We start from the raw sequence: 56,605 nt of genomic DNA, 5'->3' as shown, positions 1-56,605 counted from the left end.
CTCGAAGGTGCTTACGCCGACGACGAGTGAGGCAGCGCCCAAGGAGCTCGACGCTCTCGACGTCCTCGACGGCCTCGACGGCGTACCGGCTCTCGACGCCGCGCCGGCCCCGGCCGTTCCCTCCGCCGCTCCCGAGGAGACCGTCCCGGTCCTGTCGGCCTCGGCCGACATCGACACCCGCACCCTGTCCCGCTCCCTGTTCCTGCGGCTCGCCGCCCTGGACGAGGACAGCCCGGAACGGGCGTACGTCAGGGACACCCTGATCGAGCTGAACCTGCCGCTGGTCCGCTACGCGGCCGCGCGCTTCCGCTCCCGCAACGAACCGATGGAGGACATCGTCCAGGTCGGCACCATCGGCCTGATCAAGGCGATCGACCGCTTCGACTGCGAACGGGGCGTGGAGTTCCCGACGTTCGCGATGCCGACGGTGGTCGGCGAGATCAAGCGGTTCTTCCGCGACACCTCGTGGTCGGTGCGGGTCCCGCGCCGGCTCCAGGAGCTGCGCCTCGCCCTCACCAAGGCGAGCGACGAGCTGTCCCAGAAGCTGGACCGGTCCCCCACGGTGACCGAGCTGGCCGCGGTGCTCGGCGTCTCCGAGGAGGACGTGGTCGACGGCCTCGCGGTCGGCAACGCCTACACCGCCTCCTCCCTGGACTCACCGGCCCCCGAGGACGACGGCGGCGAGGGCTCCCTGGCCGACCGGCTCGGCTACGAGGACACCGCGCTGGAGGGTGTGGAGTACCGCGAGTCCCTCAAGCCGCTGCTGGCCAAGCTGCCGCCCCGGGAGCGCCGGATCATCATGCTGCGCTTCTTCGCCAACATGACCCAGTCGCAGATCGGCGAGGAGGTCGGCATCTCCCAGATGCACGTCTCCCGGCTGCTCACCCGGACCCTGTCCCAGCTGCGTGAGGGACTGATCTCCGACTGAGGGTTCTGTTCTGACGGTCCGTCAGTCACACTGGCCCGATGCTGCGAGCGACAGGGTCGGGCGGGGCCGCGGACAGGGCGCGTTCGAGAGGGACTCGTGGCCGCCGGGGCGCCGTTACGGCAGCTTCGGCGGCCGCCCTCTGTCTGGGCGGGGTCCTGGCCTCGTGCTCGGGCGGCGGTCCGGGCGGCGGCTATGCCGCGGTCGGCGCGGGCAACGGCATCGGGCCGGCCGGTCCGGGCGCCGGCACCCCGACCGGGTCGGTGACGCTGGTCCCCCTCGACGGGGACAACCGCGAGGGCACGGGCCGGCAGGGCGGCGGAAGGAACGAGGGCGGCGGGGACGGCAAGGTCCCGCGCACGGCCGGTTCGGATCCGGCCGACGACCGGGGCGCGGCGGATGGTCCCGGAGGGCCCGCCCGGGACGGCACACCGGAGCCGGGAGACGACGACGGCAGTTCACGCCCGGCCGACCACGAGGGCCCGACCGGTCACCCGGGCGACAAGACCGGCCCGGCGACACCGGCGCCCGGCCCGACCACTCCCGCCCCGGGCCCGGCCCCGAGCCGCACCTCCGCCCCGCGGCCGTCCCCGGCCGACCTCTCCTGGGGCGACCCCGCGACGGCGGACGCGGACAAGCGCTGGTGCCAGAAGGTGACCGTCGGCTTCCACAACTCGGGCGGCACGGCGGTGCGTTCCGGCTCGGTGACGTTCGGGACGCATATCATCGGCGGACTCGGCATCGACTGGGGGACGGTCGAGTCGACCGAGGACCTGCCGGTGCCGATCGGGCCGGGGGCGCGTACGGACCCCACCTGGACGGTGTGCGTCGACGCCTGGCGCGTGCCGCTCGGCATGCACATCGAGACGCGGGACGTCACCGTCCGGTGGCAGTAGGAACCGCGGGTCCTACTTGAACGCCAGCCAGGCGACGCCCGCCACCACGACGAGCGCCACCACGATGCCGATGATCAGGCCGACGCGGGGGCCCGAGGGGGCCGCCTGCTGCTGCCGGCCCTGGGGAGTCTCGTCGACGAACGCGCGGAACATCTGGGTGCTGCCGGCGGGGTCGTAATTGCCCTGGGGGCCCTGGGTGTTAGCCATGGCCCGAGACACTAGCGAATTCGGCTGACCGACCCAAGTGCGGGGCCACCGGGACAGAGGGGGGCACCCCACCCGCCATCACCTGCATATTTACACTCGCAATACGTGCCTTTGCCAAGTTTTTGCGCCGACCCACCCCTAGTTGTTTGCCTGCAGCAACCAAACACGTCTATGGTTGCCCCAAGCAACGAATACGGGAGGTGTGATGGCCGAGCCGGCGCAGTTCGAAGAGCTGGCGCGTCAGCTCAGCGCCGTCGGAGCCGTGAAAAGGGACATGGGGCGGATCCTGCCGCCCGACTGCCCGACCGGCTCGGCCGCCGTGCTGACCCTGCTCGGCCGCCACGGCGACATGCGCATGAGCAAGCTCGCGGAGCTGCTCGCGGTGGACATGTCGGTCACCAGCCGGCATGTGGCGCACGTCGCCGCACGCGGCTGGATCGAGCGGCACCCGGACCCCGCGGACAAGCGCTCGCGCATCCTGCACCTGACGCCCGAGGGCGTCGAGCAGCTGGACGAGCTGTCCCGGCGGACCACGCACCTGCTCGCCGAGCGGCTGGCGGACTGGACCGACGAGGAGGTCGGCCAGCTGATCCGGCTGATGACGCGCCTGCGCGCGTCCTTCGGCGACTGCCGGTCCGCCCCGCTGCGGCACACGTCCGCCACGGCCCCCGCATTCGAAGAGACCACCCGTACACCCGCAAGCACGTAAGAGAAGGAAGCCCATGGCAACGACCACACCAGCCGGTGTGCGGGCCCACGCCAAGCACGGGGGAGGCTCGGGTCACGCCCCGATGACCCACCGGCAGATCATGGAGGCACTGTCCGGGCTGCTGCTCGGCATGTTCGTGGCGATCCTGTCGTCCACGATCGTCTCCAACGCGCTGCCGCACATCATCGGAGACCTCGGCGGCGGCCAGTCCGCCTACACCTGGGTCGTCACCGCCGCCCTGCTGTCGATGACCGCGGCCACTCCCCTGTGGGGCAAGCTCGCCGACCTGTACAGCAAGAAGGCTCTCGTCCAGATAGCCCTCGTCATCTACGTGGTCGCCTCGATGGCGGCCGGCCTGTCCCAGAACCCCGGCATGCTGATCGCCTGCCGTGTGGTGCAGGGCATCGGCGTGGGCGGCCTGTCGGCCCTCGCCCAGATCGTCATGGCGGCGATGATCTCCCCGCGTGAGCGCGGCCGTTACTCCGGTTACCTGGGCGCCACGTTCGCCGTCGCCACCGTCGGCGGCCCGCTGCTCGGCGGTGTCATCACGGACACCTCCTGGCTGGGCTGGCGCTGGTGCTTCTACGTCGGCGTCCCCTTCGCGGTCATCGCGCTGATCGTCCTGCAGAAGACCCTGCACCTGCCCGTGGTCAAGCGCGAGGTCAAGGTCGACTGGGCCGGCGCGACCTTCATCTCCGCCGCCGTCTCCCTGCTCCTCGTCTGGGTCACCTTCGCCGGTGACAAGTACGACTGGGTGTCCTGGCAGACGTACGCGATGGTCGGCGGTTCGGTCGTGCTCGGCGCGATCTTCGTCCTCATCGAGGCGAAGGCCAGCGAGCCGATCATCCCGCTGCGCCTGTTCCGCAACCGCACCATCACGCTGGCCTCGCTGGCCTCGCTGTTCGTCGGTGTCGCGATGTTCACCGGCACGGTGTTCTTCAGCCAGTACTTCCAGCTGGCCCGCGACAAGTCCCCGACGATGTCCGGCGTCCTGACCATCCCGATGATCGGCGGTCTGTTCGTCTCCTCCACCGTCTCGGGTCAGTTCATCACCCGCACCGGCCGCTGGAAGGCGTGGCTGGTCAGCGGTGGCGTGCTGGTGACGGCCGGTCTGGCGCTGCTCGGCGGCATCCGGTACGACACCGACTACTGGAAGATGGCCATCTTCATGGCCCTGCTGGGTCTCGGCATCGGCATGATGATGCAGAACCTGGTCCTCGCCACGCAGAACCAGGTGGCGCCGTCCGACCTCGGCGCGGCCAGCTCCACGGTCACCTTCTTCCGCTCCCTCGGCGGTGCGGTCGGCGTCTCCGCCCTCGGCGCGGTGATGTCCCGCCGGATCACGCACTACGTCCAGGACGGCGTCTCCGCGCTGAGCCCCAAGTACCAGAAGGCCCTGGCCGGCGGTTCGGGCTCCACGGACAGCATCCCGGACATGGACGCGCTGCCCAAGCCCATCCGCACCCTGCTGGAGAGCGCCTACGGCCACGGCATCGCCGACGTCTTCCTGATCGCCGGCGCCCTCGCCGCCGTCGCCTTCCTGATCACGCTGTTCATCAAGGAGGTCCCGCTGCGGACCATGGGCGGGCTCGCGCAGGCCGCCGACGGCGAGGCCCCCGTGGTGGCCGACCCGGCCGCCGCCCCGGTCGTCGCCGAGGCCCAGGCCACCGAGCAGATCCCGGTCGCCGTGGCCGCCGCCCCGATGTCCGAGGACACCGACGGCACGGCCGTCGCCACGGCCACCCGGCAGCTGACGGCAGTCGCCACGGCCGCCGAGCCCGGCGGCGCCGGCGGCACCCCGGTGCACGGCTTCGTCCGCGGCGCCGAGAGCGCCCCGGTCCCGCAGGCCGCGGTCACGCTGATCTCGCTGTCCGGCCGGCAGCTGGGCCGCTCGGTCGCCCAGGCCGACGGTTCCTACGCGGTGCCCGCCCCGGGCACGGGCAGCTACGTCCTGATCGCCTCCGCCGACGGCTACCAGCCGCAGGCCTCCACCATCGTGGTGGGCGAGGAGCCGCTGGCGTACGACATCCTGCTCAGCGGCACCAGCGGGCTGACCGGTGTGGTCCGGGCCGCGGGCAGCGCGCTGCCGGTCAAGGACGCCATGGTGATCGTCACGGACGTGCGCGGTGACCTGCTGGCCACCGCCGCCACCGGGGAGCAGGGCGAGTTCGCCCTCACCGACCTGGTGCCCGGCACGATGACCGTCGCGGTCAACGCGGGCGGGTTCCGGCCGCGTGCGCTGCCGGTCGAGGTCGGCGCCACCGGCGTCACCCGGATCGAGGTGGACCTGGACGCCGGTGCCCGGCTGCAGGGTGTCGTGCGGGCCCCGCACGGTCCGCTGGCCGACGCCCGGGTGACCCTGGTCGACCAGGCGGGCAACGTGGTCGGCACGGCCACCACCGGTTCCGACGGTGCGTACGCCTTCACCGACCTCAACGGCGGCGAGTACACGGTCATCGCGACGGGCTACCCGCCGGTGGCCACGGCCCTGACCGTCGCCGGCCCCGGAGTCGACGGCCACGACATCGAACTCGCCCACCCCGGCGAGTAGTTCGGCCACGGCCCGTGGCACGCGCCGCTCCTGAAAGCTGCGGCGCGTGCCACGGGCCGGTTTCATACGACCATTTTGTAATGCTTTGCAGGGAGAAAACGGGATGGGACTGACCGCGAAGATCCGTACGCGGGACGGGTGGGCCGTGTCGCACGGGGTCGTCACGGTGACCGACATGACCGGCACGCAGGTGCTGCGCGCCGAGACGGACGCCGAGGGAGCCGTACGGGACACGACCGAGCTGGCGCCGGGGGCGTACACCGTGATCGTGACGGCCGTCGGCTACGCGCCCGCCGCGTCCAGCGCGATCGTCACCGCGAGCGGCCGGGCCGAGGTCGGCACGGTCACGCTGGCCCGGCAGGGCGGCACGGAGCTGCCGCCGCCCGGGCCGTGGACGATCGACCCGGTGCACTCCTCCGTCGCCGCGGTCGCCCAGCACCTGGGGATCTCCAGCGTGCACGGCCGGTTCACCGAGTTCGGTGGCACCATCGAGATCGACCCGGACGACGTCACCCGGTCCCGGGTCGCTGCGGTGATCCGCGCGGCCTCGGTCGACACCGGCAACGGCATGCGCGACACGCACCTGAAGTCCGCGGACTTCCTCGACGTGGAGCGGCACCCGGAGATCACCTACCGCTCGACCGGCGTGACCGCGGCCGGCTCGGACCGCTGGACCGTGCACGGCGAGCTGTCCATGCACGGCGTGGTCCGCCCGGTCGATCTGGACCTGGCCTACCTCGGCACCGGCGCCGACCCGTGGGGCGGCACCCGGGCCGCCTTCCGCGCCACGGCCGAACTGCACCGCGAGGACTTCGCGATGAACTACAACCAGGTGCTCCAGGCCGGCATCGCCGCCATCGGCACCACGCTGAAGATCGAGCTGGACATCCAGGCGGTCCAGGGCGCGTTCCTGCCCACCGCCTAGGGCCTGTCGTTCGGATCAGGCAGGCCTGGCCCACGGTGCCTTGTCGGCCGACCCGAGCGGGGATGATCCAAACGACAGGCCCTAGTTCTCGGTCGACCCCACGATGCGGCGGGCCAGGTCGCGCAGCTTGACGTTCTCCCGCTGGGAGGCACGGACCAGGCTCTCGAAGGCCGCCGCCGCGTCGATGTCGAGGCGCTCCATCAGGATGCCCGTGGCCTGCCCGATCAGGTCCCGGGTGTGCATGGCCTCCGTCAACTGCTCGCGTACCGTCGCCGAGTTCAGGGCGAGGCTCACATGGGTGGTGAACAGCCGGCCGAGGCGGGCGGTCCGCTCGTCGAAGGCGTGCGGCGCGCGGGCGTAGGCGCTCAGCACGGTCATCCGGCGCTTGTCGGCCCGCAGCCGCATGGAGAGCACCGAGCGCAGCCCCGGCCGGTCCCCGTCCGGGCCGCCGCTGTCGGCCATGCGCACCACCGGCGAGGTCCACAGCCGCTCCCAGTACGGCGGGTCCGGGTGACCCGCGTCCCGCACGATGTCGTCGGACCAGGCGACCGTACGCAGGGTGTCTCCGCGCTCGATCTCGAAGACCCCGGCGTGCTCGGCGCCGGGCAGCAGGTGCACCGCGAGCCGGACCGCGGTGGTCAGGGTGGCATCGGGAGTGGTCGTCTCGTGCAGCTCGTGGGCCGCCGCGGTGAGCGCTTCGGCCAACTCAAGGCCGACCGGAAAACCGGTCACATCGGAAAAGTCGGACGCAGCCACCACGAACCTCTCGGATGACACGGCCGTACGGCCGTGCGCAGGAGAGCTCCGCAGCACATTCCCGACTGCGAGCACAGGACATCAGCACTTTAGCTGCTCCATTGCGGTGAAGTGACCTTCGGCCGGCGCCGTGGTGCGCGAGATCCTCCGACGCGGTGAACCTGTGCCCAGCAGGGTCAGGCTGAACCCGCGGTGCTGCCCCTAGGCTGCGCGCATGGCACCGAACATCGCGACCAACACCCGTGTATCGCTGGACGAGCTGCTGGACTTCGTACGCCCCCGCCACCGCGCCCTCCTGATCACCCGTCGGGCCGAAGGCGGCCCGCAGGCCTCCCCGCTGACCTGTGGCGTCGACGACTCGGGCCGGATCGTGGTGTCGACCTATCCCGAGCGCGCCAAGACCCGTAACGCCAAACGGGATTCCCGCGTGACCCTGGTCGTGCTCAGCGACGAGTGGAACGGCCCCTGGGTGCAGGTCGACGGCACCGCCGAGGTCGTCGACGCCCCCGACTCGGTGGAGCCGCTGGTCGAGTACTACCGCAACATCGCCGGCGAGCACCCCGACTGGGACGAGTACCGCCGGGCGATGCTCAAGCAGGGCAAGTCGATCATCCGGGTGACCCCGGACCGCTGGGGCCCGATCGCCACGGGCGGCTTCCCGGCACGCCTGGCGTCCGACGACGCGTAGTCAGCCGCGTTCGCCTTTCCGGCGCGGGGTTGGGGGGGCGAGGGGCTGTGAGTGGCCGCACGGCCTCGGTCGGTGGAGGGCAGGTGGTCAGCCGCGGGTGACCATGGCCTCGATGCCGGCGATCAGGAGGTCCAGGGCGAAGGTGAAGTCGCGCTCCAGCATCTCCGCGACGGTGTCGCCGCCGCGGGCCGCCATGAGGTCCGCGGACTCCTTGACGACCGCGGCGGTCCCCGGGAACTCGGACACGGCGGTCATGGCCTGCCGGAAGTACTCGTCGGGGGTCAGCCCGGTGTCCGCGATCCGGGCGGAGAAGTGGCTCTCGATCGTGCCGTACCCGTAGACGAACTGGAAGACGGCCGAGATCGCCCCCGTCACGCCGTGCGCCGGCAGCCCGGTCCGGCGGACGACACGCTGGATCACGTGGGAGAAGGCGAGCGACCGCGGGCCGATGTTGAGGTAGCGCCCGGCCAGCGGGGACAGCCAGGGGTGGCGGACCAGCAGCCCCCGGTAGGCGGTGGCCAGCTCCCGCAGCTGCCGCCGCCAGTCCTGCTCCGTGTCCTCGGGGTCGGGCAGCCGCAGCTCGCCGTAGGTCGCGTCCAGGGCCAGTTCGAGCAGGTCGTCCTTGGTGTCGACGTACCAGTACAGGGACATCGCGGTGACGTTCAGCTCGGCGGCCAGGCGGCGCATGGAGAACTTGGCGAGCCCCTCGGCGTCGAGCAGCCGTACGGACGCCTCGGTGATCCGCTCCCGGTCCAGCCCCGAGGGCTGCCCGCTGCGCCCGCCCCGGCGGGTCCCGCCCTCCAGCCAGACACTGGCCCGCGCCGACCGACCTGCTGCTTTCGCCACCGGCGCACCTTCCTCGATTCCGACGACCGACCCCACCTTAGGCGCGTGGGGCCGCACCCCTACCTGTCCCCCGGAGTCGTCAGGCGGACACCCGCTCCGCCCGCCGCAACAGTCCCGCCGCCACGAAACCTCCGGCCAGTACGGCGACCGCGCCGACCAGCTGCCCGGACCCGAGACCGTCCGAGAGGGACTCCCCCGAGGCCACGGACGAACTGAGCACGGCACCGAGCACGGCCACACCGAGGCCGTTGCCGAACTCGGCCAGCGTTCCGTTGATGCCCGCCCCCACCCCGGCCCGCTCCGGAGGTATCGCGCTCATGATGGCGTGCGCCATGGCCGGGTTGGCGACCGCGCACCCCGCGCCGATCAGCAGCAGTCCGGTCAGCGTGCCGGCGTAGCCACCGGTGTCGACCTCGGCGATGGCCACCAGACCCGCCGACATCAGCACCATGCCGAGCGCGATCGACACCGGCGTGCCCAGCCGGGCCGACCACTTCGCGGCGATGCCGGTGAAGTTGAGCGCCACCACGGTCAGCGCCAGCGGAGCGGTCCGCAGACCGGCCTCCAACGGCCCGTATCCGAGCACCGACTGGAGGTGCTGGGTCAGCAGGAAGAGCGCGCCGCCCATGCCGAAGGTGATGAGCACGGCGCCGGCCACCGCGCCCGTGAACCGACGGTCGTGGAAGAAGCGCAGGTCGAGCATGGGCTCGTCGGCCCTGTTCTCCCACCAGGCGAAGGCACCCAGCACCAGCACCGCGACGGCCCCGGTGCCGAGCACGCGCGCGGAGGTCCAGCCGTGACCGGGCCCGGAGATGATCGCGTAGACGAGCGCGGCCATGCCGATGGTGGACAGCAGCGCGCCGAGCAGGTCCGGGCGGTCGCCGCGGGGTGACTTCGACTCGGGGACGAGAGCCACCACCGCGGCCAGGCCGAGCACCGCCACCGGGATGTTGATCAGGAAGATCGCGCCCCACCAGAAGTGGTTGAGCACGAAGCCGCCGATCAGCGGACCGCCCGCGAAGCCCAGGGCGTTGACGGCGCTCCAGATGCCGATCGCCTTCGGCTGCTCCTCGGGCGCGAAGATCTGCATGGCCACGGCCAGGGTGGTGGTCAGCAGCAGCGCGCCGCCGACGCCCATGCCGGCCCGGGCGGCGATCAGCTGGGGCGTGGAGTCGGCCAGGCCCGCGATCAGGGAACCGGTCCCGAACAGGGCGAGCCCGGCGATCAGCATCTTCTTGCGGCCGTAGCGGTCGGCCGCGCTGCCCGCGGTGAGCAGCAGCCCGGACTGCACCAGCGAGTAGGCGTTGATCATCCACTGGATGTCGGAGGTCGCCGCGTGCAGTTCGCGGGTCAGCGACGGGATGGCGACGTTCAGGACGGTGTTGTCGAGCAGCACGGTGAGCTGCGCGAGGCAGATGACGCCGAGGATCAGCCAGCGCCGGGGATGACCGGGCGGGCCGGGGTGGCCGGGACGGCCTTGGGGGGCGGACATGCCGTACACCGTATAGCGGTCGCTATACGGTGTACAACAGAGTTTCCGGTCAGCCGGACGTCGTCGCGCGCGTGAGGTCGTAGAAGGTGGCCGAACCCACCGTCACCTTCTTGAAGTTGCTCTGCACCCAGGAGCTGATCTGCGAGGACGTGCCGCTGTTGCCGCCCCCGCCCATGCCGCCGCCGGCGATGAAGTAGTGGATCCGCCCGTCCGCCACGTACTTCTTGAACTGGGCCAGGGTCGGCGACGGGTCGGTGCCGTTGAAGCCGCCGATGGCCATCACCGGGTGCCCCGTGGTGAGCTGGTAGCTCGCCGCGTTCTGCGAGCCGACGGACGCGGCCACCCAGGTGTAGTCGGACGCGTTCGCCTCCAGCAGCTTCTTGGCCTCGGCGGACACACTCGCGCCGTTCAGCAGGCCGCCGGCGCCACCGCCACCGCCCATGCCGCCTTCACCCGTCCGTCCGGCGCCGGGGAATCCGTTGCCGTTCTGCGTGCCGGGCAGACCCTGCTGACCCGGCATGCCACCGCCCGGGAAGCCGTTGCCCGGCCGGCCCTGCTGGTTCTGGCCCTGCTGGTTCCGGCCCTGCGTACCGCCGTTGGCGTTGCCGTTGCCGTTCTGCTGGTTCTGACCCGGCATGCCGCCGGGGAACCCGCCGCGCACACCGCCACCGCCGCCGGGACCGCCGCCCCGGCCGCCCATCGTGCTCGCGCCCGCCGGACCGGCCGTGACGATCGAGCCGGTGTGGCCCTGCTGGAGCGTGCTGAGCGTGTACGCCGTCGGTCCGGCCAGCGCCGCCACGAGGCCCACCGCCGCCGCCCCGAGGGCGAGCCGCCGTGGAACGCGGCCGGCGAAGACCAGACCGAGCGCGGCGGTCAGACCACCGACCAGCACCAGCCACTTCAGCCAGGGCAGGTAGTCGGAGGTGCGGTCGAGCAGCACGTATCCCCAGGCCGCCGCCGCGACCACGGAGGCGGCGAGGGTGATCGACGCCCACGTCTCCCGCCGCTTCTCCCACAGCAGCCCGGCACCCATGCCGGTCACGGCCGCGAGGTAGGGGGCGAGGGCCACGGTGTAGTACTGGTGGAAGATGCCCGCCATGTAGCTGAAGACGGCCATGGTCATCAGCAGGGAGCCGCCCCAGACGAGGAACGAGGCGCGGGTGACCGACGTCCGCTTCAGCTTCCCGGTGGCCACGAGGCCCGCGACCAGCAGGATCAGCGCGGCAGGCAGGAGCCAGGAGATCTGGCCGCCGACCTCGGAGCCGAACATCCGGTCCCAGCCGGTCTCGCCCCACATGCCGGTGCCGCCCGCGCCGCCGCCTCCGCCGCCGACGCTGCCGGTCTCCTCGCCGTTCAGCCGGCCGAGTCCGTTGTAACCGAAGGTCAGCTCCAGGAAGCTGTTGTTCTGGGAACCGCCGATGTACGGGCGGGAGGAGGCCGGCCACAGCTCGACGACCGCGACCCACCAGCCGCCGGACACGACCAGCGCGAGCGTCGCGGCGGCCAGCTGCCCGAAGCGCTTCTTCAGCGGCACCGGCGCGCAGACCGCGTACACGAGCGCGAGCGGCGGCAGGATCAGGAACGCCTGGAGCGTCTTGGCGAGGAACGCGAAACCGATCGCGGCACCCGCCCACACCAGCCACTTCGTCCGGCCGTCCTCCACCGCCCGCACCACCAGGTAACAGGCCACGGCCATCAGCAGCGCCAGCATGGCGTCCGGGTTGTTGAACCGGAACATCAGCGCCGCCACCGGCGTCAGCGCGAGCACCGCACCCGCGATCAGACCGGACTCCGGGCCGAAGCGGCGGCGCACCCCGCCGTACACGACGGCGACGGTCGCCACCCCCATCAGCACCTCGGGCGCGAGGATCGCCCACGAGTGCAGGCCGAAGACGCGCACCGACAGCTCCATCGGCCACAGCGAGGCCGGGGGCTTGTCGACGGTGATGGCGTTGCCCGCGTCCAGCGAGCCGAAGAAGAACGCCTTCCAGGACCTGCTGCCCGCCTGCACGGCCGCCGAGTAGAAGGAGTTGGCGTAACCGGAGGCGCTCAGGTCGTACAGGTACAGCAGGAGGGTGGTGGCCAGCAGTCCGAGGAAGGCGGGGCGCACCCAGCGCGGGTCCTCGGGCCGGCCGCGCCACAGCCGGCGGGCGAAGGGCCGCCCGGGCGCGCCGGCCTCCGGAGCCCGTGGGGGAGCGGCCGAGGGCGGGCCCCCGGCGGGGGCGGCGGACTGCTCGCCGGTCGGCTGGTCGTAGTGGGTGGTCATCGGGGGTCCCCCGGCTCTGTGTCGTGAGGGCGCACCGGCTGCAGCCGCATCGTGGCGTCCCTCCAGTTGCCGTCCGCGGCCTCACCGGCGCGGACCTGGGTGGTCGGGTAGGGGTCGTACGACAGGTGGGGCACCGGTCGGTGCGGGAGCGGCGCGGCCGGCACGGGGCCCGGTGCGGAAGGGACGTGGGCGGCGACCACCGACGAGGCGGCGGTCACCGGCGAGGCGGCCGTCACCGGCGAGGCACCGCCGGTCTCGTTCCGGTCCGGGAACACCCAGGCGCGGAAGAGCAGGAAGCGCAGCACGGTCGCGGCGAGGTTGGCGGCGATGAGCACCGCCAGTTCGGTGGAGTGCGCCGGGCTGTCGGTGGCCGCGCCGAGAGCGGCCAGGGAGCCGCTGGTCAGGGCGAGCCCGATGCCGAAGACGACCAGGCCCTGCGCCTGGTGCCGGACGGCCCCGCCGCGTCCGCGCACCCCGAAGGTGAGCCGCCGGTTCGCGGCGGTGTTGGCCACCGCCGAGACCAGCAGGGCGAGCGCGTTGGCGACCTGGGAGCCGGAGAACTGCCGGAAGACGCTGTAGAGCGCCAGGTAGAACAGCGTCGACAGAGCGCCGACCACGCAGAACCCGACGAGCTGGCGGGCCAGTCCCCTGGGCACGTCGGGCAGTTCGCGGTCCCTGGGGTCGTCGCCGAAGGGCCGGGTGAGCCGGTCCAGCGACAGCGAACCGGTGGCCAGCGCCTTGCCGACCCGCCAGACGCCCTTGAGGTCGTCGGTGGCGGTCCGCACGATGTGCACGGTGGAGTCGGGGTCGTCGACCCAGTCGACCGGCACCTCGTGGATGCGCAGCCCGGCCCGCTCGGCGAGGACGAGCATCTCGGTGTCGAAGAACCAGCCGGTGTCCTCCACCAGCGGCAGCAGCGCCTGCGCCACGTCCCGCCGGATCGCCTTGAAGCCGCACTGCGCGTCGGAGAAACGGGCCTGGAGGGAGCCGCGCAGGATCAGGTTGTAGGCCCTGCTGATGAACTCCCGCTTGGGGCCGCGCACGACCCGGGAGCTACGGGCGAGCCGGGAGCCGATGGCGAGGTCCGAGTGGCCGGAGATGAGGGGAGCCACCAGCGGCAGCAGGGCGTTGAGGTCGGTGGACAGGTCGACGTCCATGTAGGCGAGGATCGGCGCCTCGGACGCGGACCACACGGTCCTCAGGGCGCGGCCGCGGCCCTTCTGCTCCAGCCGGAAGGTGGCGACCTCCGGGATCTCCGCCGCCAGCCGTGCCGCCACCAGCGGGGTGCCGTCCGTGGACGCGTTGTCCGCGACGGTGATGCGGAAGGCGTACGGGAAGGTCCGCGTGAGGTGCTCGTGCAGTCCGCGGACGCACGGCCGGAGGTCCTTCTCCTCGTTGTGGACGGGGATCACTACGTCCAGGACAGGCGTTCCGGCGTCTGTGGCCGGGAGGTGCTCCCGCGCCGGCAGGGTGCCGGGAGAAGAGTCGGTTCGCATGGGACCGACTTTCCTCAAGTGCCCTGTCGCGCCCATGTGGTGGGACTGTGCTGTGCCTGTGAGTGCGCGGCCGGGTTCCCCGTCGGCATCGCCACGGGCGCCGGCCGGGAACCGGTGGGGGCGAGCGCGGGCAGGTGCACGGTGAAGACCGTGCGCCCCGGGACGCTGTCCACGGTCACGGCACCGCCGTGCGCCGCCGCGACGGCCTGCACGATCGCGAGCCCGAGCCCGGTGGACCCGGTGGCCCGGGAGCGCGCGGAGTCGCCCCGCGCGAACCGCTCGAAGACGTGCGGCAGCAGCTCGGCGGGGATACCCGGTCCGTTGTCCTCGACGTCGACGCACATCCACGCCCCGCGCCGCTGGACGCGTGCGATCACGGTGGTGCCGGGCCGGGTGTGCTTGCGGGCGTTGCCCAGCAGATTGACCAGCACCTGCTGGATCCGGGCCGCGTCCGCCGAGACGGGGGCCGGCTCGTCGGGCAGGTCGAGGCGCCAGTTGTGGTCCATGCCGGCCGCGCGGGAGTCGCTGACGGTGTCGACGACCAGCGGGATCAGGTCGGTCTGCTCGAACTGGAGCGGCCGGCCGGCGTCGAGCCGGGCGAGCAGCAGCAGATCCTCGACGAGCAGGGTCATCCGGCCGGCCTCGGACTCGATCCGGCCGAGGGCGTGCCGGGTGTCGGGGCCGACGCGCTCGCGCCCGCGCCGGGTGAGTTCGGCGTAGCCGCGGATGGAGGCGAGCGGGGTCCTGAGTTCGTGGCTGGCGTCGGCCACGAACTGCCGTACCCGCGTCACGCTCTGCTGGCGGGCGTGCAGGGCGCCGTGGACGTGGTCCAGCATGCGGTTGAGCGCGGCACCGACCTGGCCGACCTCGGAGTGCGGGTCGCACTCCGACTCGGGGACGCGCTCGCTGAGGTTCACCTCGCCGGTGTGCAGGCGGAGTTCGGAGACCCGGGTGGCGGTGTGGGCGACCCTGCGCAGGGGGCGGGTGGCGACGCCGACCAGCACGTACCCGGCGATACCGGCGGCGACGAGACCGGCGGCGGTGACACTGACCTCGACGAGGACGAGGGTGTCGATGGTGTTGTCGACGCCGGACGTCGGTATGGCGACGTAGTAGGAGCCGTTGTCGCCGGTGCGGTACTCGACCCGGTACCGGCCCTCCCCGGGAATGGCGACGGTGTGCTGCTGCCCGTCCACCCGCGGGACCGACCGGAGGGCGGCGAGCTGGGCGTCGGTCAGCGTCCTGGCGTTCATCTGGAGGTCGCTGGTGGACTTCACCCCGCGCCTGGCGTCGGTGATGACGCCGTTCTCGACCTTGGCCGCGATGGTGCCCTGGGGCTGCGGGCCCACGGTGACGAACTCGGTGAGCTTGGTGGGGTGCTTATCGAACGACTGCCCGCCCGGTACGGCACCGCCGCGCGGCCGCTGCCCCGGGGGGCCGAAGGAGCCCGAGGCGCGCGAGGCCACCTCGTTCAGCTGCCCGTTGAGCTGCTCGTACAGATGGCTGCGCAGCGCCAGCGTGGTCACCGTGCCGATCACCGCGCACACCACCGCGATCAGCACCACGGAGGCGACGACGAGCCGTGTCCGCAGGGTGCGCGGCTGTCCGGCCCGGCGCTTTTGCGGACGCGTCCGTCGTCGTCCGCTCATGACACGGCGGACTTGATCAGATAGCCGGCCCCACGCCGGGTGTGGATCATCGGCTCCCGGCCGGCGTCGATCTTCCGGCGCAGGTACGAGATGTACAGCTCGACCACGTTGGCCTGTCCGCCGAAGTCGTAGCTCCAGACCCGGTCCAGGATCTGCGCCTTGCTGAGCACGCGCCGCGGGTTGCGCATGAGGAAGCGGAGCAGTTCGAACTCGGTGGCGGTGAGGTGGATGGACTCGCCGGCCCGCGAGACCTCGTGGCTGTCCTCGTCGAGGGTGAGGTCCCCGACGACGAGGACGGACTCCGAGCGCCGGTCGGCGGCGCCGGACCTGCGGATGAGTCCGCGCAGCCGGGCGACGACCTCCTCCAGGCTGAACGGCTTGGTGACGTAGTCGTCGCCGCCGGCGGTGAGTCCCGCGATACGGTCCTCCACCGCGTCCTTGGCGGTCAGGAACAGCACCGGCACGTCCGGCAGTTCGCGGCGCAGCCGGCCGAGGACGGCGAGCCCGTCCATGTCCGGCAGCATCATGTCGAGCACGACGGCGTCGGGCCGGAACTCACGGGCCGTCTGGACGGCCCCCTGCCCGTCTCCCGCGCTCCTGATCTGCCAGCCCTCGTAACGAAGAGCCATGCTCAGCAGTTCGGTGATCGACAGCTCGTCGTCCACCACCAGCACGCGGACGGGGCTCCCGTCCGGCCTCAGCAGTTCGGTGCGCCCCTGGGGCGAGGTCGTGGTCATGGTGCACACCCTGTCGGGACCCTCTGAGAGCAGGCTTTCCCCCGTCTGTGATTTTCCTGAGAAACCCACAGGCGTCGGACAGGGAACCGCCGGGAAGCCCTCAGAAGAGCCCGTCCTGCTCCCGCTTCCTCCTGAACTCCCTTACGGGCAGGGTGAGTCCGTCGACGTCCTCGGCCGTGGGCGTCAGCTCCCAGCCGGCCATCAGACGGGTGTCGAGGACGACGACACCCCGCGCGCCGACGGCGAGATGCAGATCGGGACCGGCGGCGGCGACCAGCTCACCGCTCAACGCCCCGCCCGGCACGAGTTCCGCGACCTCACCGAGCGCCGACGGAACGCCGTCCAGCCCGAAGGCCCGGACGTGATCGACGACTTCGCACGGTGCCGGTCGCAGCGACTCCGGCCACCCGGCGAGTGCGGTGGCCCGCGCGTGCAGCTCCCGCACCTCGGCGGCGCGGTCCTCCTCCGCCGTAGGCAGCACCGACCGCACCGCCCGCTTCTCGGCGTACGGGATCCGGTCGGGCACCCGCAACGCGGCCCGCAGCAGCTCCTCGGTGCGCCGGGCGGCCATCAGCGGGCCGGAGCCGAGCCAGCTGAAACAGACGGCACCCTGCTCCAGCAGCCGGGCCGGGCCGCGCTCGACGGCGGTGATGCCGACCTTGACCATGCCGGGACCGAACCAGGCCAGGTAGACGCGGTACGGCCGGGGGTCGTCGGCCAGGGTGTCGGCGGCCACGGAGTGCGCCCGGTCCAGCCGCGCGCACTCCTCGCAGCGGGCTCCCGTGCTCCGACCCGACACGGCCGCCCGCACCGGACAGGCATGCCCCCGCGCCCCCGTGCACGTCCGCCCGCCCGCCTCCGGCACCGCGAAGGCGACCCGCTTCCCCCGGGGCAGCACACTGCGCCGCCCGCCGTCCCACACGAGCACGGGACCGGCCACGTCCCACCGCAGCCCCGAGCACTTCCACATCCGCGCCATCACCCGTCAGGGTAGAACCGGGGTCCGACATCGGGATGGGGGCGATCGGCGGGGACAGGGTGGCCAAGGGCCCGAAGCCGCGACAGGCGATCACCAACTGCCCTGCGCAGAACGTGGGTTCACTCGACAGGTGACAGAGGGACCGTTTCGGCGCGGATCGGCGCGGGGGCGGCGGGCGTCACGGCCAGTGGGCGGCGACCGCGGCCCGCCAGGCGGCAGCCCACGCAGCCCGGGTGGCCGGCGCGGGCCTGGGTGTCGCGGGTCCGCATGCCCCACTCGCCGCGCGGACGTACGCCCGGCGGCTTGCCCCAGCCGGTGAGGTGGAGGAACCACGTCACCAGGGCGCTCACCGCCACCACCGCCAGCCCCGCACCGATCAGCGGCGGCGAGGCCGCGCAGACCCCCCAGCCCGCCACACCGCTTCCGATCGTGGCGATACCGACACCGGTCCAGCCGGCGATCGTGTGACCCTCGTCGTACAGACTCATGGAGCCGCCTCCAGGGAAGAGATTCCCTCACGCACTAAGAAGTTTGGCGCTCCGAATATCTCACGAAGTAAGGGATTCCGAAAGATGCACGGCACGCCCCGACCGCCCGCCACCCCGGCCCAGGCGCTGTCGGCGATGGACCACCTCATCGCCGCTCACCTGATCGGCCAGCAGGAGCTGGCCCGGCGGCTGGGCCTGAACGTCACGGACCTCACGTGCTTCGCCTTCGTCCTGGAGTCCGGGGAGAACCTGCTCACCGCCGGTGATCTCGCGGCCCGCGCCCACGTCACCACGGGCGCGGTGACGGGCATCCTCAATCGCCTGGAACGCGCCGGTTACGTCACCCGGCGCCCCGACTCCGCGGACCGCCGCCGGGTGCGCGTGGCCGCCGTGCCGGCCGCCGTCGCCCGCGTCGAGGCGGTGTACGCGGGCCACTACGAACGTCTGACGGTGCTGTTCGCCGACTACTCCGCGGACGAGCTGGCGATCATCACGGACTGGTTCACCCGGGCCACGGCCCTGGCCCACGAGTATCTGGAGAAGCTGAACCGGAACGATCCCGCGGAGGAGTGCTGAGCCGCTCCCCCGCCTCCGGCCCTCACCGGGCAGCCGGATCGCACCGGACGACGACACCACACGACTACTGAGTGTAGCCAAATGGCATGTGCCGTGTGACTATGCTGTCACACGGTCACCACTTCACTACACAAAGTGAGCTTGACCGGTCAATTCGGCGAACCCGTGAACTGCGCAAGGAGTCGACTGATCATGTCCGCACCTGTCGTTGACGTCTGGGGCCCGGTCTCCCCGAACGCCCGCTCCTCGTTTCCCCCCGCGCCGGAACCACACGACGAATGGGTCCTCGACGGCGGAACGGCGTGGGTCTACTACAGCCCGCTGAACCGCCGGCAGCTCATCAGGCCCGTCATCCTCTCCGACGGCTTCTCGAACGGGTCGAGCAACCTCGACCAGCTCTGGCACGGCCTGGAGGAGAACGGCGACTACCGCTTCGTCTCCGAGCTCCACGCGACAGGCCGCGACGTGGTCATCCTCGGCTACAACGACCGCACGGCGTCGATCAGGTCCAACGCCGACACCGCGATCGACTGCATCCGCCGGGCCATCGCCGAGCGGGCCGGCCGGGCGAAGCTGACCGTGGGCGGCTTCAGCATGGGCGGGCTGATCACCCGTTACGCCCTGGCCAGGATGGAGTGGGACCCCGCGCTCCCCGACCACGAGACGTCCACCTACGTCTCCTACGACACCCCCCACCAGGGCGCGTGGTTCCCCGTCGCCCTCCAGGCCTTCACGCACTTCGCGACGGACAAGTGGGGGGAGGCTCCCGTGGTGGGGCCCGCCCTGCGCCAGTTCTCCGGAATGCTCAACAGCCCCGCCGCACGGCAGATGGCCCGGTGGCACATCGAGAAGGCGGGCGACACCCCGGCGCAGGCACCGGAGCGGGCCGCCTTCCTCAAGGCGCTCGACGAGGTCGGGGGATGGCCCCGGGGCGTCCGGAAGATCGGTGTCGCCAACGGCGTGGACACCGGCGCCGGCAACGGCGTTCCGGCCGGCGCGACCGCGGTGAAGTGCAACGGTGAGACGCTCATCGACACATGGCTCAAGATCCAGGCACAGGGCGACCAGGTCGTCGCGCGCCTGCAGAAGGCGGACGACGAGCCGACATCGGTGCGCACCAGCGGGCTGCCCGAGATCGACGGTGCTCCCGGAGGCCTGTTCACCGTGCCGTCCCCCGCGGGCGACACCGGAAGCTTCGGCCTGGCCGCCCTGCTGATGGGACTTCTCGGCAACACCGTGGACCCGGACGTCATCGGCACGTCCTGCTTCATCCCCAGCATCAGCGCCGTCGCCGCCGGGGACATCAGCGACCCGAAGGCGCTGTACCGGCCGATCACACCGGATCACAGCGAACTCGACGCCTTCGTGTGCGCCGGCCGCAACGAGGGCCACACCACCATGACCGAGGAACTCGGCGCGTGGATCGTGAACGAGATCGTGAGCGTCGGCTGAAAAAGCCAGAGGCCCTGCGGAGTGATCCGCAGGGCCTCTGGTCTGTTGTGCACTCGGCAGGATTCGAACCTGCAACCTTCTGATCCGTAGTCAGATGCTCTATCCGTTAAGCTACGAGTGCTTGTTTATTCTGTTTTCCGTCTCCGCTCCCGGCCCTTCCGGCCCGCTCGCGGCGACAGGAAGAACATTACATGACTGCCGCCGTCATGTGAAATCCGATCCGCACACCCCTTGTGACCTGCGAAAACGTCCAGTGGGGCGTGTGGGCCGTGAACGCCGAAGCCCCGGTCCAGAGGACCGGGGCTTCGGGATCGGTGCGGAGGCGGAGGGATTTGAACCCTCGATGGGCTTTAAGGCCCAAACCGCATTAGCAGTGCGGCGCCATAGACCGGACTAGGCGACGCCTCCAGCACAACCGCTCACGCGAGCGCGTGATCGGTGCGTGCAGATGATGACACAGTCGGGTGCGGTGTCACCAATCGCCCCCCACGGTACTAGGCAGTCGGGCCGCAGGGCAAAGGGCTTCCCCGTCGGGCGTGCCTGGTGGCGGCGGCGCGGCGGTGCCGCGGGGGCGGAAGCCCCCCGGGAGGCGGCGCAACGTCCGGCGGACCGGGGCGTTGGAGAGGGCATGGTCTCTGTTCTGCCGGTCGCCGGGCGCCGCGTCCTCGTGTCGTCCCTCGCCGCCGTCGCCTCCCTCGTCCCGCTCACCGCCGTACCCGCCCTGGCGGCCGGTGCCGCGCCGCCGCCCGCCCGGCCCGAGGACCAAGCCCCGCGGACCGCCCGCCACGGCGGTGATCACCTCACCGTCGTCGTCCGCCACGCCGGCACCGGACGGGACGGCACCTACGACGTGTCCTGTCACCCCGGCGCCGGCCGTCACCCGGACGTGGCCGGTGCCTGCCAGGTGCTCGACACCCACACCCGGTGGGGCCGGGACCCGTTCGCCCCGGTGGACCCCGGCAGCGCCTGCACCATGGTCTACGGCGGGCCGGCCACCGCCCACGTCACCGGCACCTGGGCCGGACACCCGGTCGACGCCTCGTACGACCGCAGCAACGGCTGCGAGATCGGGCGGTGGGACCGGATGGTGCCGCTGCTGCCACGGCTCGGCGCGACACCCTCGGCGTAGGTCCCCTCGGCCACCCGCCCACGGGTCCGGCGAGGGGACGTCCAGTCGCCCGGGAACGCCTCCACCGGCGCCGTGGCCTGCCACGGTCCGCTCCTCGCGGGATCAACGGGGACGTAAAGGTCCCGCGAAGGTACGGCGAAGTCGGAGGGGGCGGTCACGCGTTCGCCGTCACTTCCTCGTGGGACCTCCCTCTCATCCGGCGTCGCAACCGCAACCCGTGCGCTTAGACTCCCTCGCGTGACACGTCGCGGGCCGGTTGGCAAGATGGCCCGAGCGGTCGGCAAGGTGCGGTAACAGGGAGGAAGCGTCTCGTGAGCAGCAGGCCATCCCGAGGCGCTGCTCGCCTCGCAGCCATACTCGACGCGCTGCCGGACGCGTTGGTCCTGGTCAACGCCAACGGCACCGTCGTCAACGCCAACACCATCGCGCTGGAGGCGTTCGAGGCACCGGGGACCGCGCTCGTGGGGCGCGGCCTGCTCGATCTGCTCCCGCAGTTCGACTCCCGGCTCATCCCCGGATCGATGCGGCGGCCCGATCACATGGACCCGCGCGGACGGACCAAGCCGACGCGGATGATCGCCCGGCGCACCGACGGGAGCGAGTTCCCGGTCGAGGTCACGAGCGCGAACCTGGAGAACGGGCAGCAGGCGTACGACGGTTACGGCTACACCGGCGACGAGCTGCTGATGCTCGTCGTGCGGGACCTCTCCGGGACCGTCGACACCGAGGCGGAGCTGGCCCGCTCCCAGCGGCAGACCGAGATGATCCTGCGCGCCGCGGCGGAAGGCGTCGTCGGCACCGACACCGACGGGCGGATCGTGCTCGTCAACCCGGCCGCCGCCCAGATACTGGGATACCGGGCGGGTGAACTGGGCGGCAAGGAGCTGCACACCCTGGTGCTGCACTCCCGCGCCGACGGCTCCCCCTTCCCGTACGACGAGTCGCCGCTCGCCGACACCCTGCGCTCCGGGCGCAAGCACCGGGTGCGCGGGCAGGTGCTGTGGTCCAAGGGCGACGAGCAGGTCTCGGTCGACCTGACCACCGCGCCGGTGCGCGACGGCGACCAGCTCGTCGGCGCCGTCATGACCTTCACCGACCGGCGGCCGTACGACACCCTCGTCGAGGAGAAGGACGCGCTGGAGAAGGCGCACGCCGACGAGCTGGAGCGACTGTCCGAGGAGCACGCCTCCGACCTGACCGCGCTGCGCCAGCAGCACGTCAGCGAGCTGGAGGAACTCGACGAGAAGCACGCGGAGGCGCTGGCGGCGGGCGAGGAGCGGTACGCCGCGCTCGCCGAGCGGGAGAAGGACCGGTTCGACGCCCTGGCCGGGCGGCACGAGCAGCTGCTGACCCTGCTCGGGCAGTCGCTGCGCGGGCCGCTGGACCAGCTGCGCCGCGAGCTGTCCGCCCTGGCCGCCGACGACGCCGGACAGCTGTGGCCCGAGGCCAACCAGGTCCTGCACCACCTCTCGGCCGGCTACTCGCGGATCACGACCCTGATCGACAACGTCCTCGGGTACCAGCGGCTGGACGCGGGCGCCGACGACGTCACCCGGACGAAGGTGATGCTGGACGCCGTCGTCGCCGCCGGTGTGGACGGGGCGGTGGAGCTGATCGGTCCCGGCCGGGTGCAGTTCGCGGTGCACGCGCCGCCCATCGAGGCCGAGGTCGACCCGCAGCGCCTCGCCACCGCGCTCGCCCACCTGGTGGCGGACGTGGCGGGTGTCGACGCGACCGGCAACACGCCCGTGTCGGCGGGCGGTTACCTGGACAACACCGTCGTGGTCGCCGCCGCCCAGCGCGGCGAGGTGGCGCGGATCGAGGTGCGCGGCCCGTACGCCGGGGGGAACCCGGTGCACGAGCCGATCGTGCGCGGCATCGTGCGCGCCCACGGCGGCGTGCTCCAGACGCACGACGTACCGGGCATGAGCGGCAGCGCGTACGTGCTGGAGGTTCCGCTCGGCGGTGGCGCCGGTGCGGTCGCCGCGCAGCTTCCGGCCGCGCTCGAGCGGGCGCCGCAGGAGTCCACGCCCCTCGAGCCGGGCGGTTCCGGTGGCGGCCGGCGGCGGGCCAGGCGGTCCTCGACGGACGCCTTCCTGGAGAGCGACGTGCCGGGCGCCGGTGAGGCAGCCGGTGACAGCGAGGCGCCCACGCCGACGGGCCGGCGCCGCCGACGGGCCGGTGCGCCCGCCGACGAGGCCGTCGAGGTTCCGGCCGAGAGTACGGAGAACGGGTCCGGTGGTACCGGGCGCCGCCGCGGGCGTCCCGCCGAGATCGCCGGCGGCGCCGGTGACGGCCAGGGTGTGGCCGAGGGTGCCGTGGTGACCGCGGCCGAGCACGCGGCCGGGGCCGCCGCCTCCCACACGGGACTGGGCGGGGCCGTACCGCCGCAGGGCGTCCCCGTGCCCCCGGGCCACCGCGCCCTCCCTGACGCCGACGCACCGCAGGCGGCGCTGCCGCCCGCCCTGCCCGCGGCCGGTGCGCAGCCGGTGCCGGCCGAGGACGCACAGCCGACCGGACGGCGCCGGCGTGCGCTGGCCGCCGCGGCCGAGCGTGCCGCGGCCCAGGAGGCGGAGGCGGCCGGCGTCCGTACGGTCTTCGCGCTGCCCCCGGCCGACGCCGACCGCTCACCCGAGTCCGCCGGCGCGGTCGCGGCACCCGACGGCGGCACGACGCCGAACCCGGCCGCCGCGACTCCGGGTACACCCGTGGGTGCCGGCGTGCCGGTGCCCCCCACGGGTGCCGGTGTACCGGTCGACCCGAGCACCGGGGTACCGGTGGGTCCCGGTGCCGCTGTCACGAACGGTCCCGGCGCCGGTGTGCCCGTGGGGCCCGGTGCCGACGGGCAGCCGCAGGCCGCCGGTGCCGTTCCCGCTCCGGTGGCGGGGGTGCTGCCCGGACAGGTGCGGGTGCCCGCGCAGCCTCCGGTGTCCGTCGAGGGACTGCCCGGGGACGACGGCCGCCACGACGCCGTACCGCTCGGCCAGGCCGAGGACCACACCCCGCCGCAGCCGCATCCCACCAGTGCCCCCACGGGCCGGCGCCGCCGGGCCGTGGCCCAGCCCGCCGAGGGCGCCCAGCCGATGGCGCCCGCGCCCGAGCCGGGCGTGCCGGGACAGGTCGCTCCCGCTGGGACCGCGGTGCAGGGCACGGCGCCCCAGGCCGTCCCGGTCGTGCCGGCTCAGGCCGCCCCCGCCCAGGGCGTTCCGGCGGCTCCCGTCCAGGCCGCGCCGGACGTCCCCGGCCAGGCCCCGGTCGCCGCGCAGGCTGTGCCCGGCACCCGGCCCGCCGCCCAGCCCGGTGCCTCCGTGCCCGGCCGGCAGGTGGCCGAGTCCCCGCCCCCGGTCCCCGCGCAGGGCACCGCCGGCCAGTCCGTGCCGGTCCCCCCGGCCCAGGCGCAGCGGGCCCCCGCGGCACAACCCAACACCCCGCCGGCCGGCACCCCGGTGGCTCCGCCGGCCGCACAGCCGTTGCCCGCCGAGTCGGCCACCGGCCGGACGCCCGCGGCCACCGTGCCCCAGCAGTGGCCCGGTTCCGGTGACACCTCCGGCGCGGGTACGCCCGTACCGCGGGTGAACCCGGCCGGCACCCCCGCCGCGGGCACCGCGCTGCCCGCCGGGCACACCGGCGCCCAGGCGCAGCGGGCGGCGCAGCCACTGCCCGCCGAGGCCGCGGCCGCGGACCCGAACTCGACCCAGGGCAGGGCGATCAGCGTCCGCACGCTGGGACAGGGCGTGCCGTTCGCGCGGCAGGCCGCGCAGGTGCAGCAGCCCACGGCGACCCCGCCCCCGCACACCCCGGGAGGTTCGGGCCGGCGCCGCAAGCTGGGCACGCCCCCGGACCCGGCCACCCGCCCGGAGCCGCAGCCGGAGCAGGCCGCCCGGCCGCACCCGGCCGCCGAACAGCCCTCGCTCGGTGGGCAGGTGCCCGTGCCGCAGCCCTCGCTCGGCGGCCAGGCGCCCGTGTCCCCGTCGTCGCTCGCCGGGCAGTCCCGGCTCGTCCCGGGGACGGAGGGCGCCGGACGGTCGTACGCCATAGGCGCACCCGAGCCGAACTCCGCCGAGGGGCCCGAGCCGCTGGACGGTCCCGGCGGTGCCGTGGAGGTGGCGGACACCCCGCGGCCGCAGCCGCTCGACGACGAGCTGCCCCCGGAGCCGCTGGACAACCCGCGCCGGCTGCTGGTGTGGCCCGCGCCGGACGTGACGACCCAGCAGGCGCTGAGCGACCGCGGCTACCGGCCCGTCATCGTGCACTCCCGCGAAGAGGTCGACGCGCAGATCGCGGCCTTCCCCGCCGCGCTGTTCGTGGACCCGCTGACCGGGCCCATCACGCGCACGGCCCTCCAGTCGCTGCGCCAGGCCGCCGTGGCGGCCGAGGTGCCGGTGCTGGTCACGGCCGGGCTCGGGCAGGCGACCCGGGAGGCGGCGTACGGCGCCGACCCCGCCGTGCTGCTGAAGGCGCTCGCGCCCCGCGACTCCGAGCAGCATCCGCCGAGGGTGCTGCTCATCGAGGAGCACGCGGAGATCGCGCTGGCGCTGACCTCGACGCTGGAGCGGCGCGGGATGCAGGTGGCGCGTGCCGCGAACGACAACGACGCGGTGACGCTGGCGGGGCAGTTCCGGCCGAACCTCGTGGTGATGGACCTGATGCAGGTGCAGCGGATGCAGACCGGCGCCACCGGGATCATCGACTGGCTGCGTGCGAACGGCCGGCTCAACCGCACCCCGCTGGTCGTCTACACCGCCGCCGTCGACCAGGCCGACCTGCCCCGGCTGGCCTCGGGCGAGACGGTGCTGTTCCTCGCGGAGCGGTCCACCAGCACCGAGGTGCAGGACCGGATCGTCGACCTGCTCGCGCGGATCGGGACCAACTAGCCGTCCTCCGGGCGCCGTTGGTGCCCGGCGGCCGGGTCAGCGGGCGACCAGCCGCCGGGCCGCCTCCCTGATCGAGGCGCGCAGGCGGTCCCGGTCGGTGTCCTCGGCGCCCACCACGATGCGGTGCATCTGGGGCACGACGGAGGCCCAGTTGGCCAGGGCGATCAGCAGGAAGAGCAGATCGCGCGGCGGGATCGCGTCGGTGATCACGCCCCGCTCCTGGCCGTCCCGCAGCGCGTCGATCTTCCGGCGGTAGTGCTCCCGGCGCTCGCTCTCGTCCGGCAGTTCGGTGGCCGCGCCGTACTCCAGGCCCTCCCAGAAGAGCAGACGGAGGACCTCGGGGTGGTCGGCGTGGTAGTCGATCACCCGGTCGACCCAGCCCTCGATGTCGTCGGGGTCGACGGGCACGGCGACGGCCAGGTCGAGCATCGACCTCTCCAGGACCCGGGTGAACAGCTGGGCCTTGTTGCCGAAGTAGGCGTAGATCAGCTGCTTGTTGGCCTTCGCCCGGTCGGCGATGCGGTCGATGCGGGCGCCCGCGATGCCGTGCCGGGCGAACTCGGCCACCGCCGCCTCGAAGATGCGGGCCTTGGTGGCCTCGGGGTCCCTGACTGCTCCCATGCGGACAGGGTAGGACCGCGGACATCAGGCAACCAACTATGTGGTTGACGGGAATGACGGCCAGGGGCACGCTGTTGCAACAGTTCCAACCAACCAGTTAGTTGTGAGAGTCGGCTCCAAGGAGTAGTCCCGCTCATGCCGTCAGCCACCAGCACCCAGCAGGCACGGGAGGTCCGGGCCGCGGTCCGCGAGCAGCCCGTCTCCGGCTCCCTCTTCCTCCTGCTCATCGCCGTCTGCACCGCGGTCACGGCCGCCAACATCTATCTGGCGGCCCCGCTGCTGCCCCTCATGGCCCACGACTTCGGCACGGTCCCCTCGGCCGTGACCTGGATCGCCTCGGTCGCCCAGTTCGGCTACGCGGCCGGGCTGCTCTTCTTCGCCCCGCTCGGCGACCGCGTCGACCGGCGCCCGCTCGTCGCCGGCCTGTCCGTGGCCACCGCGCTGGCGCTGGTCGGCGCGGCCGCCGCCCCCGGCACCACCGCCCTCGCGGTCGCCGTCTTCGCCGCCGCCGCCGCGACCGTCGTACCGCAGCTGCTGGTCCCGCTGGTGGCCGCGCGGGCGCCCGCCGACCGGCGCGCCCGGCATGTCGCGGCCGTCATCGCCGGCCTGTTCACCGGCATCGTCGCCGCACGCGTCGTCGGCGGACTCGCCGGGCAGGCCTTCGGCTGGCGCTGGGTCTTCGCCGGCTCCGCGGTACTGACCCTCGCGCTGGGTCTGGCCACCGCCCTGGCCCTGCCGCCGGAGCGGCGCGCACGGCAGGGCGGGTTCTTCTCCCTCTTCTCCGGCGTCGCCGAACTGCCGGGGCTGCTGCGCCACTCGCCCGACCTGTGGCGGGCGTGCCTGCGGCAGGCGGGAATGTTCGGCGCGTGGAGCGCGCTGTGGACCTCCCTCGCGCTCCTGCTGACCGGCCCGGCCTACGGCATGTCGACCGCGGCCGCCGGTCTGTTCGGGCTCTTCGGCCTGACGGCCAGCGCGGTGGCCCCGCTGGCCGGAGGCCTGGTGGACCGGTTCGGGGCGGCACGGGTGGTGGGCACGGCCTATGTGCTTGCGGCCGTCGCCGTACCGCTGTTCTGGCTCGGCGGACACGTCCTGGCGGCCCTGTTCGCCGCTGCCACGGTCGTCCACGCCGCCCTGGTCGCGTCCCACGTCGCCAACCAGACCCTCGCCCTGACGACGACCTCCACCCCGGCCACCGCCAACACCGCCTACGTCGTCTCCGGTTTCGCCGGCGGCGCCCTGGCCTCCGCCGCGGCGGGCCCGGCCTTCGGCCACTGGGGCTGGACCGGAGTCTGCGCGGTGGCAGGAGTATGGCTGACCCTGGGCTGGGCGAGCACGGCGCTGGGCGGCGGGCGGCCGGCCTCACGGTGAACGGGAGCGGGCTGCCGGCCCCGCGGTGAACGGGAGCGGGCGGCCGGCCCCGCGGTGAACGGGAGCGAGGATCCGGCGTCGCGGTGAACGAGGGCGAGGATCCGGCGTCGCGGTGAGGGGTGGCGGGCGCCAGGCCCCGTGGTGAACCAGAGCGGAAGCCGGCCTTCGCTCTGAGCCGTGCCGGCCACCGGCTGGTCCTCGCGTCGTCCTGGGCGTAGGCCACGCATCGGCCACCACGGTGGGCCGGGGGCAGGCGGCCGGCCGCGCGGTGGGCCGTCGGAGCTCGGGCCCGTCGTGAGTCGTCCCGGAGGCCGGCGCGTACCGCCGCGGCAGCGGGGAGACGTCCGGCCGACGGTCGACACGGGCCTCGGTGTCGGCGCGAGGCAACGGGGACCGGCGCGGCCGCCGTCCCAGGAGTGCGCCCCCACCGGCACCACGGTGGGCGTCCGTGCGCAGACGCCCGTGACACCGGGCAGCGTGATGCTGCCTCGGTGTCACGGGAGCGCGCGCTCAGAGGTTGGTGACGTCCAGCTGGCCGTCCGCGTACTGGCGGCGGAGGACCTTCTTGTCGAACTTGCCCACGCTCGTCTTCGGCACCGCCTGGACCAGCGTCCAGCGCTCCGGCAGCTGCCACTTGGCGATGCGGGCCTCCTCGGCGAGGAAGACGCGCAGGCTGCGGAAGTCGGCCGTGGCGCCCTCCCTGAGGACGACAGTGGCCAGCGGACGCTCGCCCCACTTGTCGTCGGGCACGGCGACCACGGCGGCCTCGGCCACGTCCGGGTGGGACATCAGCGCGTTCTCCAGCTCCACCGAGGAGATCCACTCGCCGCCGGACTTGATGACGTCCTTGGCGCGGTCGGTGAGGGTGAGGAAGCCGTCGGCGGAGATGGTGCCGACGTCACCGGTCTTCAGCCAGCCGTCCTCGCTGAACTTGTCGGCCGGACGCAGCGGTTCGGCGTCGGGGCCGTTGTAGTAGGCGCCCGCGATCCACGGGCCGCGGACCTCGAGTTCGCCGGCCGACTCGCCGTCCCAGGGCAGGCGCTCCCCGCCGGGGCCGGTGAGGCGGGCCTCGACGCCGGTCGGGAAGCGGCCCTGGGTGAGGCGGTAGGAGAGCTCCTCGTCCGTGCCGACCGCGTGGGCCGGGGGCCGGGCGACCGTGCCGAGCGGGGAGGTCTCCGTCATGCCCCAGGCGTGGCAGACCCGCATGCCGAGCGCGTCGAAGGCCTCCATGAGGGAGGGCGGGCAGGCCGAGCCGCCGATGGTGACCTGGGTGAGGGAGGAGACGTCGCGCGGCTTCGCGTGCAGCTCGGCGAGCAGGCCCTGCCAGATGGTCGGCACGGCCGCCGCGTGGGTCGGCTTCTCCCGCTCGATCATCTCGGCGAGCGGCGCGGGCTGCAGGAAGCGGTCGGGCATCAGCATGTTGACGCCGGTCATGAACGTGGCGTGCGGCAGGCCCCAGGCGTTGACGTGGAACTGCGGCACCACGACCAGCGAGGTGTCCTGGTCGGTCAGCCCCATCGACTCGGTCATGTTGACCTGCATGGAGTGCAGGTAGATCGAACGGTGGCTGTAGACCACGCCCTTGGGATCGCCGGTGGTACCGGAGGTGTAGCACATGGCGGCGGCCTGGCGTTCGTCCAGCTCCGGCCAGTCGTAGGTGGTGGGCCGGCCGGCGATCAGTTCCTCGTACTCGTGGACCCGGACGTGCGTGCCGTCCAGCGGGGCCCGGTCACCGGGCCCGGAGACGACGACGTGCTCGACGGTCGGGAGCTTCGACAGCAGCGGGGCGAGCAGCGGGATCAGCGAGCCGTTGACGATGACGACCCGGTCCGCGGCGTGGTTGACGATCCACACCAGCTGCTCGGCGGGCAGCCGCAGGTTCAGGGTGTGCAGGACCGCGCCCATGGAGGGGATCGCGAAGTAGGCCTCGACGTGCTCGGCGTTGTTCCACATCAGCGTGGCGACCCGGTCGTCGCCGCGGACGCCGAGTTCGTCCCGCAGGGCGTTGGCCAGCTGCACCGCACGCGCCCCGGCCTCGGCGAAGCTGCGCCGCTGCGGCTCGTCCTCCCCGGTCCAGGTGATGATCCGGGACCGTCCGTGCACCAGCACCCCGTGCGTGAGGATGCGGGTGACGGTCAGCGGTACGTCCTGCATGGTGCTCAGCACGGCGTCCTCCAGGGCGACATTGCCTACGCGGTGGTAGAGGGCTGCGCTGATTCTGCGCACATACCGCGCGGTATGTCACTAGGGGAAGGAAAATTGTGTCCGCGGGGTGTTCCTCAGCGGGCCAGTACCAGCTCCGGGTCCTCGCGCAGTTTGCCCAGGGCCCGGGAGACCGCCGACTTCACCGTGCCGACCGACACACCGAGCACCTCGGCGGTCTGGGCCTCGCTGAGGTCCTCGTAGTACCGCAGGACGACCATCGCCCGCTGCCGGGACGGCAGTCTCAGGATCGCCCGCCACATGGCGTCGTGCAGTGCCTGCCGTTCGGCCGGGTCGTCGCCGCCGGGCAGCGGCTCCGGCTCGGGCAGTTCCTCGCAGGAGAACTCGTCCACCCTGCGCTTGCGCCACTGCGACGTCCGTGTGTTCAGCAGCGCCCGGCGCACGTAGCCGTCCAGCGCCCGGTGGTCCTCGATCCGCTCCCACGCCACGTAGGTCTTGGCGAGCGCGGTCTGCAGCAGGTCCTCGGCGTCGCTGGGGTTGGCGGTCAGCGAACGCGCGGTGCGCAGCAGGACCGGCTGGCGGGCCCTCACGTACGACGCGAAGGACGGGTACGCGGTCTGCCGCCCTGGTGCGGCGGCGGCCGAGGCGCTGGTGCAGACGGGTGTGGTCATGGCTCCAACGCTAGGAGCGTGCCCGGTCCGGCGGATCGGCCGCAGGTCCCGAAGCGGCGTCCCCCTCAGGTTGTAGGGGTGGGGCCGTCCCCACCTCCTGAAGGTGGACACGGGATCCACCCCGTCTGCGGGTCCGACCCTGACTCCGGTCCGGGCGGCGGCCGCCGGCTCAGCCGTCGGCGGCGAGGACCAGCCCCGACGTCGGCACGCCGGTACCCGCCGTCACCAGGGTCCGGGCCGCGCCCGGTATCTGGTTCACCGCCGTGCCGCGCACCTGGCGGACCGCTTCGGCGATGCCGTTCATCCCGTGCAGATACGCCTCCCCGAGCTGCCCCCCGTGCGTGTTGATCGGGAGCCGTTCCCCGGCCACGAAGTCCGCCGCCTCGCCCCGGCCGCAGAACCCGAACTCCTCCAGCTGCATCAGCACGAACGGGGTGAAGTGGTCGTAGAGGATCCCCACGTCGATGTCGGCCGGACCGCACCCGGACGTCCGCCACAACTGCCGGGCCACCACGCCCATCTCCGGCAGGCCGGTCAGGTCGTCCCGGTAGAAGCTGGTCATCTGCTCCTGCGCCCGGCCGGCGCCCTGGGCGGCGGCCACGATCACGGCGGGCGGGCGCGGCAGGTCGCGGGCCCGCTCCAGCGAGGTGACGACGACCGCCTGCCCGCCGTCGGTCTCCTGGCAGCAGTCCAGCAGCCGGAGCGGCTCCACGATCCAGCGGGACGCGGCATGCTCCGCGAGCGTGATCGGGCGGCCGTGGAACCAGGCCGCGGGATTGGTCGCCGCGTACCTGCGGTCCACCACGGCCACGTGCCCGAACGCCTCCGGCGTCAGCCCATGGGCGTGCAGATACCGCTGTGCCGCCATCGCCACCCAGGAGGCCGGGGTGAGCAGCCCGAACGGCAGCGCCCAGCCCAGCGCCGCCCCCTCCGCCGACGGCTCCCGGTGCCGCACGCCCGCGCCGAACCTGCGGCCCGAGCGCTCGTTGAAGGCCCGGTAGCAGACCACCACCTCGGCCAGGCCCGTCGCCACCGCGAGCGCCGCCTGCTGGACGGTCGCGCAGGCCGCCCCGCCGCCGTAGTGGACGCGGGAGAAGAAGGACAGCTCGCCCATCCCGCAGGCCTGGGCCACCGTGATCTCCGGGCTGGTGTCCATCGTGAACGTCACCAGGCCGTCCACGTCGGCCGCGGTGAGACCCGCGTCGTCGAGCGCCGCCCGCACCGCCTCCACCGCGAGCCGCAGCTCGCTGCGCCCGGAGTCCTTGGAGAACTCGGTGGCCCCGATGCCGGCGATCGCGGCCCGGCCGCCGAGGCCGTCCTTGTGGCGGACGCTCATGAGCCGGCCTCCGACACTGAGCGGCCCGGTCCGGCGGCGGGGACGGTGACCGTCACCGTGCCGGTGACGTGGGTGCCGATGCCGTTGGCGCCGACGACCCGCACCGTGGCGGTGTCCCCGTCGACCGCCTCGACCCGGCCCGTCAGCACCATCGTGTCCCCCGGGTGGTTGGGCGCGCCGAGCCTGATGGCGACCCTGCGGAGCACCGCGGACGGACCGAAGTGGTCCGTGATGTACCGGCCGACCAGGCCGTTGGTCGTCAGGATGTTCATGAAGACGTCCGGCGAGCCCTTCTGCCGGGCCAGCTCGGCGTCGTGGTGCACGTCCTGGTAGTCCCGGGACGCGATCGCGCCCGCCACGATCAGGGTGCGCGTGACCGGGATCTCCAGCGCGGGCAGCTCGGCGCCCACCGTCGGTGCCGTCGTCATCCCTCACTCCCCATTCGCGATCGACTCCCCCAGTTCCTGGAGCACTTCGGGACCGCAGCCCAGATGGGCGTCCAGCTGCCGGCCCCACAGGAAGTGCCGGTGCACCGGATGGCCGACGTCGGCTCCGGCCCCGCCGTGCAGATGCTGACCGGTGTGCACGACCCGCGCTCCCGCCTCGGACGCCCACCAGGCGGCGGTCAGCGCGTGCGTGGCGTACGGCAGTCCCGCGTCCCGGCGCCAGGCCGCCTCGTAGGCCGTGACCCGTATCGCCTCGGTGTCCATGTGGGCGTCGGCGGCACGCAGCTGGACGGCCTGCCGGGTGGCGAGCGGTCGCCCGAACTGCTCCCGGGCGTTCGTGTGCGCGACCGCCCGTGCCAGCGATCCGGCGCACACCCCGGCCTGGAGTCCGGCGAAGGCCGTACGGGCGGTGGCGAGGACGTCGACGTAGGCGCCGGATCCGCCCAGGGGTTCCGCCGGTGCGCCGTCGAGGGTGAGCCGGGCCGCCGACCAGGGCGCCGTCAGCTCCACCGGTGTGGTCGCCGTGCCCTCGCCGAGCGGGGCCAGCCACAGCCGCCGGCCGGCGTCGGCGACCAGGACGTGGGTGGCGTCCCGCAGCCAGGGCACGACGGGGACGGTGCCGGTCAGCTCACCCGCCGCCGAGGCCCGTACCCCCTTCTGCGCCGGGAAGGCCCCGGTGACCACCACCGAGCCGTCGTCGATGCCGGGCAGCAGCCGCTCGCGCTGCTCGGGGCCGCCGTGCGCCAGGACCGCCAGCCGGCCGTAGACGCACGCCGCCGCGTACGGCACCTGGGCCGTGGTGCGGCCCTGTTCCTCCAGCAGCAGCACCAGCCCGAGCAGCCCCAGCTCCCCGACCGCGCCGATCAGGCCCGCCGTGCTCAGGGCCTTCCACAGCTCCGGGTCGCTGCCGGTGCCCACGGCCGTCAGCCGCTCGTGGCCGGCCAGGTCGCCGAAGATCCGCGCGGCCAGGTCGCGGGCCCCGGCCTGGGCCTCGGTGGGGGTGAAGTCCACGTCAGCCCTCGCCTTCGACGACGCGGAAGACGGGCAGGTCCAGCGTGCCGCCGTCGGCGCCCTCGACCGCGTACCGCCGGAACTCCAGCCGCACCGGCAGCCCGATGCGCACCTTGTCGTACGGCACCCCGACCACGTTGCTCACCATCCGCACGCCCTCGGCGAGTTCGATCAGGCCGACGGCGTACGGCCCGGCCGTGCCGGAGCCCTCGTCGGCGTCCGTGAAGGCCGGGAAGGGCGGGTGGTGCATCACCACGTAGGAGTGGACCGTGCCCTCGCCGCCCGCCTCGACCGTGTCCCAGTCCGGGCCGCCGCAGGCGTTGCAGCCCGGCAGCCAGGGGTGGCGCAGGGTGCCGCAGTCCGTGCAGCGCTGGATGAGCAGCCGGTGCTCGGCCACGCCCCGCCAGAAGCCCTCGTTGTCCCGGTTGACCACCGGGTGGGGGCGCCGCGCCCGGGGCCGGGTGGGCGCGGGCGCGTACTTGAGGATGCGGAAGCGGTGGGTGCCGACCAGATCGCCGCCGACGCGGACGTCCGTGCGGGTCGTGACGAAGTGTCCCGCGCCCAGTTTCGTCGTCTTGCGGTCGGAGACCGACTCGATCACCGAGTCGAACGCGACCTCGTCGCCGGGGCGCAGGGGCCGCAGGTACTCCTGCTCGCAGTCGGTGGCCACCACCGCCGTGCAGCCCGACGCGTCGAGCAGGGCGAGCAGTTCGTCGTAGGCGCCCGTGCGGCCCTCGTGGCCGGAGAGGCCGCCCATCGTCCAGACCTGGAGCATGGTGGGCGGGGCGACGGCGTCGGGGCCGCGGTACGCCGGGGCGGTGTCGCCCATCGCCTCGCACCAGTGCCGGATCATCGGCGCGTTCACCGGGTCCTTGCCCACGCCCCCGACGGCTGCCGGGCGGCCCTCGTACGCCTTGAGCCGCGTTGCCAGGGGCGCCCGGTCCCCGTCCTCCGGCGGCCTGCCCACCGGCACCCGGCCCACCGGGCCCGTGTCCGCCGACCCGCCGCCCCGTGCCTCGCCGCCTCGCGGCTCCGCGCCCGCCCCGCTCACCTCCGCCCCCTCGTCATCCCGAGCCGCATCGTCGCGACGATCTCCCGCTGCACCTCGCTCACCCCGCCCCCGAACGTGTTGATCTGCGCCGCCCTGTTCAGCCGCTCCAGCTCGCCGTCCCCGAACGCGCCGGGCGACCCGGAACGGACCAGCCCCGCCGACTCGTCCGCCCCCAGCACGTGCTGGCACATCCGGTACACCGCGACCGCTGATTCGGTGCCCGCGAACTTCACGCCGCTCGCGTCGCCGGGGGCGGGCCCGCCGCTTCCCAGGTCGGCGACGAGACGCCAGTTGAGGAGGCGGGTCGCGGCCAGCCGGGCGTGCGCCTCCGCCAGCTGCGACCGCACCCACGGCTCGTCCACCCGGCGCCGCCCGGTCACCGGATCCGGGGTACGGACGGCGTCCAGCACCGCCGCGAGGAAGTCCTCGGCCTGCATTCCGACGGCCGCCAGCGCGACGCGTTCGTGGTTGAGCTGGCCGGTGATCAGCGACCAGCCCTGGTGCTCGGCGCCGACGAGGTTCCCGGCGGGCACTCGGACGCCGTCGTAGTAGGTGGCCGTCGTCGTCTGACCGCCCACGGTCTCGATCGGCGTCCAGGAGAACCCCGGTGCGTCGGTCGGGACGAGGAGGACGGAGATGCCCCGGTGACCGGGGGCGTCCGGGTCGGTGCGGCAGGCGAGCCAGATCCAGTCGGCGTGCTGGGCGCCGGAGGTGAAGACCTTCTGGCCGTCGATCCGCCAGCCGTCGCCGTCGCGCACGGCCCGGGTGCGCAGCGAGGCGAGGTCGGTGCCCGCGGCGGGTTCGGTGTAGCCGATCGCGAAGACCAGGTCACCGCTGAGGATCCGGGGCAGGAAGTGGGCCTTCTGGGCCTCGCTGCCGTGCTGCATGAGGGTGGGGCCGACCGTGTTCAGCGTGACCATGGAGACGGGCGCGCCGGCCCGGTACGCCTCGTCGAAGAACACGAACTGCTCGTCCGCGCCCCGGCCGCGGCCCCCGTACGCGGCGGGCCAGCCCAGGCCCAGCCAGCCGTCGGCGCCGATGCGGCGCAGCAGGGCGCGCGGGTCGGTGGGCTCGCCGCCCTCCGGCATCAGGTCGCGGAAGTAGGCGCGGAGCTCGGCACGCAGGCGCTGCTGCCGCTCGGTGGGGGCGAGGTGCACGGCGGACCTCCCGGCCACATTCGGCTGACGAGACAGTTTCTGACTGTCCGTCAGATCGTGGGTGGTGTCAAGGTCGGTTCCGCGGCCGGCCCGCCCGGGAAACGCCTGCGCGGCGGTACCGAAGTACCGCCGCGCGGACGTGTGACGACCCCGAAGCACCCTCGCGAGGTCCTCCCGTGGAGGAACCTCGCACCGCGCTCACCAGAGGCGGGTGAAGCGGACGGCGACGTTCTCGTTGCCCTGCTGGATGGCCGTGAACGCGGAGCCGTTCACCTGCGCGGTGCTGCTCTGGTTCGAGGCCCCGGAGCCGACCGCGTTCTGCTGCGTGGTGGACGAGTTGCCGTTGTTGTCGTGGCCGACCCCGCTGCCGACGACGGATGCCACGCCCGCGTTCGATCCGTCGCCCGCGAAGGCGCCGTTGTCCGCGGTCGCGACGCCGGTGAAGAGGGCGGCTGCGAGGGGGAGCGCGGCGACGGCGGCGAGAACGCGGGCGGTACGGATGCTTGCCATGTTGTTCCTCCAGAACCAAGCACTGAGCGGCCCTAGGGCCGGAAGTACGTGAACTACGGCTTGCGTCAGAGCAGTTGGCCGACCGCCCCGACTGTCGTGGACGACGTCGCGCAACCAGAGTTGCCCACCGAATCCCCGGCGAACCACCCCCGAAGGCGCGATTCGCACGCAAGCGTGATGACAAGTCGATAAACCCCCATCACCACCTTTCCGCCCCTCCCGACCCGGTCCGGGCCGAGAACGGATGTTCAGCAGCCAGGCGACACAAGAGAGGAATCGTTACGGCACATTTCCTGCCAATCCGGCATCACTCCGGCGCGCCGCGACCGCCCCCTCTTCCCTTTTTCGAACATACGTACGAACATAGAGCCATGGCCACCATCGACCGGCAGACCACGACGCTGGCCCTCGCACACGCCCTGTCGGCCGCCGAGCGCGGTCTCGCCGTCCTCCCCCTCTCCCGGACCAAACTCCCCGCGCTGCGCTCGCCGCACCGGACCGAACCCGATCCGGCGGGGCCGCGCTGCCACGGCGAGTGCGGCCGCCTCGGGCACGGCGTGTACGACGCCTCCACCGACCCCGTCCGCATCCGGGAGCTCTTCGCCGCCGCTCCCTGGGCCACCGGCTACGGCATCGCCTGCGGACTGCCGCCGTACCACCTGATCGGTGTCGACCTGGACACCAAGTCCGACACCGATTCCTCGGTCGCCCTGCGCGAGCTGGCCCTGCGCCATCTGTTCACGATCCCGGAGACGGTCGTCGTCCTCACCCCGAGCGGCGGCCGGCACCTGTGGCTGACCGGCCCGCCGGACGTCGTCGTACCGAACTCGGCCGGGCGCCTCGCCCCCGGCATCGACATCCGGGGCGCCGGCGGCTACCTCGTGGGCCCCGGCTCCCGCACCGACCACGGCGCCTACGCCACCGCCCCCGGCACCGCGCACCTGGCCCCCGCCGCCTGCCCGCCCTCCCTGCTCCGCCTGCTCCTGCCGCCGCCCCGGGCGAGCCACCCGGCCCCGCCCGCACCCGGCGACCACGGCCGCGGGCTGGTGCACTTCGTCCTCTCCGCCCACGAGGGCCAGCGCAACACCCGTCTGTTCTGGGCCGCCTGCCGCGCCTACGAGAACGGCATCGGCCCCGCCCTGGCCGACCCGCTGACCGAGGCGGCCCGCCATACCGGCCTGTCCGAACGCGAGGCCCGCGCGACGATCGCCTCGGCGGCCCGGATGACCGGGCACCAGCCCTGAGAAGCCGGGGGGAGCGGCGGGTGACCACCGCACGCACCGGAAGGGGTGCCCCTCCCACGGGGGCACCCCTTCCTGCGCGAAGGACCTCGGGCGCTACGGCGCGTAGACCTGCTCCAGGCGGTCGATGGAACCGTCCTCGCCGGTCTCGTACTTGAACACCAGCCCGGAGTCCGGGTGCGCCTCGACCCAGTCGATCAGCTCCTGCACACCGATGCGCCGGTTCTCGCTGCCGTCGGTGACGGGGTTGGTGGCGGTGACGTACGCGGCCTGGTCCAGGGCCCAGCGGCTGTCCTCGCCGGTGACGACGAACGGCGCGCCCTCGCCGTCACCGCCCGCGCACCCCCAGGCGCCGTGCTGGATGACGAGGTTCACCTTGCCGGTGGAGGCGGGAAGTTCCTCGACACGGTAGAGCGCGAACTCGTCGGGGTCGACGTGGTCCGGGTCCGGCGCCTTGGTGACACAGCCGGCCGACGGCGCCGCACTCTTGGCGGGCCCGGCCGGTGTGGTGGCCTTGCCGGCCGGCGTGGCGGTCGCCCCGCCGCCCGCGCCCGCCGTGCCGCCGCCCTTGCCCGCGCCCTCGCTCTTTCCCCCCTTGCCGGTGCCTGCCTTGCCGGTACCCGCCTTGCCGGGCGCCGAGGCGGCCGTGGCACCGGCGCCGGGGGTGCCGTCCGAGCCGGCCGCCGTGTCGTCCCCCTGACATCCGGTGAGTACGGCGGCCAGCGCGACGGCGGCGAGGGCGACGGCGACGGGTCTGCGGCGATGGGCATGCATGTGGAATTTCCCCCCTGGTCACGGGCGGCCCGGCCGGCCGCTCCGATCCGGACCGTAGTGCCCGCCCGTACGCGACCGCACCACCGCGGCGGCCCGTGTGACGGACTCGGAACACCGCCGTCATCACGCGCGGATCCTGTGACGGGCGCGGCACACCACTCCCGCCACCGCCTCACCTGCCCGGCACCGGGCGCCGCTCGGTGGCCGGCGGCCGGCGCGGGTGCGCGCGCCCTCGGCCGGTGGTCAGATGCTCACGGGGACCGGGTGGATCTCGTCGGCCGGGTGCCCGGTCCGCTCGTGGACGCGCTGGACGGCGTCCGCCGAGGGTGCCGCCGAGAGGCAGTACACCGTGCCGGACTCCGGGTCCGCCCAGGCCCGTTCGAAGTGAACGCCTTCGTCGTGCTCGATGGCGAGGTCGGCCCGGTGGGCCTCCATCAGCTGGTCCGCCGTGATGCCCTGCATCCCGTGGTGGACATCCATGAACTGGGGCATGAGGAGCGCCTCCTTCCGGCCGCCGCGTCCCGGCGTTCGGCACGGCCGGGTCCGCCTGCCGGCTCCGTCGGTTCCATCCTCTGCCCGCGGGACCGCGTCGGCGACCGCGCGGCCCCGGTCCGCGAATCGGCCCCCGACCCGGTATCCGCTACCTGGTCAGGGGCCGTTCCGCCTGGCGGTGGGTGTGGGATTTGAACCCACGGTGACTCGCGCCACGACGGTTTTCAAGACCGTTCCCTTAGGCCGCTCGGGCAACCCACCTCGTCCCCGTGCCACCTGGGACGGAGCGGGTACAGCGTACCGGGAGCGGGCGCCCGGCGGGCGGCGTGGTCCCCGTGCGGCCGCCCGCTCCGTTCGCCCGCGCCCGTCACGGCGGTACGAGGAGCATGCGGACGGCGAGTGCGGTGATCACGGCGCTGGAGGTCAGGGCGGTGAGGAGCCGCCCACGGCTGCCGGTCAGCAGCCGGCCGAGCAGTGCTCCCCCGCCGGCGAGCAGCAACTGCCAACTGCTGGAGGCCGCGAAGGCGGCGAGCACGAACACGGTCCGCTCCGGGGCGTCGGCCGCCGCACCGGTCTGGCTGCCGAGCACGAGGGCCGCGAAGTAGATCACGGTGAGCGGGTTCGCCATCGTGATGCCCCACAGCCCCAGATAGGCCCGCGCGGGGCCCAGGGGCGCGTCGTCGGTGCGGGACGCCGTCCGCGGGGTGCGGTGACGGGCGATCGCCGTCGCCGCGCTGTGCGCCGCCAGCGCGAGGAGGACCAGGGCGGCGCCCCAGCGCAGCCGCGGCGCGACCGGTTCGACGACGCGCGTCAGCGCGGAGCCTCCGATCACGGCGATCGCCGCGTACAGGCCGTCGGCGGTCGCCACTCCGAGGGCGGCACAGGCGCCGATCCGCAAGGAGGTCCGGGCGGTCAGCGCCACGAGGTACGCCGCGACCGCTCCCACGGGCATGGCGATGCCATAGCCGGCGAGGAGCCCCGCGACGAGGGCCGCGCTCATGCGGAGACGGGCGTCGGTCTCCACGGTCGGCCGGCCTGCTGCTGGGCGCGCGCCGATCGGACGGCGGCGGACAGCGGCAGGAGTGCGGTGATGGTGGTCATGGGGAGATCGTGCGGGCGGCACGGCCGCCCGGACAAGTCGTTTTCCGTGGTGACGGACGAGTGGTGACCAAGCCGCCCACAGAAGCCGTGAGTTGGTGGTGGGCGCCATGGCGGCACGCGAAAGGGGTGCCCCCGTGGAGAGGCACCCCTGTGCGCGCGTACCGCCCGCCGGTGTCAGCTGTCGCCGTCGCGCGAGCCCAGCGCCAGGTCCACGGTGTGCTCCTGGCCGCCCCGCTTGTAGGTGATCTTGACCTTGTCGCCCGGCTTGTGGGTCCAGATCTCGCCGATCAGGGTCGGGCCGCTGTCGATCACGTGGTCGTCGAGCTTGATGATGACGTCGCCGGGCTTGAGGCCGGCCTTGTCGGCCGGGCCGCCCGTCTCGACCGCCGCGGCGCCCGCCGCGCCCTGGTCGGTGATCTTCGCGCCGTCGGTGGAGTCCTCCAGGGAGACGGACGCGCCGATCTTCGCGTACACCGGCTTGCCGGTCTTGATCAGCTGCTGGGCGACGTACTTCGCCTGGTTGATCGGGATCGCGAAGCCCAGGCCGATCGAGCCGGACTGGCCGGAGCCGAAGCCGCCGCTGCTGCTGGACTGGATCGCGGAGTTGATGCCGATGACCGCGCCGGAGGCGTCCAGCAGCGGGCCGCCCGAGTTGCCCGGGTTGATGGACGCGTCGGTCTGCAGGGCGCTCATGTACGACGCCTTGCTGCTGGAGCTGCCGTCGCTGGAGGCGACGGGGCGGTCCTTGGCGCTGATGATGCCGGTCGTCACCGTGTTGGACAGGCCGAAGGGGGCGCCGATGGCGATGGTCTCGTCGCCGACGGCCACCTTGTCGGAGTTGCCGAGGGCGAGCGGGTTCAGGTCGGACGGCGCGTTCTTGAGCTTGATGACGGCGACGTCGTAGCCCTGCGCGTGGCCGACGATCTCGGCGTCGTACTTCTTGCCGTCGGGGAAGGTGGCCGTGAGCTTGCCGCCGTCCACCGCGTCGGCGACCACGTGGTTGTTGGTGACGATGTGGCCCTGCTTGTCGAAGACGAAGCCGGTGCCCGTGCCGCCCTCGCCGTTGCTGCTCTCGGCCTCGATGGTGACCGTGCTGGGCAGGGCCCTGGCGGCCACGTTGGCGATCGTGCCGGGGGCGCGCTTGACCTGCGCGGCGCCGCTGTCGGAGGCCGAGACGGTGGTGGAGCCGCCGCTGTCGTTGTCCCGGGCCAGGGTGTAGCCGAGGCCACCGCCCAGACCGCCGGCGACCAGCGCGGCCACCAGGACCGCGGCGACCAGGCCGCCGCGCCCGTTGCGGGGCTTCGGGGCGGGCTGCTGGTACGAGGCCCCCCAGCCGGTGCCGCCCGCGCCGCCGTAACCTCCGGCACCGCCGTCGCCGTAGGACGGGGTGGACGGCGGCGGGGGCGGCCAGGAGCCGTCGGGGGCCGGGCCCGCCTGGTGCGCGGCGGCCTGACCGGCGAAGGCCGGGTCCTGCTCGTGGGCGGTTGCGCGGCTGTCCTGGGGCACCGGCGGCAGCGGGGCCGTCGGCGCGTTCCCGTCGGGCGCGGGGCCCTGCGGAAAAGCGGCGGGAGAGGCCACCGGCACGGGAGGTGCGGACGGGGCCGGGGGTACCGCGTTGCCCTCGTTCTCGGTGCTCACAGCTCTTCTCCTCGATCCACGCCTGTGTTCGTCGGTCGCACTTGTCTGCAGTCAGCTTTTCCCACGGGCCGTCAGAGCACCATAAGCGGTGGCTGTGGGTCCGGGACTCTTCTTTATATAGGATCTTCAACGCAAAAGTTGCATAAAGTTCGAGGGCCTATGCCCCTGTTCGTCACACGGATTCCTCCGCGCCGCCCCGTCTACCCGGCGACGGTGGCACCATGACGCGGTGACCCACGCACCACAGCACTCCATCCAGGTCGTCGCCCACCGGGGCGCCTCCGAGGACGCGCCCGAGCACACCCTCGCCGCCTACCGGAAGGCGATCGAGGACGGCGCGGACGCCCTCGAGTGCGACGTACGGCTGACCGCGGACGGCCATCTGGTCTGCGTCCACGACCGGCGGGTGAACCGTACCTCCAACGGCCGGGGCGCCGTCTCCGCGCTGGAGCTGGCCGATCTCGCCGCTCTCGACTTCGGCTCCTGGAAGACCCGCGAGGCCTGGCGCGGCCGCGACGAGGAGCCCGACTGGGAGCACCGGCCGGAGGACCCGGCGGACACCTCCGTCCTCACGCTGGAGCGACTGCTGGAACTGGTCTCGGGCGCGGGGCGGCGGGTGGAGCTGGCCATCGAGACCAAACACCCCACCCGCTGGGCCGGCCAGGTCGAGGAACGGCTGCTGATGCTGCTCAAGCGGTTCGGTCTGGACGCGCCGGCCACCGCCGCCGAGTCCCCGGTGCGGATCATGAGCTTCTCGGCGCGCTCGCTGCACCGTGTGCGCGCGGCCGCGCCGACCCTGCCGACGGTCTGCCTGATGCAGTTCGTCTCCCCCCGGCTGCGCGACGGGCGGCTGCCCGCGGGCGTGCGGATCGCCGGCCCCTCGATCCGCATCGTGCGCAATCACCCGGTCCTCGTGGAGCGGTTGAAGGAAGCCGGTCACCAGGTCCACGTGTGGACCGTGAACGAGCCCGAGGACGTCGACCTGTGCGTCCGGCTCGGCGTCGACGCGATCATCACCAACCGCCCGCGCGCGGTGCTGGACCGGCTCGGCCGCTGATCCCGGGGACGCCGGGGTGGTGACCCGGGAGACGGTTGTGCCAAGAGGCGGTCGAGAAACCGTGCACGGCCCTTGACCCGGCCGCGGGACTGCTGGATCCTCCCGTCTCGGCCACACCACTGAAATCCAGCCACACGACGACCCCGAGGTCACCGTGGGGGTCCGGATCGTCACAGGGAGTGCTCCGGCGCGTTCGCTTCGGGTACGACCGTTTCGAATGCGTCAGCGGAAGGGGACTGGCCGGTTTCCGGTACAGGCCAATGGGGCATCCACACCGTGGCGTGGGGCGAAGGAGGTCTCGGGGGTGGCGTTGGTGGTGGCACAGGAGGTGCCCACGTCGTCGAGCATGGCCGTACCCCATGGCCCTGCGGGCGTGGGGAAGGCGCGGCACCGGATGCGCGCGCAACTGCGCAGCGGGGGCGTGGCGGAATCGGTCATCGACGATGCCGTACTGATCCTTTCCGAACTTTTGAGCAACGCCTGCAAACACGGGCGGCCCCTGGGCGACGCCCCGGCCGGTGACGGTGACGTCCTGGCCGCGTGGCGGGTCGACCCGCACGGCCGGCTCATCGTCGAGGTCACGGACGGCGGCGGCCCGACCCGCCCGGCACCGGCCACCCCGTCGGTGACGGCGCACGGCGGCCGGGGGCTGAACATCATCACGGCCCTGGCCGACGACTGGGGAGTCCGGGACGACGTCCGGGGCGAGGTGACGGTCTGGGTGGTGGTCCACGAGGACGTCCTCGATCCCGACGCCGGATGCCGCGTGAACGGTTTCGCTACGCGCGTCACCGCGCCCTCGATCCCCGGCATGGCCGGCCTGGACTTCGCGGACGCCTTCGAGGACATGGACTGAACCCACGGCTGACACGCCGAGGGGCGCCCGTCCGCCCGGGTCCACACGGCCCCCGTTCCGACGCGTCGGGACGTCGCGGCCGTCCACCGGTTCACACCAGTGGCGTCGAGCGCGTGTGCGTTGTCCACAGGTTCCCGTCGCTCGGGGCCTGAACGGCTAGGCTCCCGCCGTACCAGAAGAGCCGTAACCGGGAGACCCCACGATGGCCAAGAAGCGACCCCAGACGAAGGCCAAGCGGCCCCAGCTCAGCGACGGGGCCCCCGCCGTAGGCGCTGATGGCGAGATTCCGGTCGTCGGCGCCCGCGAACCCTGCCCCTGCGGCAGCGGCCGGCGCTACAAGGCGTGTCACGGCCGGGCGGCATCGCACGCCGTGACCGAGCTGGTGCAGCGGCCCTTCGAGGGGCTGTCCGGCGAGTGCGACCTGGTGGCCCTGCGCGAACTGGTCCCGGCCGCGACGGCCGAGCTGACCCTCGCGGGCGGCCTGCCCGAGGGCGTCCCGTCGGTCACCCTCGCCACCGTGCTGCCGATGGCCTGGCCCGCGCTGCGCCGCGACGACGGCTCGGTCATGATCGGCCTGCAGAACGACACGTCGTCCGGCGACATCAGCCGCGACCTCGCCGACACGCTCCAGCGCGCGCTGGTGGCGGAGCCCGGCACCCCGGTGCAGGGCCGCCGCGCCCCCTCCCAGGGTCCGCGCCTGCAGGACCTGCTCGACGCGCAGGCCCCCTTCGAGCCGGTCGTGCACGACGGTTTCGAGTTCTGGGTGCCGGACGCGGAGAACGCCACCCCCGAGGTGACCGCCTCCCTGGAGCGGGCGAACGCCGCCGCCATCCCGACGGTGAAGCTGGCCGGCGTGGACGCCGCGTACTGGTGCGAGACCCCGGAGAAGAACCACCTGCGCTGGGTCATGCCGCATCCGGAGGAGCAGCTTCTGGACGCTCTGGCGCGGTTGCACGCGGCGGGCCGCTCCAGCCTCGGCGAGGGCACCCGGCTCGTGGGCTCCTTCCGTGCTCACGGCCTCATCGTGCCGGTCTGGGACCTGCCGAGCGGGGTGACGGCCGAGGATGTGGAGAAGCCGGCCGCCGAGTTCGCCGAGCGCCTCGCCGCCGCGCTCGCGGCCAAGGAGCCGCTCACGGCGGACGAGCGCCGGGCCCGCGGCGGGCTGACCAACCGGCAGGTCACGCTCAGCTGAGGTCCCGCACGGGTGTGTCACGGCTGAACGGTCGGTCAGCCGTGACGACGGTCGGGGCAGCAGGTGACTCCTGTCACAACTCCCTGCCCCGACAGGGAAATCGATGGCCGAATGCCCCGGACGGAATTTGCGAACCGCCGATCTCTTGTTACCGTTCGAGTAGCCCGGTTGCTGGTGCATCCCCCGTCGCCAGCAACCGGGCCTTTTCCATGTCCGCACCCGGTTCACGCCGGGCAGCCGGGCGTCAACTCCCTTTCAGGGATCAGGAATTGCTGCCCGAGCGCAGCAGCAGCCCGCCGTCCGGACCGCGTCCGGCGAACTCGGCGACGGCCGTGTAGGCGTCCGGTCCGCCCCGGCTGTGCTCGCGGGGCGTCTCGCAGGTGGCGGGCTCGTCGTCGGTACCCGTCACGCAGTGCATCTGCACGGTCCGGCCGCCCGGCCCCATCAGGCTCAGCACGGAGTCCAGCGACTCGCCCGTGGCGTTGCGGTAGTAGGTGCGTGCCCAGGTGTCCGCGCCCTGGATCAGCACACAGGTCTGCGCTTCGATGCCCTCGGGCGAGGAGAGTTCCGGCCCGCAGCGGGCGGCGGTCGCGAGACCGATCCCGAGGAGCAGGGGAGAGCGGCTCGGGGCGGCGGAGGGAATCTTCGCGTCCCCGCCGCGCGCCCCGGCGTCCTTGTCACGGCCGCCGGCGTCCGTGTCATGTGCCGCGGCGCCCCCGCGCGCCGCGGTGTCACCGGCTCGCTCGTCGGCGCCGCGCTGCGGGGCCCGGACGGCCGCCGGTCCCGCGTCGCCCACCTGCCCGCCGGAGGCCACGGTCAGCGGCAGCGCGACCACGGCCGCCACGACGGCCAGGAGGGCGAGCAGACGAAGCCTTCGGGAGTCCGGCCCGCCCGGGAGCGGCTCTGGGACGCGGTGGCCCCCGGAATGACGCTGCATGTGCGGAAGATAACGAGCGCCGGGCCCCGTCCGCCCCGTCCGCGCCGGACACCCCCTACAACTCGGGCGCGCTCACACCCGTACGAGTGAGGGCGTCGACGACCGCGTCCACCACGGCCTCCACGTCGGGCACCCAGGGTGAGGCCGACCCGGGCAGCGGGGCACGCTCCCAGCGGACGCCGCCCTGCCCGGTCTCGGACGGGGGCAGGGCCAGGTAGCCGCCCTCGCCGTGGAAGCGCAGGGAGCCGGGCACGAAGTCCTTGGCGTACAGCAGCTCGCCCAGCTGTTCCATGGAGTACGGCTTCACCAGCAGCGCCCAGCGGGTGGGCGAGGCGACGACCGGGCCGAGGCGCATGCCCCGCCGGTCGAGCAGGGCGAGGGCGCGGGAGGCGGCGAGCGCCGGCAGGCTGACCGCGCAGGGCGCCGTTCCGCCGGTGGCCAGGACGATCGGCGCGGCCGGCCGGTTGGTCCACCACCAGCGCACCATGCGCGGGTCCGTGGTGGCCGCGAGCAGACCCGGGTCGAAGGGGTGCGCACCCGGCACCGTGCAGTCCGGGTCGGGGCAGGCGCACCGCGACCGCCCCCGCGGGTCCGGGGCCACGCCCGGGAGTACGGGCCACCGCCATTCACCCGCGTAGTTCAGGGCCGCGCTGAGCAGCTCGGGCCTCCCGCCGTTCCGCCTGGACAGGAGCCTGCGTCGCCTTCCGAGGATCTCGCGCATGAGCGCTCGTTCCTTTCCGTTGCACCGCTGGCAACACCGTGGTCCACATCACAACATGAGTCGATCACTTCACTGTGCGTACCTGTTGGCGCATCACACCCCTGCGCACGACAGGGGGAACCCCGTGGGGTCGAGCATCGGCCGCGCCCGCGTTCCTGGTACGTCCATCACGAGCACGGCTGCGGCGTGGGGGTGGCGAAGCATGGCGTTTGCCGTCGCGCGTATTTCTCTCCGCCTCCGCCACGGGAGGATGGGGCTCGGCCGTCGGTGGCTATGACGCCCGGGTCCGTCGCCAGGTTCCGGGTGGCCCCCAGCCACCCCTGGCCTTCTCCGAGTACGTACCCATCACGACCGCTGTGACGCTCCGTGGAGCAGGGCCAGTCGACCGCAATGGACCGATACCTGAGGCAGTTTTCAGCCAACTTGGCAGTAAGGCAAGGGGTTAGCGGGAAACCCGGGTCCGCCCCATGGACACCAGGAATCCCGGCAGGACAATGCTGGACATCCCCTCACGAGTGCGTGTACATGTGGAGACACCGCTAGCGGCGCAGAATCACATGGGGGTTTGCGATGCTTTTGAGCAAAACGCACCGGTCTGAAAGCCGGACGCCATGAGCGCCCCGCATCCTCCGAAAGTGGCCGGAATCGATTCAGCGGTTCCCACGGCCCCACACACTGCCGCGCCCACTCCCCTCGCGCCGGGCGCGGGGCCCTCCCCGGACCCGGATCCGCCCGTGCGGAACGCCCTCGCCCCGCACGCCCCCGCCCCCGGCGCCGTCCTCCAGGACCGGCTGGCCGGCTGGGTCTCCGACCTCACCACGCTCCACGAACTGACCGAGCGGCTCTCCCGCACGCACGCGCTGGAGCCCGCCCTCCAGGAACTGCTGCGCGCCGGAGCCGCCCTCGTCGGCGCCCGCCGCGGCCTCGTGGTCCTGGAGCCCGGTGACGGACTCGGCCCCCGCACCACCCTCGGCCTCGGTCTCGGCCGGGCGGACCTCGGGCACATCGAGACCGTCCCGCAGGGCTCACTGCCGTACGACACCGGCCAGGGCGCCGAGGTCGTCCATCCCGATCTGCTCGCCGAGGACGGCCTCGACCCCCGCCACCGCGAGGTCGCCGCCCGTCTCGGCTACGCCGCCAGCTACGCCCTGCCCCTCGCCTCCGACTCCGCCGGCCGCCTCGGCGCCGCCGTCTGGCTCTACGACGAGCCGGCCGAACCCCACGAGCGGCAGCGCCACCTCGCCGGCCTCTACGTCCGGCACGCCACCGAGCACCTCGCCCGGCTGCTGGAGGTGGAACGCACCCGCGCGCGCATGGCGACCCTCACGGAGGAACTGCTGCCGTACCGGCTGCCCCGGGTGGCCGGTGTCCAGCTCGCCGCCCGGCACCGCAGCGGACCGCGCGGCGGCGGCGACTGGTACGACGCGCTGCCGCTGCCGGACGCCGCGCTCGGCCTGTCCGTCGGCTCGGTCACCGGCTCCGGGCCCAGCGCCGTGGCCGCCATGGGCCGGCTGCGCGCCTCCCTGCGGGCCTACGCGGTGATGGAGGGCGAGGACCCCGTCGCCGTCCTGTCCGACCTGGAGCTGCTGCTGCGGCTGACCGAGCCGGCCCGCTCGGCCACCGCCCTGTTCGCCTACTGCGAGCCGGCGCTGCGCAAGGTCACCCTGGCCGGTGCCGGGCACAGCCCGCCGCTGCTGATCGGCGAGCGGCGCACCGAGTTCGCCGAGACCTCCGTCTCGGCCCCGCTCGGCATGCTGGCCTGCTGGGAGGCCCCCAGCGTCGAGGTGCAGGCGGAGGCGGGCGACACGGTCCTGCTCTACACCGACGGGCTGCTGCACCGCACCGGCGACCCGATGGACCGCGCCTTCACCCGGCTGCACGCGGCCGCGGCGAGCATCCCGCGGGCACTGCGCCACGACCCCGGCGCCGTCGCCGACCACGTCCTGCGCACCGTCCTGCCGGACGGCCTGGACACGGCCGACAGCGAGGAGGACGTGGTCCTGCTGGCGGCGCGCTTCGACTGACGGCCCGGCCGGCCGTGGCTGGCATGACCGGGCATAACAGGTCATCCGGCCCCCGCCCGCTCCCGGTACGACCGTACGATGATGGAGGCCCCCCGCTCGGCCACAAGCAGGAGCGCCGCGGGCTTCCGGGGGAGATCAATGGCGTATCGAGGAGGATCACGTGTCCGACGAGCTCAACCCGGCTGTGCCCGATTCCGTTACCGCGGAGGGCCCCGAGACCGAGTCCGAGGAGACCGTCAAGCAGCGGAAGAACGGCCTGTACCCGGGCGTCTCCGACGAGCTGGCCGAGAGCATGCAGTCCGGCTGGGCCGACACGGAGCTGCGTGACCTGGAGCCGATCGAGCAGGCCGCGCACACCGCGCGCCGCCGCGCCGCGCTCTCCGCCCGCTTCCCGGGCGAGCGCCTGGTGATCCCGGCGGGCAACCTGAAGACCCGCTCGAACGACACCGAGTACGCCTTCCGCGCCTCCGTCGAGTACGCCTACCTCACCGGTAACCAGACCGAGGACGGCGTCCTGGTGCTGGAGCCCGCCGGCGAGGGCCACGAGGCGACGATCTACCTGCTGCCGCGCTCCGACCGCGAGAACGGCGAGTTCTGGCTCTCCGGCCAGGGCGAGCTGTGGGTCGGCCGCCGCCACTCCCTCACCGAGTCCGAGGCGCTGTACGGCATCCCCGCCGCCGACGTGCGCGAGCTGGCCGACGCGCTGCGCGAGGCCACCGGCCCGGTGCGGGTCGTGCGCGGCCACGACGCCGGCATCGAGGCGGCCCTGACCGACAAGGTCACCGCCGAGCGCGACGAGGAGCTGCGCGTCTTCCTCTCCGAGGCCCGCCTGGTCAAGGACGAGTTCGAGATCGGCGAGCTGCAGAAGGCCGTCGACTCCACGGTCCGCGGCTTCGAGGACGTCGTGAAGGTCCTGGACAAGGCCGAGGCGACCAGCGAGCGCTACATCGAGGGCACGTTCTTCCTCCGCGCGCGCGTCGAGGGCAACGACGTCGGCTACGGCTCCATCTGCGCGGCCGGCCCGCACGCCTGCACCCTGCACTGGGTCCGCAACGACGGCCCGGTCCGCTCCGGCGACCTGCTCCTGCTGGACGCGGGCGTGGAGACGCACACGCTGTACACGGCCGACGTCACGCGCACGCTGCCGATCAACGGCACGTACAGCGAGATCCAGAAGAAGATCTACGACGCCGTGTACGACGCCCAGGAGGCCGGTATCGCGGCCGTGCAGCCGGGCGCCAAGTACCGGGACTTCCACGACGCCTCCCAGCGCGTGCTCGCCGAGCGGCTCGTCGAGTGGGGCCTGGTCGAGGGCCCGGTCGAGCGCGTCCTGGAGCTGGGCCTGCAGCGCCGCTGGACCCTGCACGGCACCGGCCACATGCTCGGCATGGACGTCCACGACTGCGCGGCCGCGCGCACCGAGACCTACGTCGAGGGCACGCTGGAGCCGGGCATGGTGCTCACCGTCGAGCCGGGCCTGTACTTCCAGGCCGACGACCTGACGGTGCCGCAGGAGTACCGGGGCATCGGCGTGCGCATCGAGGACGACATCCTCGTCACGCGGGACGGCAACCGGAACCTCTCCGCGGGCCTGCCGCGCCGCTCCGACGAGGTCGAGGCGTGGATGTCGGCCCTCAAGGGCTGATAAGACACTGAATGGCCGGGCACCCGTGCGGTGCCCGGCCATCGGCGTGTCCGTACACGTGCGAAGGTCACACGTGCCTAGGGGGAGGGTGTTCGTGGACGACTTCTGGTCCGGTGTGGGGGTGGACCTGCATCTCGAACCCGACGCGGCGGACGGACGCCGTGTCGGGCTGGAGCGGGCCCTCCGGGACGCCGTGCGCGACGGACGGCTCGGACCCGGGACCCGGCTGCCCGCGACCCGGCGCCTCGCGGCCGAGCTCGGCATCTCCCGGGGCACCGCCAAGGCGGCCTACGACCAGCTCGTCGCCGAGGGCTATCTGACGGCACGGCAGGGCTCGGGCACCCGGGTCGCCTCCCTGCCCTCCGTCGACTCCGAGGCGCCGCGGCCGCACGCACACGCGCGTGCCCCGCGTCTCGACCTGCGCCCGGGCAGCCCCGACGTCGGCGCGTTCCCCGCGGCGGCCTGGCTGCGGGCGCTGCGCCGCGCCATAGCGACCGCGCCGTCACTGGCGTACGACTACGGCGACCCACGCGGGCGGATCGAACTGCGCACCGCGCTCTCCGGCTATCTGGGGCGGGCGCGCGGGGTGCTCGCGCCCCCGGAGCGGATCGTCATCACCTCCGGGTACGTCCAGGGCCTCGCGCTCCTGACCCGGGTGCTCGACGGCTCGCCCGTCGCCATGGAGGACCCCGGGCTGCCCTTCCACCGCGAGGTGGTGCGGCACAACGGCGGCACCGTGCGGCCGGTGTCCGTCGACGCGCGCGGGATACGCCCGGAGGAACTCGGCGAGGCGGCCGCCGTGGTGGTCACCCCCGCCCACCAGTACCCGACCGGGGTCACCCTGCACCCCGAACGGCGGCGCGCGCTCACCGACTGGGCCCGCGCCCGGGGCGCGCTGATCGTCGAGGACGACTACGACGGCGAGTTCCGCTACGACCGGCAGCCCGTGGGCGCGCTGCAGGGCATGGCGCCCGGCCAGGTCGTCTATCTGGGCACCGCCTCCAAGACGCTCGGTCCCGCGCTCCGCCTGGGCTGGATGGTGCTGCCGCCGCACCTGGTCGACGCGGTCGCCGACGCCAAGCTGCACAGCGACCACCACACCGAGACCATCGGCCAGCTGGCGCTCGCCGAACTCATCGACAGCCACGCCTACGACCGGCACGTGCGCGCGTGCCGGCTGCGGTACCGGCGCCGCCGCGACCACCTCCTGGACCGGCTGGGGCCGAGGCGGAGCGTGCGCGGGATCGCGGCGGGCCTGCACGCGCTGATCGACGTGCCCGACGAGGCCGACGCGCTGGCCCGCGCGGAGGCCGAGGGCCTCGCGCTCGGCGCCCTCGGCGACCACTGGCACGTCCCGGGCACCGGCCGGCCGCAGGGCCTGGTCGTCGGTTACGGCACCCCCCGGGAGCGGACCTATCCGGAGGCCCTGGAAGTGCTCGCGAAGGTGCTGGACGGCTGACCCCGCCACAGGAAGTGGACCACTGAGAGGGCAGCCGATTGGGTCTGCCCGGAGATCCACCGGGCTCCTACCGTGATCGGTATGACGAACCGACCGCAGCGGCTCCTGGCCCTGGCCCAGCTCGCCAACTCCGTGGGCGACGGCGCCTACTACACGACCTCGGCGCTGTACTTCACCCAGGTCGCCGGGATCGCCCCGGCGCGCGTGGGGCTCGGGCTGACCCTCGGCTGGGCGGTCGGTTCGCTGGTCGGGGTGCCGCTCGGGCGGCTCGCCGACCGGCGCGGGCCGCGTGGCACGTCGGTGCTGCTCGCCCTCGGGACCTCGGCCGCGGTCGCCTCGTTCCTCCTGGTGCGGGGCTTCCTGCCGTTCGTCCTCGCCGCCTGCGTGTACGCCTCCGCGCAGTCGGGTCTGGCCGCGGCCCGGCAGGCGCTGCTCGCCGGGCTGGTCCCGGCCGGCGAGCGGACCGGCCTGCTGGCACGGCTGCAGTCGACGCTGAACGGCGGGCTCGCGGTCGGGGCGGCACTCGGCGGCCTCACGCTGGGCGCCCGGGCGGCGGTGGCCTACCGGGGCGTGCTCGCACTGGACGCGATGTGCTTCCTGGTCTGCGCGCTGATCCTGCTGCGGCTGCCCGCCGTACGGCCGCTGGGCCTCGTCGCCGGCACCGGACGGTTCGCGGTGCTGCGGGACCGGCCGTACGCCGTGGTGGCGCTGCTCAACGCCGTGCTGCTGCTGCGGCTGCCGCTGCTGAGCCTCGCGCTGCCGCTGTGGATCACCGAGCGGACCGGGGCACCGGCCTGGCTGGCGTCCGGCCTGTTCGTGCTCAACACCCTGGCGGTGACGCTGTTCCAGGTGCGGGCGGCCACGGCCGTCACCGGGATCGGCAGCGCGGTGCGGGTGCTGCGCCGGTCCGGCCTGGTCATGCTCGCCTCCTGCGCGGTGTTCGCCCTGTCGGCGGGACGGTCCGCCTGGCCCGCCGCGGCGATCCTGGTCGCCGGTGCGGTGCTCCAGGTGATGGCGGAGATGCAGCAGTCGGCGGGCTCCTGGCAGCTGTCCTTCGACCTGGCCCCGGCCGACCGGATGGGCGAGTACCAGGGCTTCTTCGGCACCGGCGTGACCGTCGCCCGCACGCTCGGCCCGCTGGTGGTGACCTGGCTGCTGCTGGGCTGGGGCACGCCCGGCTGGCTGCTGCTGGGCGCGCTGATGCCGGTGGCGTCGTACGCGATGGGTCCGGCCGCGCGCCGGGCGGCGCGGCGCCGGGCGCCCCGGGCGGTGGGAGAAGCGGCGCTCGTGGGCTGACCGGCGGCGGCCCGCGGACCGGCGGTGCGTCAGAGCGCGGGGTCGCGATCGTGCAGGATCCGCTGGAAGAGCCGGCAGTCCCGCCAGGCGCCGTCGATGTGCAGATAGGCGGGGGCCAGGCCGATCGGCTCGAACCCGCACTTCGCCAGCACCCGCTGCGATCCGGTGTTGTGCACCAGCGTGGACGCCTCGATCCGGTGCAGTCCCACCCTGTCCCGTGCGAGCCGGCACATCCGCTCGACCATGGCACTGGCCAGTCCGCGGTTCTGCCGGTCGGCGGCGATCCAGTACCCGAGGTGGGCGCTCAGGAACGGGCCCCGGGAGATGCCCGACAGGGTGCCGGCCCCGACGATCCGGCCGTCCTCCGCGACGAGCACCAGGGGCAGCGCGGTGCCCTCGGCGTACTGCCGCAGCAGTCCGTGCACCCGCTGGGACTGACCGGCCGCGGTGAAGAACGACTCGGGCCTGACCGGCTCCCACGGCTTCAGGTGCCGGCGGTTCGCGACGTAGGCCGCGCACATCGCGTCCACGTCACCGCGCGCGAGCAGCCGCAGCGTCACGCCGCCGGCCAGCTCCTCGGTCTCGATTCGCATGCGCGCACCCTAGGCGCGCCGGGCTCCGGGCGGACCACCCGGGCGGAAACGGACCGGGAGGTCTCACACCGCCAGGGACGGCGCGCCACCGCGCCACTTGAGCATCTTGTCGAAGCTGACCACCGTGCCGCCCCGGCCGTGACCGGCACCGATGTGGACGTGGTCGGCGAGCTCCCGGATGAGGCAGAGTCCGCGGCCGTGCTCGGCGTCCGCCCGGACGGGCCGGATGTCGGTGGTGCGCGTGAACCCCGGTCCGGAGTCCGCCACTTCGATGCGGCACTTCTCGCCGTCGAGGTAGGCGGTCACCCGGTAGGCCTCCGAGGCGCCGCCCGACGCCCCGGCTCCGCCGTGCTCCACGGCGTTGGCGCAGGCCTCGCTGAGCGCGACGGACAGGTCGAAGGAGATCTCCGGGTCGACGCCCGCCGTCTCCATCGTGCCGATCAGCAGGCGCCGGGCCAGGGGCACGCTCGCGGCCTCGCGGCGCAGATGGAGTGACCACCAGATGCTCATGCTCCAGCCTCCAGGCCGCGGCTCGACATACCGTTACGTATTGCCGCGCGTAGCCGGCCGTAAGCACTGCGTCAACGTGACTCCGCCCATACGGTCGATGCGCCGGGGGAGGAATCGGTGTATGAGGGACGCGTCCGGCCACCTGGCGGACGCCGGCGGGGCGGGCAGTGCGATGATGAGGCCGCCATGACTGCCCCCCACCCGCGCACGGCGCGTCCCGGAGCCGGACTCCGGATCCTGCGGGCCGCGGTGTTCGCCGCGGTCTGCGTCGTGCTGGCCGCGGCCGGGCACAGTCTGGCAGCCTGCGCGACCGTGCCGCTGTGGACGCTCGGCGCGGGCTTCGCCGGCGCCCTGCTGCTCGTGGCGCCGCTCGCCGGGCGGGCCCGCTCGATGCCGGCCATCGCCACGCTCCTCGCACTCGGCCAGACCGCCCTGCACACGCTGTTCGGCCTGGGCGGGCACGCGGGCACCGCGATGACCTCGGGCGCAATGCCGATGGCCGCGCCGGACGGTTCGCTGAGCAGCACCGAGCTCGTCGAGCGGGCGGCGCGGCTCGTGTGCGGGTCCGGGCCGTCGGTGCTCACCCCCGGGCACGCCTACCGCCTGCTGCTCGACGCGCATCTGATCGACCCCTCGCGCCGGGCCGTGGGCACCATGCCGGCCATGCGGCACATGGCCGATCCCGCCGCCTCCACCGCCTCGCCGCTGCCCTCGCCGCCGATGCTGCTCGCCCACGTCCTCGCGGCCGTGGCCGCGGGCTGGCTGCTGCGCCGGGGCGACCTGGCCGTGCTGCGGCTGATCGAGCTGTCGGCGCACGGAGTCGCCGAAGCGGCGCTCGTACGGTCCCTGCGCGGGGCACTGGCGCTGGTGCACGCCCTGTGCGCCGGGCTGCTGCCCGCCGTCGAGCCGCCCCCGTGCGGTCGCCGCACCGCCCGGGACGAGGCACCCGCCCCCCGCACCACCGCACTCCAGCACACGGTGATCCGGCGCGGCCCGCCCGCCGCCGGGTACGCCCTCGCCGCCTGACGCGACCGCACCACTCCACACCGCCGGTGGGAGAGGGCCGCGTCCGCGCGGCCGCACCCGTGCGCACCGCCGACCACCGCGACCACCGCGAGTGGCACCGCGCACGCGCGCGTATCTCTCAGCACCACCGTGACCACCACCGGATTTCACTCAGAGTGGAGTGCCCCTGCCATGCAGGCTTCTCGTGTCGCCTCTCGCCGTACCGTCTCCCGTGTCGCCGCCGCCGCTGCCGTCGCCGGCACGGCCGTACTGACCCTGTCGGCCCCGGCCTTCGCACACGTCACCGTCCAGCCCGAGGGCACCGCGGCCAAGGGCGGCTACGCGGTCGTCGACTTCAAGGTCCCCAACGAGCGCGACGACGCCTCGACCACCAAGGTCGAGGTCAACCTCCCGGCCGACCACCCGATCGCCTCGGTGATGCCGCAGCCCATCCCGGGCTGGAAGATCCAGGTCACCAGGTCCAAGCTCGACAAGCCGCTGACCATGCACGGCGAGAAGATCGACGAGGCCGTCTCCAAGGTCACCTGGACCGCCGACGGCAAGGGCATCGAGGCCGGCTACTTCCAGAAGTTCCCGCTCTCCGTCGGCGCCCTGCCCGAGGACGCCGACCAGCTCGTCTTCAAGGCCGTCCAGACGTACTCCAACAAGGAGGTCGTGCGCTGGATCGAGGTGCCCGAGGAGGGCGAGGACGAGCCGGAGAACCCGGCCCCCGTGCTGGAGCTGTCCGCCGCGACCGGCGACCACCACGGCACGGCGGGCGCCGAGGACACCGCCGCCAAGACCGAGAAGACGGCCGCCGCCGCGGATTCCGGCTCCGACGGCGGCAGTGACACCACCGCACGCGTGCTCGGCGTGGTCGGCATCGTCATCGGCATCGCGGGCGTCGCCTACGGCGTCCTCGCCGGCCGCCGCCGGACCGCCGCCTGAGCCAAGGTTCCGTCCGCGCGCCGGGGCCGTGCGACGCTGTCGTACGACCCCGGTGCGCGCCGGAGTTCTCACATCTGGGACATTTTTCTATGCGCAACAAGACGTTCGCCGCGGCCGCGCTGCTCGCCGCCGCCACCCTGACCCTCTCCGCCTGCGGCAGCGGGAACGACGACAAGTCATCGGTCTCCGTGGTCTCCGAGTCCGACTCGGGCAAGGCCGCCACGGTGCTCGACCGGCCCTTCGAGAAGCCCGACCTGGTCCTCACCGACACGCACGGCGAGAAGTACGACCTGCGGGCCGAGACCAAGGGCCACCCGACCCTGCTCTACTTCGGCTACACGCACTGCCCGGACATCTGCCCCACGACGATGAGCAACATCGCCGTCGCCAAGAAGGCGCTGCCCAAGGCCGAGCAGAACGATCTGCGGGTCGTCTTCGTCACCACCGACCCCGACCGCGACACCCCGGCCGAGCTGGGCAAGTGGCTCAAGGGCATCGACCCGGCGTTCGTCGGTCTGACCGGGGGCTTCTCCACCATCCAGGCCGGGGCCCGGTCCGTCGGCATCTCCATCGAGCCGACGACGAAGGACAAGAACGGCAAGGCCGTCTCCGTGCACGGCACCCAGGTCATCGCGTTCTCGCCGAAGACCGACGGCGGATACGTCCTCTACGGCGAGGACGCCACGGTCGACGACTACACCAAGGACCTGCCCAAGCTCGTCGAGGGGGCCAAGCCGTGAGGTGTGCCGTCCCGGCCGCGGCCGCCCTCGCCGGGGCCCTCGCCCTCGCCGGCTGCTCCGGCTCCGGGGCGGACTCCGGGAAGGCCGGCCTGTCGGTCGGCTCTCCCTACATGCCCCAGCCGGTCTCCGCCGACATGGCCGCCGGCTTCCTGACGATCACCAACGAGGGCACGGCCGAGGACGAGCTGACCTCGGTCAGCAGTGACGTCGCCGGCCGGGTCACCATGCACAGCACCGTCGGCGGTGCGATGGCCGAGAAGTCCTCCTTCGCCATACCGGCCCACGGCCGGCTCGTGTTCAGGAGCGGTGGCAACCATCTGATGTTCGAGGAGCTGAAGCGCAAGCCTCGGCAGGGCCAGACCGTCACGGTGAAGCTCACCTTCGCCGAGTCCGGCCCCCTC

General features: G+C 73.3%; 50 protein-coding genes and 3 tRNA genes (2 of these 53 running past the window's edge). 23 read left to right on the top strand and 30 right to left on the bottom strand.

Annotation, left to right across the window (positions count from 1 at the left end):
• Both ACF08B_RS08345 and ACF08B_RS08340 read left to right on the top strand, forming a co-directional pair.
• A protein-coding gene (locus tag ACF08B_RS08345; protein ID WP_093476444.1) for an RNA polymerase sigma factor SigF crosses the window boundary here: on the top strand, nt 1-928 show its 3' portion. Its footprint begins 20 nt before the window's first position; 928 of the gene's 948 nt are visible here — the last part of the coding sequence; the start codon falls outside the window, past its left edge; it ends in the stop codon at nt 926-928.
• 38 nt (nt 929-966) lie between these two features.
• The gene (locus ACF08B_RS08340; RefSeq protein ID WP_392316625.1) at nt 967-1,821 is read left to right on the top strand and encodes a hypothetical protein; all 855 of its coding nucleotides are present in this window, start codon (nt 967-969) and stop codon (nt 1,819-1,821) included.
• A 12-nt stretch (nt 1,822-1,833) separates the two neighbouring features.
• Here ACF08B_RS08340 and ACF08B_RS08335 read toward each other — a convergent pair whose 3' ends face one another.
• Nucleotides 1,834-2,028 carry a hypothetical protein gene (locus tag ACF08B_RS08335; RefSeq protein WP_073890208.1) on the bottom strand — a complete coding sequence of 65 codons (195 nt, stop codon included), beginning with the start codon at nt 2,026-2,028 and terminating at the stop codon, nt 1,834-1,836.
• A 205-nt stretch (nt 2,029-2,233) separates the two neighbouring features.
• On the opposite strand from ACF08B_RS08335, the gene ACF08B_RS08330 reads away from it, so the two are divergent.
• The 3 genes from ACF08B_RS08330 (at nt 2,234) to ACF08B_RS08320 (ending at nt 6,213) form a co-directional block, all read left to right on the top strand.
• Nucleotides 2,234-2,737, top strand: coding sequence for a MarR family winged helix-turn-helix transcriptional regulator (locus tag ACF08B_RS08330; protein ID WP_093696844.1), 504 nt, complete (start codon nt 2,234-2,236; stop codon nt 2,735-2,737).
• A gap of 13 nt (nt 2,738-2,750) precedes the next feature.
• Entirely contained in the window at nt 2,751-5,288 is a 2,538-nt protein-coding gene (locus ACF08B_RS08325) for an MFS transporter (RefSeq protein ID WP_392316624.1), read from the top strand.
• Nucleotides 5,289-5,391: 103 nt separating this feature from the next.
• A complete protein-coding gene (locus tag ACF08B_RS08320) occupies nt 5,392-6,213 on the top strand; it encodes a YceI family protein (RefSeq protein WP_392316623.1) in 822 nt (273 codons plus the stop codon).
• Nucleotides 6,214-6,294: 81 nt separating this feature from the next.
• Here the strand turns inward: ACF08B_RS08320 and ACF08B_RS08315 are convergent, their stop codons facing one another.
• On the bottom strand, nt 6,295-6,945 hold the full coding sequence (locus ACF08B_RS08315) for a GAF and ANTAR domain-containing protein (RefSeq protein WP_392316622.1): 651 nt from the start codon (nt 6,943-6,945) through the stop codon (nt 6,295-6,297).
• Nucleotides 6,946-7,183: 238 nt separating this feature from the next.
• Between ACF08B_RS08315 and ACF08B_RS08310 the strand changes: the two genes are divergently transcribed.
• Entirely contained in the window at nt 7,184-7,657 is a 474-nt protein-coding gene (locus ACF08B_RS08310; RefSeq protein ID WP_392316621.1) for a PPOX class F420-dependent oxidoreductase, read from the top strand.
• A gap of 87 nt (nt 7,658-7,744) precedes the next feature.
• Here the strand turns inward: ACF08B_RS08310 and ACF08B_RS08305 are convergent, their stop codons facing one another.
• From ACF08B_RS08305 to ACF08B_RS08270, 8 genes are all read right to left on the bottom strand, one after another.
• A complete protein-coding gene (locus tag ACF08B_RS08305) occupies nt 7,745-8,503 on the bottom strand; it encodes a TetR/AcrR family transcriptional regulator (protein ID WP_392316620.1) in 759 nt (252 codons plus the stop codon).
• Nucleotides 8,504-8,582: 79 nt separating this feature from the next.
• Entirely contained in the window at nt 8,583-10,004 is a 1,422-nt protein-coding gene (locus tag ACF08B_RS08300; RefSeq protein WP_392316619.1) for an MFS transporter, read from the bottom strand.
• A gap of 40 nt (nt 10,005-10,044) precedes the next feature.
• The gene (locus ACF08B_RS08295) at nt 10,045-12,261 is read right to left on the bottom strand and encodes an ArnT family glycosyltransferase (protein ID WP_392316618.1); all 2,217 of its coding nucleotides are present in this window, start codon (nt 12,259-12,261) and stop codon (nt 10,045-10,047) included.
• Entirely contained in the window at nt 12,258-13,757 is a 1,500-nt protein-coding gene (locus tag ACF08B_RS08290) for a glycosyltransferase (protein ID WP_392316617.1), read from the bottom strand. The genes ACF08B_RS08295 and ACF08B_RS08290 overlap by 4 nt, the downstream gene beginning before the upstream one ends.
• Nucleotides 13,758-13,771: 14 nt before the next feature.
• Nucleotides 13,772-15,406: an ATP-binding protein gene (locus ACF08B_RS08285; protein WP_392316616.1), complete on the bottom strand. Its 1,635-nt coding sequence runs from the start codon at nt 15,404-15,406 to the stop codon at nt 13,772-13,774.
• Complete coding sequence (locus ACF08B_RS08280) at nt 15,403-16,143, bottom strand: response regulator transcription factor (RefSeq protein WP_392316615.1); 741 nt, start codon at nt 16,141-16,143, stop codon at nt 15,403-15,405. The genes ACF08B_RS08285 and ACF08B_RS08280 overlap by 4 nt, the downstream gene beginning before the upstream one ends.
• A 100-nt stretch (nt 16,144-16,243) precedes the next feature.
• Entirely contained in the window at nt 16,244-17,122 is an 879-nt protein-coding gene (locus ACF08B_RS08275) for a DUF2797 domain-containing protein (protein ID WP_392316614.1), read from the bottom strand.
• 119 nt (nt 17,123-17,241) lie between these two features.
• Nucleotides 17,242-17,610, bottom strand: a complete 369-nt coding sequence (locus ACF08B_RS08270) for an HGxxPAAW family protein (protein WP_392316613.1) — start codon at nt 17,608-17,610, stop codon at nt 17,242-17,244.
• 84 nt (nt 17,611-17,694) lie between these two features.
• Between ACF08B_RS08270 and ACF08B_RS08265 the strand changes: the two genes are divergently transcribed.
• Together ACF08B_RS08265 and ACF08B_RS08260 are read left to right on the top strand one after the other, a co-directional pair.
• Nucleotides 17,695-18,186: a MarR family winged helix-turn-helix transcriptional regulator gene (locus tag ACF08B_RS08265; protein WP_392316612.1), complete on the top strand. Its 492-nt coding sequence runs from the start codon at nt 17,695-17,697 to the stop codon at nt 18,184-18,186.
• Between the two features lie 192 nt (nt 18,187-18,378).
• Nucleotides 18,379-19,638 (top strand): esterase/lipase family protein, encoded by a 1,260-nt coding sequence (locus tag ACF08B_RS08260; protein WP_392316611.1) that lies wholly within the window; start codon nt 18,379-18,381, stop codon nt 19,636-19,638.
• A gap of 48 nt (nt 19,639-19,686) precedes the next feature.
• On the opposite strand, the gene ACF08B_RS08255 is transcribed toward ACF08B_RS08260, so the two are convergent.
• Together ACF08B_RS08255 and ACF08B_RS08250 are read right to left on the bottom strand one after the other, a co-directional pair.
• A tRNA-Arg gene (locus tag ACF08B_RS08255) sits at nt 19,687-19,759 on the bottom strand.
• A 196-nt stretch (nt 19,760-19,955) separates the two neighbouring features.
• Nucleotides 19,956-20,046, bottom strand: a tRNA-Ser gene (locus ACF08B_RS08250).
• A gap of 220 nt (nt 20,047-20,266) precedes the next feature.
• Here ACF08B_RS08250 and ACF08B_RS08245 point away from each other — a divergent pair.
• Nucleotides 20,267-20,767 carry an SSI family serine proteinase inhibitor gene (locus tag ACF08B_RS08245; protein ID WP_392316610.1) on the top strand — a complete coding sequence of 167 codons (501 nt, stop codon included), beginning with the start codon at nt 20,267-20,269 and terminating at the stop codon, nt 20,765-20,767.
• 311 nt (nt 20,768-21,078) lie between these two features.
• Nucleotides 21,079-25,641 carry a PAS domain-containing protein gene (locus ACF08B_RS08240; RefSeq protein ID WP_392316609.1) on the top strand — a complete coding sequence of 1,521 codons (4,563 nt, stop codon included), beginning with the start codon at nt 21,079-21,081 and terminating at the stop codon, nt 25,639-25,641.
• A gap of 36 nt (nt 25,642-25,677) precedes the next feature.
• On the opposite strand, the gene ACF08B_RS08235 is transcribed toward ACF08B_RS08240, so the two are convergent.
• The gene (locus tag ACF08B_RS08235) at nt 25,678-26,262 is read right to left on the bottom strand and encodes a TetR family transcriptional regulator (protein WP_392316608.1); all 585 of its coding nucleotides are present in this window, start codon (nt 26,260-26,262) and stop codon (nt 25,678-25,680) included.
• Nucleotides 26,263-26,397: 135 nt separating this feature from the next.
• On the opposite strand from ACF08B_RS08235, the gene ACF08B_RS08230 reads away from it, so the two are divergent.
• Nucleotides 26,398-27,630, top strand: a complete 1,233-nt coding sequence (locus ACF08B_RS08230; protein WP_392316607.1) for an MFS transporter — start codon at nt 26,398-26,400, stop codon at nt 27,628-27,630.
• 510 nt (nt 27,631-28,140) lie between these two features.
• Here the strand turns inward: ACF08B_RS08230 and ACF08B_RS08225 are convergent.
• From ACF08B_RS08225 to ACF08B_RS08190, 8 genes are all read right to left on the bottom strand, one after another.
• Nucleotides 28,141-29,796, bottom strand: a complete 1,656-nt coding sequence (locus ACF08B_RS08225; RefSeq protein ID WP_392316703.1) for a long-chain fatty acid--CoA ligase — start codon at nt 29,794-29,796, stop codon at nt 28,141-28,143.
• 113 nt (nt 29,797-29,909) lie between these two features.
• Nucleotides 29,910-30,464: a SigE family RNA polymerase sigma factor gene (locus ACF08B_RS08220; RefSeq protein ID WP_093476393.1), complete on the bottom strand. Its 555-nt coding sequence runs from the start codon at nt 30,462-30,464 to the stop codon at nt 29,910-29,912.
• A gap of 169 nt (nt 30,465-30,633) precedes the next feature.
• Nucleotides 30,634-31,800, bottom strand: coding sequence for a lipid-transfer protein (locus tag ACF08B_RS08215; protein ID WP_392316606.1), 1,167 nt, complete (start codon nt 31,798-31,800; stop codon nt 30,634-30,636).
• Nucleotides 31,797-32,228, bottom strand: a complete 432-nt coding sequence (locus tag ACF08B_RS08210; RefSeq protein WP_392316605.1) for a MaoC/PaaZ C-terminal domain-containing protein — start codon at nt 32,226-32,228, stop codon at nt 31,797-31,799. Before ACF08B_RS08210 ends, ACF08B_RS08215 begins: the two co-directional genes overlap by 4 nt.
• A gap of 3 nt (nt 32,229-32,231) precedes the next feature.
• The gene (locus tag ACF08B_RS08205) at nt 32,232-33,257 is read right to left on the bottom strand and encodes an acyl-CoA dehydrogenase family protein (RefSeq protein ID WP_392316604.1); all 1,026 of its coding nucleotides are present in this window, start codon (nt 33,255-33,257) and stop codon (nt 32,232-32,234) included.
• 1 nt (nt 33,258) lies between these two features.
• Nucleotides 33,259-34,188, bottom strand: coding sequence for a bifunctional MaoC family dehydratase N-terminal/OB-fold nucleic acid binding domain-containing protein (locus ACF08B_RS08200; RefSeq protein WP_392316702.1), 930 nt, complete (start codon nt 34,186-34,188; stop codon nt 33,259-33,261).
• A 116-nt stretch (nt 34,189-34,304) separates the two neighbouring features.
• A complete protein-coding gene (locus tag ACF08B_RS08195; protein WP_392316603.1) occupies nt 34,305-35,465 on the bottom strand; it encodes an acyl-CoA dehydrogenase family protein in 1,161 nt (386 codons plus the stop codon).
• A gap of 198 nt (nt 35,466-35,663) precedes the next feature.
• Nucleotides 35,664-35,975, bottom strand: a complete 312-nt coding sequence (locus ACF08B_RS08190; RefSeq protein WP_392316602.1) for a hypothetical protein — start codon at nt 35,973-35,975, stop codon at nt 35,664-35,666.
• 371 nt (nt 35,976-36,346) lie between these two features.
• On the opposite strand from ACF08B_RS08190, the gene ACF08B_RS08185 reads away from it, so the two are divergent.
• Nucleotides 36,347-37,219, top strand: a complete 873-nt coding sequence (locus tag ACF08B_RS08185) for a bifunctional DNA primase/polymerase (RefSeq protein ID WP_392316601.1) — start codon at nt 36,347-36,349, stop codon at nt 37,217-37,219.
• Between the two features lie 93 nt (nt 37,220-37,312).
• On the opposite strand, the gene ACF08B_RS08180 is transcribed toward ACF08B_RS08185, so the two are convergent.
• The 5 genes from ACF08B_RS08180 to ACF08B_RS08160 all read right to left on the bottom strand — a co-directional run bounded on the left by ACF08B_RS08180 (nt 37,313) and on the right by ACF08B_RS08160 (nt 41,221).
• On the bottom strand, nt 37,313-37,990 hold the full coding sequence (locus tag ACF08B_RS08180) for a hypothetical protein (RefSeq protein WP_392316600.1): 678 nt from the start codon (nt 37,988-37,990) through the stop codon (nt 37,313-37,315).
• A 243-nt stretch (nt 37,991-38,233) separates the two neighbouring features.
• Nucleotides 38,234-38,482, bottom strand: a complete 249-nt coding sequence (locus ACF08B_RS08175; protein ID WP_392316599.1) for an SCO4226 family nickel-binding protein — start codon at nt 38,480-38,482, stop codon at nt 38,234-38,236.
• A 173-nt stretch (nt 38,483-38,655) separates the two neighbouring features.
• Nucleotides 38,656-38,743 (bottom strand) — tRNA-Ser (locus ACF08B_RS08170).
• 106 nt (nt 38,744-38,849) lie between these two features.
• Nucleotides 38,850-39,482, bottom strand: coding sequence for a LysE family transporter (locus ACF08B_RS08165; RefSeq protein WP_392316598.1), 633 nt, complete (start codon nt 39,480-39,482; stop codon nt 38,850-38,852).
• A gap of 275 nt (nt 39,483-39,757) precedes the next feature.
• Nucleotides 39,758-41,221, bottom strand: coding sequence for a S1C family serine protease (locus tag ACF08B_RS08160; RefSeq protein WP_392316597.1), 1,464 nt, complete (start codon nt 41,219-41,221; stop codon nt 39,758-39,760).
• Between the two features lie 229 nt (nt 41,222-41,450).
• Here ACF08B_RS08160 and ACF08B_RS08155 point away from each other — a divergent pair, with 229 nt between their 5' ends.
• The 3 genes from ACF08B_RS08155 to ACF08B_RS08145 all read left to right on the top strand — a co-directional run bounded on the left by ACF08B_RS08155 (nt 41,451) and on the right by ACF08B_RS08145 (nt 44,326).
• The gene (locus ACF08B_RS08155) at nt 41,451-42,278 is read left to right on the top strand and encodes a glycerophosphodiester phosphodiesterase (RefSeq protein WP_093476373.1); all 828 of its coding nucleotides are present in this window, start codon (nt 41,451-41,453) and stop codon (nt 42,276-42,278) included.
• Nucleotides 42,279-42,495: 217 nt separating this feature from the next.
• Nucleotides 42,496-43,134: an ATP-binding protein gene (locus ACF08B_RS08150; RefSeq protein ID WP_392316596.1), complete on the top strand. Its 639-nt coding sequence runs from the start codon at nt 42,496-42,498 to the stop codon at nt 43,132-43,134.
• A 202-nt stretch (nt 43,135-43,336) separates the two neighbouring features.
• Nucleotides 43,337-44,326: a DUF5926 family protein gene (locus tag ACF08B_RS08145; protein ID WP_392316595.1), complete on the top strand. Its 990-nt coding sequence runs from the start codon at nt 43,337-43,339 to the stop codon at nt 44,324-44,326.
• 262 nt (nt 44,327-44,588) lie between these two features.
• Here ACF08B_RS08145 and ACF08B_RS08140 read toward each other — a convergent pair whose 3' ends face one another.
• Nucleotides 44,589-45,161, bottom strand: a complete 573-nt coding sequence (locus ACF08B_RS08140; RefSeq protein ID WP_392316701.1) for a hypothetical protein — start codon at nt 45,159-45,161, stop codon at nt 44,589-44,591.
• 157 nt (nt 45,162-45,318) lie between these two features.
• A complete protein-coding gene (locus ACF08B_RS08135; RefSeq protein WP_093476368.1) occupies nt 45,319-45,984 on the bottom strand; it encodes a bifunctional DNA primase/polymerase in 666 nt (221 codons plus the stop codon).
• Between the two features lie 611 nt (nt 45,985-46,595).
• Here ACF08B_RS08135 and ACF08B_RS08130 point away from each other — a divergent pair.
• From ACF08B_RS08130 to ACF08B_RS08115, 4 genes are all read left to right on the top strand, one after another.
• Complete coding sequence (locus ACF08B_RS08130) at nt 46,596-48,008, top strand: PP2C family protein-serine/threonine phosphatase (RefSeq protein ID WP_392316594.1); 1,413 nt, start codon at nt 46,596-46,598, stop codon at nt 48,006-48,008.
• 160 nt (nt 48,009-48,168) lie between these two features.
• Nucleotides 48,169-49,653, top strand: coding sequence for an aminopeptidase P family protein (locus ACF08B_RS08125; RefSeq protein ID WP_392316593.1), 1,485 nt, complete (start codon nt 48,169-48,171; stop codon nt 49,651-49,653).
• A 94-nt stretch (nt 49,654-49,747) separates the two neighbouring features.
• On the top strand, nt 49,748-51,112 hold the full coding sequence (locus ACF08B_RS08120; protein WP_392316592.1) for a PLP-dependent aminotransferase family protein: 1,365 nt from the start codon (nt 49,748-49,750) through the stop codon (nt 51,110-51,112).
• Nucleotides 51,113-51,193: 81 nt separating this feature from the next.
• On the top strand, nt 51,194-52,408 hold the full coding sequence (locus tag ACF08B_RS08115; protein ID WP_392316591.1) for an MFS transporter: 1,215 nt from the start codon (nt 51,194-51,196) through the stop codon (nt 52,406-52,408).
• A gap of 29 nt (nt 52,409-52,437) precedes the next feature.
• On the opposite strand, the gene ACF08B_RS08110 is transcribed toward ACF08B_RS08115, so the two are convergent.
• A complete protein-coding gene (locus tag ACF08B_RS08110) occupies nt 52,438-53,001 on the bottom strand; it encodes a GNAT family N-acetyltransferase (RefSeq protein ID WP_392316590.1) in 564 nt (187 codons plus the stop codon).
• A gap of 63 nt (nt 53,002-53,064) precedes the next feature.
• Nucleotides 53,065-53,511 carry an ATP-binding protein gene (locus ACF08B_RS08105; protein ID WP_392316589.1) on the bottom strand — a complete coding sequence of 149 codons (447 nt, stop codon included), beginning with the start codon at nt 53,509-53,511 and terminating at the stop codon, nt 53,065-53,067.
• A gap of 186 nt (nt 53,512-53,697) precedes the next feature.
• Between ACF08B_RS08105 and ACF08B_RS08100 the strand changes: the two genes are divergently transcribed.
• The 4 genes from ACF08B_RS08100 to ACF08B_RS08085 all read left to right on the top strand — a co-directional run.
• Nucleotides 53,698-54,537 carry a hypothetical protein gene (locus tag ACF08B_RS08100; RefSeq protein WP_392316588.1) on the top strand — a complete coding sequence of 280 codons (840 nt, stop codon included), beginning with the start codon at nt 53,698-53,700 and terminating at the stop codon, nt 54,535-54,537.
• A gap of 171 nt (nt 54,538-54,708) precedes the next feature.
• A complete protein-coding gene (locus tag ACF08B_RS08095) occupies nt 54,709-55,464 on the top strand; it encodes a YcnI family protein (RefSeq protein ID WP_392316587.1) in 756 nt (251 codons plus the stop codon).
• Nucleotides 55,465-55,553: 89 nt separating this feature from the next.
• On the top strand, nt 55,554-56,204 hold the full coding sequence (locus tag ACF08B_RS08090; RefSeq protein ID WP_392316586.1) for an SCO family protein: 651 nt from the start codon (nt 55,554-55,556) through the stop codon (nt 56,202-56,204).
• A protein-coding gene (locus tag ACF08B_RS08085) for a copper chaperone PCu(A)C (protein ID WP_392316585.1) crosses the window boundary here: on the top strand, nt 56,201-56,605 show its 5' portion. 54 nt of this gene lie beyond the right edge of the window; the window shows 405 of its 459 coding nt (coding positions 1-405); its start codon is at nt 56,201-56,203; its stop codon lies beyond the right edge, outside the window. Before ACF08B_RS08090 ends, ACF08B_RS08085 begins: the two co-directional genes overlap by 4 nt.

Source organism: Streptomyces sp. NPDC015139 (assembly GCF_043079785.1).
In the GTDB taxonomy this organism is placed as follows: Bacteria; Actinomycetota; Actinomycetes; order Streptomycetales; family Streptomycetaceae; genus Streptomyces; species Streptomyces albidocamelliae.
Note: the sequence above shows the minus strand (reverse complement) of the source record. Positions and strands in the feature narration are given on the sequence as shown.

Coding starts and splice junctions, on each gene's coding strand:
- ACF08B_RS08340 (WP_392316625.1), top strand. CDS start 967: ATGCTGCGAGCGACAGGGTCGGGCGGGGCCGCGGACAGGGCGCGTTCG.
- ACF08B_RS08335 (WP_073890208.1), bottom strand. CDS start 2,028: ATGGCTAACACCCAGGGCCCCCAGGGCAATTACGACCCCGCCGGCAGC.
- ACF08B_RS08330 (WP_093696844.1), top strand. CDS start 2,234: ATGGCCGAGCCGGCGCAGTTCGAAGAGCTGGCGCGTCAGCTCAGCGCC.
- ACF08B_RS08325 (WP_392316624.1), top strand. CDS start 2,751: ATGGCAACGACCACACCAGCCGGTGTGCGGGCCCACGCCAAGCACGGG.
- ACF08B_RS08320 (WP_392316623.1), top strand. CDS start 5,392: ATGGGACTGACCGCGAAGATCCGTACGCGGGACGGGTGGGCCGTGTCG.
- ACF08B_RS08310 (WP_392316621.1), top strand. CDS start 7,184: ATGGCACCGAACATCGCGACCAACACCCGTGTATCGCTGGACGAGCTG.
- ACF08B_RS08295 (WP_392316618.1), bottom strand. CDS start 12,261: ATGACCACCCACTACGACCAGCCGACCGGCGAGCAGTCCGCCGCCCCC.
- ACF08B_RS08290 (WP_392316617.1), bottom strand. CDS start 13,757: ATGCGAACCGACTCTTCTCCCGGCACCCTGCCGGCGCGGGAGCACCTC.
- ACF08B_RS08285 (WP_392316616.1), bottom strand. CDS start 15,406: ATGAGCGGACGACGACGGACGCGTCCGCAAAAGCGCCGGGCCGGACAG.
- ACF08B_RS08280 (WP_392316615.1), bottom strand. CDS start 16,143: ATGACCACGACCTCGCCCCAGGGGCGCACCGAACTGCTGAGGCCGGAC.
- ACF08B_RS08275 (WP_392316614.1), bottom strand. CDS start 17,122: ATGGCGCGGATGTGGAAGTGCTCGGGGCTGCGGTGGGACGTGGCCGGT.
- ACF08B_RS08270 (WP_392316613.1), bottom strand. CDS start 17,610: ATGAGTCTGTACGACGAGGGTCACACGATCGCCGGCTGGACCGGTGTC.
- ACF08B_RS08265 (WP_392316612.1), top strand. CDS start 17,695: ATGCACGGCACGCCCCGACCGCCCGCCACCCCGGCCCAGGCGCTGTCG.
- ACF08B_RS08260 (WP_392316611.1), top strand. CDS start 18,379: ATGTCCGCACCTGTCGTTGACGTCTGGGGCCCGGTCTCCCCGAACGCC.
- ACF08B_RS08245 (WP_392316610.1), top strand. CDS start 20,267: ATGGTCTCTGTTCTGCCGGTCGCCGGGCGCCGCGTCCTCGTGTCGTCC.
- ACF08B_RS08235 (WP_392316608.1), bottom strand. CDS start 26,262: ATGGGAGCAGTCAGGGACCCCGAGGCCACCAAGGCCCGCATCTTCGAG.
- ACF08B_RS08230 (WP_392316607.1), top strand. CDS start 26,398: ATGCCGTCAGCCACCAGCACCCAGCAGGCACGGGAGGTCCGGGCCGCG.
- ACF08B_RS08220 (WP_093476393.1), bottom strand. CDS start 30,464: ATGACCACACCCGTCTGCACCAGCGCCTCGGCCGCCGCCGCACCAGGG.
- ACF08B_RS08215 (WP_392316606.1), bottom strand. CDS start 31,800: ATGAGCGTCCGCCACAAGGACGGCCTCGGCGGCCGGGCCGCGATCGCC.
- ACF08B_RS08210 (WP_392316605.1), bottom strand. CDS start 32,228: ATGACGACGGCACCGACGGTGGGCGCCGAGCTGCCCGCGCTGGAGATC.
- ACF08B_RS08190 (WP_392316602.1), bottom strand. CDS start 35,975: ATGGCAAGCATCCGTACCGCCCGCGTTCTCGCCGCCGTCGCCGCGCTC.
- ACF08B_RS08185 (WP_392316601.1), top strand. CDS start 36,347: ATGGCCACCATCGACCGGCAGACCACGACGCTGGCCCTCGCACACGCC.
- ACF08B_RS08180 (WP_392316600.1), bottom strand. CDS start 37,990: ATGCATGCCCATCGCCGCAGACCCGTCGCCGTCGCCCTCGCCGCCGTC.
- ACF08B_RS08175 (WP_392316599.1), bottom strand. CDS start 38,482: ATGCCCCAGTTCATGGATGTCCACCACGGGATGCAGGGCATCACGGCG.
- ACF08B_RS08165 (WP_392316598.1), bottom strand. CDS start 39,482: ATGAGCGCGGCCCTCGTCGCGGGGCTCCTCGCCGGCTATGGCATCGCC.
- ACF08B_RS08150 (WP_392316596.1), top strand. CDS start 42,496: ATGCGTCAGCGGAAGGGGACTGGCCGGTTTCCGGTACAGGCCAATGGG.
- ACF08B_RS08145 (WP_392316595.1), top strand. CDS start 43,337: ATGGCCAAGAAGCGACCCCAGACGAAGGCCAAGCGGCCCCAGCTCAGC.
- ACF08B_RS08135 (WP_093476368.1), bottom strand. CDS start 45,984: ATGCGCGAGATCCTCGGAAGGCGACGCAGGCTCCTGTCCAGGCGGAAC.
- ACF08B_RS08130 (WP_392316594.1), top strand. CDS start 46,596: ATGAGCGCCCCGCATCCTCCGAAAGTGGCCGGAATCGATTCAGCGGTT.
- ACF08B_RS08115 (WP_392316591.1), top strand. CDS start 51,194: ATGACGAACCGACCGCAGCGGCTCCTGGCCCTGGCCCAGCTCGCCAAC.
- ACF08B_RS08110 (WP_392316590.1), bottom strand. CDS start 53,001: ATGCGAATCGAGACCGAGGAGCTGGCCGGCGGCGTGACGCTGCGGCTG.
- ACF08B_RS08105 (WP_392316589.1), bottom strand. CDS start 53,511: ATGAGCATCTGGTGGTCACTCCATCTGCGCCGCGAGGCCGCGAGCGTG.
- ACF08B_RS08100 (WP_392316588.1), top strand. CDS start 53,698: ATGACTGCCCCCCACCCGCGCACGGCGCGTCCCGGAGCCGGACTCCGG.
- ACF08B_RS08095 (WP_392316587.1), top strand. CDS start 54,709: ATGCAGGCTTCTCGTGTCGCCTCTCGCCGTACCGTCTCCCGTGTCGCC.
- ACF08B_RS08090 (WP_392316586.1), top strand. CDS start 55,554: ATGCGCAACAAGACGTTCGCCGCGGCCGCGCTGCTCGCCGCCGCCACC.